Below are 57,671 nucleotides of genomic sequence, written 5' to 3'. Positions count from 1 at the left end.
GTCCGCCACACTCATCGGCGCCGGCTCCGGCTCCGGCGAGGCAGACGTCGTGCAGGCTGCTGCTGCATATAGAGCGATGGCAGCGATCATGCGGAATCCGTCAGTCATCACCATCACCACGACGTCCGCAGTTCCAGAGCCACAAACCGGCCGATGGGGGATGCGTTTGCGGGATCGTAGCTAACGCCACCTGGCAGGGCCGCCTCAACATAGGGCGGGCGTTCATCAAAGAGGTTCGAAACGCTCAGGCCCAGCTCGGCGTTTCCAGCGCGATGTCCCATCAGACGGCGGAGCTGCAAACGCGCGGTCAGGTCGACCGTCGCCCATGCGTCAACGGGCTCGGGCACCAGTATGGTATTGTTCGTATAGTCACTGAAGTAATTCAGTGCGCCGCTGACCGATACTGTTTCGCCGCTCCAGCCAGCCCCGGCCCGAAGACGCCAGTCCGTCGGATATCCAGTTGTCCCGAGCAAATCGGTAGAGGCCCCACCTGTCATGTACCTAGTATCAATCTTATCTATATAGCTGGCATTCATCTGCAGGGAGAGATCTCCCCCAGCCAGGTCAACGCGCTGGGTCAGACCGAAATCATAGCCGCTTTGTTCGACACTGGCCGCATTTGTCATCCGCAGGTCAACAAGGTAGCGGACGCCGGCTCCCCCGGTACCCAGAAGGTCGAAAAAGCTGTAGCCAAGCGCAATATACTCATCTGCCGCTGCGCGCGCAGTGGCATCATCAGCGAGCGGACTGATCGCCGATCCGTAGATGTCGGCCTGTGTCAGCACTGTATTGGACAGGGGAAGCTGCGTAATCCGGTCCGTATAGTCGATTCTGTAGTGGTTGAAAGACACACTCAGCCCATCGACCGGCGTGTCCCAGTCACCGCCGATGGACAATGAAGTTGCCGTTTCCGGCCTGAGCGGACGCGAGCCCTGCAGGATCAGGACGGGCGCTGTTCCGGCACCTGAGGGATCAGCAACGGCGTAGAAGAAGGCCGCATTTCCGATCGTCGACTGCAGCTGCTCATTGGTGTTCGGCGCGCGGAATGACTCGCTGTAGGAAGCGCGAAGCCGGAGAGCGTTCACCGGCTGCCATAATATTCCCAGCCGCGGATTGCCTGTGCTTCCGTATTGGGCATATTCGTCATACCTGTACGCCAGAGACAGATCGAGCGCCTGGACACCCGGGAGGTGGTTTTGCGCCCCGACGAGCGGAAGATAGATCTCGCCAAAGGCGGCTTTCGTCCGTATGTTACCCCTTCGGTTGAAGTTGGGCAGACTGTTTCTCCAGGACAACTGATGGAATTTGTCATCCCGGTAGGATGCCCCAAGCGCTGCGCGCACCTCTCCGCCTGGCAGGCTGAAAAGTGGCCCTTCCAGAACCAGGTCCGCGCCTCTTGACTCAAATGTGAGATCCTGAGTGACGAGGGACGTCACACCCGTGGTCAGCCTTGTCTCGAGTGCTGACATCTTGGCGGTGTCGCGGCCGTACTGAACGCTGGGTGTCGCCTGCCACGCACCGCCTATGTCGAATACCAAGCCTGCGGTCGCGCTATAGTTTTCAGTGGAAGATTCGGTGTCCCAGCTGAGGCTTGAATTGCGATGAATGCGCGTATAGTTTTTGTCCGTATACAGCGCGCTTCCGAAAGCGCGCGCCCCAGAAAACACATCCTGCTCAATGGACAGAACCGTTGAAAAGGTTTCCAGGTCCGGAAATATCTGGCTTGGCGCGGGAACGTTTTCCGTAGCTTTGCGATCCCGGCTATCCAGGGCGTCAAACTCCTGAAACTGCAGAGCAGCGAGCGCCCGGCCCGAGGACCATATCTTGCCGAGGCTCGCATGTACGGCGCGCTCACTTCGCCCGCCCTGATCTGCTGCTCCGAAGCGAACGCCAGCCTCGCCTCCGTCAAGGTCGTCGCGCATGATTATATTCACGACCCCTCCGATCGCATCTGATCCATAGATTGCTGAAGATCCCTCTGTAAGCACATCAACCCGGCTGACGGCCGACAGGGGGATGAGGGAGACGTCAACTGTCTGCCCGAACTGAGACGGGGCCATCCGGCGTCCATCAAGCAGGACCAGAGTGGAAGAGCTGCCCAGACCACGCAGATTGACACCCGTCGCGCCCGTCCAGTTGGTGACGCCGGCTGCTGTCGCAAAAGGCCCGTCCTCACCCGCTCCGGCGGGCCCACCGGAAAAATTCTGGGGCAGAGAAATGAACAGATCGCGCGTGGTTGAATAACCTGACTGATCAATCTCCGCCCGATCAACAGAAATCCCTGGCGCCGTATCATTTTCCACGCCCCGAAGGCGGGTCCCCGTTACAGATATTTGCTTGAGACGGTACTCTGGCGCTGTTTCATCCTGCTTGCCTAAAGACCCAGAACGGCCCGGATCCAGCTCAGCCAGTTGAAAGGTGGCATCGCCTTCCACCTCCGCCGTCGTCAGCGATACAGAGTAGGCTCCCTCGCCCACGGGATCAAACCGGAGCCCCGTCCCTGCCAGCAGCCTGCCCAGGGCGGCTTCAGGCGTCATGGTACCGGCGATAGCAGGGGCGGTCTTGCCCGAGACCAGCTCCTGGCTGACGATGATGATCACGCCGGTCTGCCGGTTGAGATCCAGCAGCGCCTTGGAGAGCGGCTGGGCTTCAATCGTGATGGCAACCGGCTCTGGTTCTGGTTCGCCCGCTGCAGTTCCTGACACGGACAGCGCCAGGAATGATACTGCGCTTGCCAGGCTGGCCCGGCTGAATATGGACTTGCACTTCATGAAAAAACTTCCCCGCAAAGACATCTGTTGAAGCGGCAACGCAGCCGCGCATCCGGCTTCGTTCCCTTCCTGCTCCGTTGACGCGGGAAGCGATGGCAATTTCCAAAAAAATTTCAAAAACCTGCAGATTTCCTGTTCCAGGCCAGCGGATCTTCGCGCGCTGTCACCGCAGAGGCCGAATCAGAAGACCTTCCTTGCCCTGATCTTCCAGGGTAAGGCCCTGCGACCGGGCGAGGACGTCGAGCCAGGCTTCAATTTCCGAGGAGCGGAAGGCCGTTGTCAGGCGAACCTCCGCAACCCCGCCCCCAGCGATCCGGATCGGACGGTCAGAATAGCGGTTGAGATCGGCGATGATTTCAGAAAGGCTCGCATCTTCATAGGCCAGCCGCCCGGAACGCCAGGCACCCGGCTGGGCCTGCTCGATCTCTTTGACCGCGGGAAGGCTGGCAGCAGCAATAATCTTCTGTCCGGCGACCAGGCGCTTGGTTTCCACGGCCCCGGTCTGACGCACCCTGTCGGGCTCAAGGGCGCGCGGCTTCATCACATCCACCACCCCTTCCAGCACCGACACATGCACGTCGCCCGGCGCTCTTTTGACATCGAACTTGGTGCCGACCACCCTTACCAGCGTATCATCGGCAGAGACAAAAAAGGGCCGTTGCGGATCTGCTGTCACTTCGAAGAAAGCTTCCCCGGCCAGCAGGATGACATTGCGGCTGTCGGAGGTGAAAGTGACATTCATCTCCGATTTCGGCCCCAGCGTGACGCGTGTGCCATCTTCGAGAAGGACCTCCCGGACCTCGGCAACAGCGGTGGCATAGTCAGGCACCTCAACGGAGAGGGTTGCAGGGGGCTGACCTGCCGGAGCGTGCGGGACGCCTCCCAGGAACAGGGCCAGCGCCGCCAGGCAGAGACCCGCGCTGCCAGCCAGGACGGCGACGGCACGCCTCCCGGAATATGTCCAGCGACGCGGCCGGGCGGCTTCCTGAAGCGCGCCGGCGACATCGACTTCGGCCGATACAGCGGCAAAATCGAGATCCCGCCACATCTGCTCGAGGTCAAAATAAGCCTGCTTGTTGGCCCTGTCGGCGTGGAGCCAGCCTTCGAATGCCTGCCGGGTCGCTTCATCTGCGACACCGGAATTCATCAGAGTGTGCCATTCGCGCGCTTGCCGCGCGACGCGCTCATTGCTCATGGCTCGCTCCTCCCGCGCCGCCGGCCCGATCCTTCCCGCTCGCTCTGCTCCAGCGCCTCCATCAGTGCCGCTTTGCCTGCGTTGAGGCTGCGGCTGATATCCCCGAGCGACCAGCCGGTTGCCTCAATGATCTCGGCATAGGTTTTCCCATGCAGGCGGTTGAGGGTCAGAACAACCTGCTGCTTGTAAGGCAGTGCCTTCAGCGCCTCTGTAAGCACGTCAAGCCGGTCCTTGGCTTCCAGGACACGTTCCGGTGAAATCTCTTCAAGCTGGAAGTCGGGATCATAAGCCAGCTGCTCTGCGACATAGGCTTCGGTTCGCCGCGACCGGCGCTTGTGATCGAGCATGATGTTACGGGCGCTGGCAAACAGGAAAGCCCGCGCATTCTCGACCCGGGCGCGATCCTCCATCCGCATGAACTTCAGAAAAGCCGCCTGGACGATCTCTTCGGGCTCCGGTGGCCCTTGCCCAAAGGTTCTGGCAATAGCTGCAGACAGCGGCTGAAAATAAGCGCGGTAAATCTCGTCCAGCCCCGCCTCTCCGGAAAGATCGGTGGCAGACTGACGTTCGATCTTCCCAAGCCGGAACCTGATGGGACGCTCCTGTGACATGCGGCGACCAGACAGCCGACCGGACGGCGCGGCAAGTCCAGGCCGCCACCCGCCTGGGTCGCGGGCCCGTTTTTGCCTCTTGCCGGGCAGGAAAGCGGGCTCCGGAGCGGAAATCAAACCCCTTGCAAAAATATTCCCGAAATTCCGGAATATCTGGAAAATGCCCGTTTCTCAGGCGTCTTCCTGACAGGAGGATCGGTTTATTCCGGCAAGGCACTATGAGACCTTCGCCGGGCCGGCCGCCCGTCACGCTATCTGAGATACCGGTCCAGAAATTCTATCGCCCGAAGCGTCCCGTCCACGGCCTGACGTTTCGGCCAGTCTGCCATGGCATGGCCAGACCCTTCGTAAACGGCCAGCTGCACGGGCGCGCCGAGCCGGCGCAGCACGACGAACAGTTTCTGCGCCTCGGTCAGGAATACATCATTGCGGCCCTGAAGCAGCAGCAGCGGTGTGTGTATCTTCCGGGCGTGGTAGTAGGGAGAGTTTTCGATCAGGCGCGCGATGTCAGACCAGGCGCCCGGACCGATCCGCGGCTGGGTGTTTTCGGTCCAGTCCGCCTGCATATCATCTCCGCCTCTGCGGCCGAGCGCTCCATAATTTCCCCCGAGGTCATAGATCCCGTTGATGGCAATCGCGGCGCGGAACAGGTTCGTCCGCGAGATGACACCCGCCGTGGAATACCCCCCGAAAGAGGTTCCGGTAATGGCAAGCCGGTCAATATCCACGTAACCTAGATCCCCGGCCCGGTAGAGCTGAGGCAGGAGAGTGTCGACGATCTCCTGAAGCGCGTTGCCCGCTTCCCCGCCCGGCCCGGTTTCCACGAACGGATAGATCACCGCATAGCCGCGCGTCGTGAAGGCAGCGGCCGGCAGGGGATTTCCGCTGAGACCGAACCCCATGCCTTCCGCGCTATAGTCAGCATTCGGATAGATGAAGACGATTGCCGGCGGCCGGTCTCCGGGAGACATTCCCGCTGGCAGGCGAACCATGGTCCTGACCTGCTTTCTGCCCCCGTCATGGGTTGGCACGGCAGTTTCAAACACGAAGGTGGTTCCGGGATCGATACCCGCGAGACCGGGATTGACCGCCGTCACGGGCTGCCTGGCCTGCAGGTCCGGCGCAAATCTCACGACATCCGGGGGAGTCTGCGTGTCAGAGAAGGTCGCAAAGATCTCGCCTTCCCGCCCGCCTGCAACGGACCCAATCTGCGCTGCGCCGCGCCAGACGGTGCGCAGCTCTGCAGCCCCTTGCGCCAGTTCGAGGATAAGCGCTTCGCCTGAGCGTATATCGCTTCCGCGGAACCGGAGGGCGCCGCCCGGAAACGATCCCGGCTGCCCGTGCCGGGGGCCTATCGGTTCATCGATGCGGATCCCGTCTCCGGGCTCGACAAATTGCGGCGCGCCGCCATCGACCGGGACCAGAGCCAGCATTTCGGGCAATGCGGCGGGCCGTCCTTCCGGCCGGGCTGCGACAACCACGGACCGCCCGTCAGGCGTGAAGGCAATCAGCGACGTCCCGACCTCGCCGGCGGTCCCGCCCAGCAGCCTTGGCGCCGAGGGACCCTTGTCCCCGAACCGCACCACGCTGACCCCGCCCGGGGTCAACCAGGCCAGCGTGTCGTCCACGGGGCTCCAGCGATAGGTGCCTCTGTAGAAATCCCGCGGCGGCACTTTCAGGGCGCCCGCCAGGAGGACGGGCTTTCCCCCCGAGACGGGAACATAAGCCAGATCATGGGAGAGACCCTGCCGGCCGGGGCCCGGATAATACACTGACAGATAGGTCAGCCATTTGCCGGACGGCGACAGGCGGGCAATTCCCGGGCGGGGCCCGGCTGAAGCCGGAACAAGGATGCGGGACATTCCGGAGCCGATATCGATGGCCGCCAGATCCGAACTGTTTTCCCAGATGTAATGGGCATTCGAAGACTGACCCTCATCGGCCTCCTGGCGCATGCCGGTACACGCTGCTCCGGGCACTGACTTCTCGCTGCCGCCACAGAAAACCTCCACCACCGCTCCTTCAATCAGGGCCGCCGAAGCGCGCACTGCCTCTGCCGGCGGCATAAGGCCCTCCGGGCGCAGCGGCACAAACACTTCCCGCCCGTCCGGCGACCATTGGGGCTCGTCCCCGCCCCAGAGCCGCGCGCGGACGGGCAGGTCCGCAACCCGCGCGCACCGGCCTGCCCCGACATCATAGAGCCAGAGCTGCGGCGCGCCGCCGGCATCTGAATAGAAAGCGAGCCGCGCGCTGTCCGGCGACCAGGAAGGCCGCCAGGCATTGGCAGCTCCGAGTTCGGCGGCGCAGAGCCGGATTGACCTGCGCCCGTCCCGGTCAGTCAGATAAAGACGGCGCCCCAGCGCGGTCATCGGCGTGCCGCCATCGGCAAACCGGCTGGCGCCCGAGGCATCCCCGCCTGCCTCGCCCCGTTCCCGCGCCGTGAAGGCGAGATGCGCGCCGTCCGGGGAAAGCTCAAACACCCGCGCCAAGGGATCATCCAGGCTGACGGCGCCGTAAAGGGTCTCAAGCGGCAAGGGACGCGGCACCTCTCCGGACGCCGGCAGACCCGCAGACCAGAGAAGCAGGCAAGGTAGGAGGAACGTCTGCAAGCTCAGGCGCATCATCGGGTTTCCCTGTCCGGAGAAGAAAGTTCAGGCGCGCCGGTCATCTTTCGGCGCCAGCCCGTTCAGAAGGATTTGCTGACTTCCACCGACACGAAGCGGCCAATCGGTGAGGCATTGGTCGCGTCATAGCCGAAGATGCCGTAATCGGGCGCGCTCGGAACCTGGGGGGGCTCGCTGTCGAAGAGGTTGGTGACCGACAGGCGGAGGGTAAGGCCCCGTGCCAGCGCAGCCGATATGGCCTCTTCGAGCTCATAGGACAGGGTCAGATCGGCCGTCGTCCAAGCATCTATCCGGGCCGAGCCCGGCGCATTATCAATCCGGTAGGCGTCGGTGTAATTGACAAACAGGTTCGCCTGCAGGCCGCCGCTGGCATAACCGATCCGTCCCCGGACCTTCAGGTCCACCGGATTGTAGAGCGTATTGACCTGATCGACTGCAGGCGTCGTGGCGGCGCCCTGCTGTTCGAACCCGGTCAGATAGGTGACATCCGCCCCCAGAACGAATGTGCCCTTATCGGCCTGGAAACTGTAATCGGCCGACAGATCCAGACCGCTGACCCGTGTGCGCGCCAGGTTCCTGACCTCCAGGGCGCGGTTGATGATCGTGGCCTGATAGGGATCGATCGCGCCGATGACCGGCGTGGCGCCGTTGAGCGTGGCAAGCAGCGCCCTGATCTCATCAGCCGTCGGATTGAACGTCACCGTACCGGCTGGCAGGAGGCCGGGTGACAGGAAGGCGATGTTGGGCGCATCGACGAAGACCCGCCCGTCCGGGATCGGGGTGCTGCTGAGGCGCCCGTCGAACCGGATATCAAAATAGGTCGGTGTCAGCGCCAGCTGATGGGGGCCTCGGGAGACGGTATAGTCGGCGCCCAGGGTCAGGGCTTCGGAGGTTTCCGGGCGCAGGTCCGTGCCCGTGCCGCCGAGGATCAGGACAACCCCGTTTGCAATCGAGGGATCGCCGGGTGTCAGGCCGTAAGCCGCGTTCCAGGTTGCCATATTTGAGACGTTGACAAATCTGTCGGCCGCCCCGACCCGGCCGAGCGGGGGCGGGTTGAAGGAGGTGCTGTAGGAACCGCGCAGTTTTAGGTTCTCTGCCGGCGCCCAGAGGATACCGGCCTTGGGGTCTGCGGTTGACCCGAAATCGCTGTAGTCCTCGACCCGTCCGGAGAGATTGAGTTCCAGCCGGCGGATCCCCGGCAGCGCGTTGGCTTCGCCGATCAGCGGAATGAAGGCCTCTGCATAGGCGGCATAAACGTCCCGGCCTGCCTTGCGCAGCTGCGTATTCGTGCTCGTCCGGAAATTGGAAAAATCCTCGGATCTGTAATGGGCGCCGACCGCGAGCTTGACCTCGCCGCCCGGCAGGGAAAAGAGGCTGCCGGACCCCTTGATGTCGCCCGACCAGATGGAGGAGTCCACTTTGGAGGCCGAAGGGAAGGTCCCCAGATCATTGGGCTCACTGCTCAGCTCACTATAGGTTCCCGAGGCATCGAGATACCAGTCGCCGATGGTCCAGGTGCCGCCGGCCGCAAGGTTGAGATTCTCCGATGAGGGCTGCGACCAGTTGAGCGCCCCGCTGGTGCGGGCAAAGAGCTGCTCGGCTTCACGGGCAGAATAGAATACATCCAGATAGGCTTCCAGGTCCGGCGTCAGATCCTGGCGCACAGAGGCCAGGATGCTCTGACGTTCCTGGCTCGGCATCAGGTCGTTCGGCTGGGGCGCGCTTCTGGAAAACGTCCGGTCGGCAGAGCTGAGATTGGACTGGCTGAAATATTCATAGACGAGCATACCGTTGCCCGATCCCCAGGCGCGGCCCGCCGTCAGGCTCGCTCTTGTCTCGTCGAAACTGCCACGGGTCACCGATCCGTGGCGCAGCGAGGCTTCCAGTCCGTCAAAATCCTCTCTCAGGACGAAATTGACGACCCCGGCGACCGCGTCGCCGCCATAGATGGAGGACGCCCCGTCGGTCAGCACCTCAACCCGCTCGATGGCCGAGGCAGGGATCATGGAAATATCGACGAAATCGCCGATGCCGGACGATGGCGCCAGGCGATGTCCGTTCAGCAGGACGAGGGTTGCGTCTGAGCCGAGCCCCCTGAGGTTGACGCTGGACCCCAGCGACCCGCTCATGCCGCTGTTAAAACCGGCATTCGTATCATTTGGAAGCCCCGCCTGGCCCGCATTCGATCCGCCACCGAAGTTGGCCGGCAGGGTCCGGACGAAGTCCTGGGCGGTCGAGGCGCCGGTCACGAGGATATCATCGCGTGTAAAAATCTTTGCCGGCGAACTGTCAGGCGCTATTCCGCGAATGTTCGTGCCGGTCACGGTGATCTGCTCCAGCCTGCGTTCGTCATTCACGTCGGAGGTGGTCCTGCGTCCGCCCCCCTCATCTGCTGCAGCCGGCGCGCGATCCAGCTGAAAGGGCCGCGCCTCCTCCCGCGCCTCCTGCACCTGGCTGACGAGATAGGCACCATCCTTCTGCCGGCGGATCTGGAGCGTACTCCCTTCCAGAAGCGCTTCGAGCGCTGCGTCCGGCGTCATCTCGCCGGTCACAGCGCGCGAGGTGCGGCCTGCCGTGACCGAAGAGGGCACCAGGACGTTGATACGCGACTGGCGGGAAAATTCGGCAATTGCCTGGGAGAGGGGCTGTTCCGGAATACTGAACGTGACAACCTCACGGGCGGGGCCGGTCTCGGCCATTGCGGGCGGCGACTGGCAGGCCAGGACAGCGAGGACGGAGACCGCCGCCAGCAGGCCGGATCGTCCGTTAACAGAGTTTCTCTTCAGATGCATGGATTGCCCCTCACATGGCCCGGCAGAAAGAAGGCATCAGAGCGATCTGACCGCTGATGGTCATGCCCCGCCTTCCTGAAGTGAGACACCCGGCTGGCCGGAATTCGTAAGTGCATCTGAAAATATTCCCGGTTCTGGGACACGCCCCGCCGACGCGAGGTGTCTAAGGTGCCTTGAGAATGATCCGTCCACCCTCATGAATTTCTTCCAGCGAAAGCGATGCCCGGATCATGCCCAGCATGCTCCCGGCCTCAGCGGCATTGAAGGCGGCCGTGTAGCGGATCTCTCCCAGCGCCGGATCGGCGAGCACGATTTCACTCCGGCTGTAGCGGTTGATATCGGCAATGATCTCGCTCAGCGGCGCATCCACATAGACCAGCTGCCCGTCCCGCCAGGCCGCGACTTCCGCTGCCTCCACCGGCAGGACAGGCTCCACCTTGCCCGCCTTTGCCGTGACCACGGACTGGCCGGCGAGCAGGACATGCCGGACATCCTCATCCTTCAGGGGCGCTGACGGGACCAGTGGCTGAAGGACCTCAACCTTCCCTTCGGAGACCGCCACCCGCACCCGTTCAGAGCCAAGGCGCACATCAAACCGGGTACCGAGCACCCGTACCACGGCGTCCGGGGTTTCAACAATGAAGGGCCGGCCGGCATCTTTCGTAACTTCAAAGAAAGCCTCTCCCCGGCTGAGCACAACCCGGCGCTCCCCCGGCGTGAACACGACATCGAGGGCGGACGCGGCGCCCAGCGTGACCCGGCTGCCATCCTCCAGGATGAGATCGCGCAGCTCGGCGATCTGGGTGGTGTAATCGGGGGCCTGCGGCGGGAGCGGCCCGTCTGCCTGCGGCGCCAGCAGCGCGAAGCAGAGGCACGCGGCCGCCAGCGCCAGGGCACCCCCCATCAGCCCGCCTGCCCTGCGGCGGCGCGTCAGACGTGCCGTCAGACTGTAGAAGCCGCCAGCCACGCGTTCATAGAGCGAAGGGCGCATCAGGGCGTCGAGTTCGGGGACCCCGCTCATATGCGGCAGGTTACACCAGGCCGCTTCCAGCCGCCGGAACGCCGCCTCATGATCAGGACCCGCCCCGAGCCAGGCTTCAAACCGGGCAGCTTCGGCCGGGTCCAGCCGGCGTTCGGCCAGCAGCATCAGCCAGCGGGCGGCTTCCCGTTCAGCCGGGGACGGATCGATGCGGAGGTCTGTCATCTGCTCAGTCATGGCTGCCTGCCCCATCTATGGCTCGGCCGCAGGCGATGACGGCGAGTTCGACGTCCCGCCGGACCGTGCCTTCAGAGACACCGCTGCGTCTTGCGATTTCGGTATAGCTGAGCCCTTCGACCCGGTGGAGCAGCAGGAAGCGCCGCCGCCGGCGGGGCAACCCGGCCACGGCGGTTGCCACCTGGGCGAAGCGCTCCTTGTCGAGAAGCGCGATCTCCGGGCTGAACTCGTCGCGGTCCCCGAGGGCGTGCACCAGGTTGCGCTCAAGCACGTCGTGATGGCGGACGCGCACCGCGCGCCGGAAATGGTTGATGATGAGGTTGGTGGCGGTGCGGTAGAGAAAGGCCCTCGGATTATCGACCGCTTCGGGCCTCTTCAGCCCGGCAAAATTCTCGAAGCATTGCTGCACGACGTCGTCGGGCTCTGGCGGGCCGTCTCCGACCTTCCGGCGCACGAAGGCGCGCAGTTCGCGCGCATACCGGCCATAAAGATCGCGCAGGTAAGGCGACACGCCCGCTGGCGCGCCCCCGCTGACGGGCAGGACCGGATCATCCTTACTCACCTGACCTGGCCCTGCGCGCATATCTCCATGATCTGTGAGACACCCGAGCCGGGGCAATTCGTAAAGCCATGCCGCAATTATTTTGCTCCGCTGCCCAATATAGCGCCGCAATAGCCGCTCCGGCCCGCCCCCCGCGACCTCCTGACTGGATTTTTGATTCTATTTTCGATAGAAATACATTTTCACCAGAAGAGACAGGCAGGACATCGGCAGGATGACGCAGGATATCTCCGGCAGCCAGGCGCACCAGCGCCATCTCCGGCGCAGCCTCACCTGGCTGCGCAATGGCCGCGCCGATCTCGCCCTGCCCGTCCTGAGGCGGCTGGAGACCGCCCATCCCGGCGACCCGGCAATCAAGCTCACCCTGGCAGCCGCGCTCCTGCGCACAGGGGACACCGAACCTGCCCTCGCCGCCTTTGAGAGCGTGCTGCAGGCGCATCCTGCGCATACCTCTGCGCTCCACGGCCGTGGCCTCTGCCTGCATGCCGCGGGCGACACGCCCGGCGCGCTGGACGCGTTCCGGCGCGCGGTCGCGTCCGATCCTCATGCCTGGCGCGCCTGGCGCTCCATCGCTGACATCACGCCCTATGAGGATGAACGCGTCCATGCCATCGAAGGCGCCGCCGATGCGGTCCGGCTTACCTGCCAGGCGGAAGAAGTGCCCCCAGCACGGTTGGCAGACCTCGCCACTGCGCTGATCGAAGCGCGCACACCCGCAACGGCGGTACAGATCCTTGCCGGCCACCCCGCGGCGCAGCAAAGTGATCCTGCCCTGCTGCGCGCCCGGGCGCGCAGCCTTTACCATGCCGGGGATCACGCCGCCGCCCTCACGGAAGCCGCCCGTCTCTACCGCCATTTCACGGCGACACCGCACCCGGACGCCTCTTTCTCACCTTTCATCCCCGACCGCGCCACAGACGTCCTGATCGAAATACGGTCGCTGCTCGCCAATGCGGGTGTGGAGAGTTTCCTCATCGCCGGCACCCTGCTCGGATTCCACCGCAATGGCGGCCCCCTCCCTCATGACCGCGACATCGATATCGGTGTTTTTCGAACTCCCGATGGCGGCCCCGACATTGCCGGCATCCTGAGGACAGCCCCTGGTATCCTCCTTCCCCGGATCGCAAGGCCGGGTGACCGCTATTTCGGTCTGATGCACCGGGGCATCGGCGTGGACATCTTCGTGCATGACAGATCCGGGCCCCATCTCCTCACAGGCTTCACACACATGCCCGGGGACATTCAGTGGCGCTTCAATGCGTTTGACCTGCGCTCCGCCCGCTATGGCGGGCAGGACTGGACCATCCCCTCTGACCCCGGCCGGTATCTTGCCGAAAGCTATGGCCCCGGCTGGCAGTCCCCCGATACCGGATTTGCCTCTGCGGTGAGTTCCCCCGCCCTTCATGCCACCAGCCCCCATGTGCGGGGCTATTATGCGGTCATGCGCGCCGTGCGCGCGCTCGCCACCGCCGACACCGCAAAAGCCGCCGCCCTGATCGCCGCTTCCCCCGTGCCGCTGCCATCTGACGATACGCAGCCCACGGACTGAAAAGACAGCGTTCCGTTCGCCCCGCCCGGCCAGCCCCGCGGGACACGCCGCCATGCACCAACCTCCTGAAAACATTCACAATTTGTAATCTTAAGTCACATTGACTCTACTTTAGATTACTTTCATTCTCGTCCCTGTCGCCCGGCCAGCGACACGAACCCCAAACCAAGGAGAAACACCATGAAAGACTTCATCAAGGAAACTCCGGAAACGGACGAATTCGCCCCCATCGAGCTTGGCTCGGTGTCGGAAGAGACAAAAGGATACCCGCTGGGTGCCCAGGAAATCGTCGGCTTCCTCTCGCGCGATCAGTAATCGCCAGCCGGTGACAGTCTGAGCTCTCACGAGGCTGTCTCCGGCGAACCAGATGACCTCCCGCGCCGCAAAGGGGCGGGAGGTTTTCTTCCGAGATTGGAAGTCCCTTGAAACATCAGACGGAGAGCCTGTCCCATGACGCCCACACTGTATCTGAACCAGAGCGTTTCATTTTGCGACTGCGATGGCGTCACCCTGTTCCTGAACGCGGGCGACGATACCTATCTCAGGCTCACACGCGATCAGACCCTATGGTTCGAGCAGATCCGGGAGGTCCCGATGCAATCCTGGACCGAGCCCGTAAAACGTTTTGCTGAAGCCCTTTTGCATCGGCAAATTCTGACACGGGACGAAACGCTCGGAAAAAGGATTCAAACCGAGACCGCTGCCTCACCAGGACAGCTGATATCACTTCCGTCCCACAAAGCGCCGCTAGGACCACGCCATATTGCCACACTTTTTTACGCGGTTCTGGTCTGTTCCCTGACGGAACGCGCAAGAGATTTTCCAGGCGTCGTGAGCGCGGCGCGCCATTGGAAATCCACTGCCCCCAGACATGCAGGGCGGGATATGGACATGGAAAGCCTTGTTGCAGCCTTTCATACTCTGTCGCCGCTTTTCTTCAGCACCCGGGACGCATGCCGGTATCGGAGCCTGTGTCTCCTCAGATTCCTGACATTGTACGGCGTATGCGCGGACTGGGTCTTTGGCGTCCGGCTCAGCCCTTTTCAGGCGCATTGCTGGATAGAAGCCGATGGCTACGTTCTCAATGATGACGCCGGCAATGTTCAGGAATACCGCCGCATTCTGACAATATAGGGGAGGTGGGCGTGGCTTACTTCGCAATGTTGTGGAGCGCTCACTGTGAACGCCAGTGCGCAGAGGCAAAAAGCATCATCAGAAGACTGGCGCAGCATTTTGAACACATGCCGCCCCATATTGAACGAGAGGGTCTTCTTCTGGCTGAGCTTACGCCGTCGCCTCCAGCGTCCCGCTGTATTCAGATAGGGGGCGTAGAGAACACGCCTGCAGGGGCCATCTTCGGGAACCTTTTTTCCACCAACACCGCTGGCCCTCTTTCCGGGCCTGTGAGAAGGCTCGATTCAGCGGCGGCGGACGATATGGTCTCGAGCGGCGGCGCATCCCTCATCAGGCAATATTGGGGAAGCTATGTGGCGTTCCTCAATTGCGGACAAACGCATCTTGTCATCCAGGACCCGACCGCGGCGATACCCTGTTATTACATGTTCCGGAATGGCGTTACGTTGTTGTTCTCCAACATCGAAATGTGCGGATTTCTTGATGTCTCCGGCCTATCCATTGATACTGAATTTGTTTCTGCCCTGCTGGCCTATGACAAGCCCCTTGATGGAAGGACAGGTCTCAAAGAAGTTTCAGAACTCCTGGCAGGAGAAGCTCTGACCCGCGACCGCTCCGGCAAGCTCCGCCTGTCCACCCTTTGGGACCCCCGATCCATCGCACGGGAAACACCAGACCTGTCCGATGCCGAAGCTGAAACCCTCCTGGCGGCCACCGTCCGTCAATGCGTCTCGGCCCGCGCTTCAGAATTTGAGGAGATTACGGTCAGTCTGTCGGGCGGTCTCGACTCTTCCATTGTCCTTGCCTGCCTGACAGCGGGGTACGAGCCGGAACGGCTTCACGCCGTGCACTACAAACTTGGCTCCGGAGACGAGGCGGAAGAGCAGTTCGCCGCAGAAACAGCCCGCCATTGCGGCTGCCCTCTGACAACAGTTCCGGTTATTCCGGCACAAGGGTTTCCGGGTCCCGAGGATTTTCCGGCAACAGTCCGGCCGTCACGGCAGCGGGTCGCTCCCGATCTGCCGGCGCTGCTCCCCCCGTCGCTCAGAAGGCCAGGTTGCGCCTGGTTTACAGGCCAGGGCGGCGATCATCTGTTTCATGTGGCACGTAATCCGCTGATCTTTGCGGACTATGTTTTCCAGAATGGCATAACATCATCGACAGGCAGCCAACTCATGGCGGCCGCCCGCCTGTCAGGTCTTTCAATCTGGGAAGTGCTGAAACTGACGCTCTTTCCGGCAACCCGGCCGCCCCTCGCCATGATGGCAGGAATACAGTCCCGGGAAACCCGCGCCACGCGCCGCCACCATCAGCAGTCCGACATTGGTGAGCGGTTTCCTGCATGGGCCCTGCATGCGGATGGCGTTCCGCCCGCCAAGTTTGATCAGCTGAGTACGCTACCGCATCTGTTTCAGCTGAGAGACAAGCCATCCCTCGATCCGCCTGAAGTCGTTCACCCGCTGATATCGCAGCCCCTGATCGAACTCTGCCTCCAGCTCCCCAGCTGGCAGTTGAGCCGGGGCGGACAGAGCCGCGGGCTGGTCCGGAGTGCGTTTGCGGGCGCTATACCAGACTCGGTGCGCACACGAATGACAAAGGGCTATGCATCCCGATATTATACAGAGCGCGCCGCTGCGCATCTTGAGACCATACGCGGGGCGCTGATCGGCGGCGAACTCTCAAAGGCAGGCCTTCTGTCTGACGCCGAAACAGAATCCCTGCTGACAGCGGACAGATTCAGATCCGAGAAATCCGGCAGTATGCTTCTGGTCTATTACGGAATCGAGGGCTGGCTGAGAGCCTGGTCGTCACGGCGTTCCAATGCATCAAAGCGATCGGGGGCCGCGCCGTGATCTTCAAGAAAAGCCAGCATCCGGCTCCACATGTCCCGGATATTTGCCGGTGAGGAAACGCCGTGCCCCTCTCCCCAATAGCGCACATAGCGGGCATCCGCACCCGAAAGCCGCAACGCGCCGAACATCTCGTCGAACTGTCCGATCGAAAAAGCATCCATGTCTGAATGAATCAGCATGACGGGAGACGATATGCGCTGCGCAAGAAATACCGGGCTGTTGCGGACAAAACTCTCCGGTGACTGAAAGGGATCCGTACCCAGACCGAAATCACTTCCCCGTTCGGCTTCATACCGTATGGCTTCGGCACCGATGAAATCACCATCGATCACGGAATAAATGCCCGCGCCGCCAAAGTAATGGCTGAAATAGTTGGCAAATCCATGACGCACAATCACGGCTGCAAACCGGTCCGTCATGGCCGCAAGGGTCAGCGCGGCGGCTGCGCCCTGGCTGTATCCATGTATCACCAGCCGGTCGGGGTCCGCCAGCCTCTCGGCGATAAGCGTGTCGAGCGCGGGATGGGTCAGATCCGAGATGCCTGCAAGCGGCCCCTCTGACCAGCGGAGAAGATCCTGCGGCAGCGCTAGGATGAGATAGCCATATCCGGCACCTGACCAGAGGTAGGGGGAGCCCGGATCGGCGAATGACGGAAACCCCATCCGGTCACATACGGGTGTCCGGCCCGGATAAATATCTATGATGAGCGGCGCTTGTGTACCCGGACGGCGGCCCGCCGGCAGGAGCAGGCAGCTTTGAAGACGTCGCTTGCCTGACGGGGCCCCCGGATCATCGACGTCATAGGAGACTGATATCCAGGAATTGGTTTTGATATCCGCCAGATGCGTGTTCACCCGCGCGACCAATTCATCCCCGGCTGCGGACCGTGTCCTCGAAAGGGAACGGACAGCCCCCTTGGATGTCAGATAAATGAAAGTCCGGGCCCGGACGGACCCGGTCAGGAGTCCGGGGCTGTCTGTATCTGCTTCCCGGATCACCAGATGGTTCTGTTCCGGATCGAAGGCCAGCATGTGGGGCCGCCCCCCGATGTCTGCGAGAAAAATCAGGTCGCCCCCAAATTCGGGACGGATCACACCAGCGCGTGTTGAAAACGCCCCTGCGGGTATGTGACGGATTGGTCCAGATAGCGGGGGCGTCTGGCGGGCCGGCGCGGCATCTTCAGTAATTTGGTAAAGGCCCGACTTTGCCAGAATGAAAATCGCCGATGGTCCGGCATGAAGGAGTTCAGGGGATACGTCCTCCAGCCGGGCGGTCAGATTGCGGGGCGGGTTGCCGCCCTCGACAAGATACCAGTCGGCCCGGCTCAGTCCGGCCTGGCGAATGTCTTTGCTGCTGAACTCTGCTTTTCCAGTCTGCGATGACGGCCGCGCAAAGACAGCGATCCCGTTTCCCAGAAAGGCGGCCCGTTCGGGCCGCATCACCCATCCCCGTTCGCGTTCTGAGGCCAGATCGAGACCCGCATGCTCCAGAACCGATATCTGATTGTCTGTCTGGTCCAGGATATGAAAACGTCCGTCTGCCGGCGACTGATCCTCATGCCACCCATAGAAGAGCAGGCGGTCTCCGTCCGGGGACCAGGTCAGAGAATAGGGAAACACCCGGAGTTCCGGTGCCGGAGACATCTGCGTCCGGGTCTCCAGGTCAAACACGACAAGCCGGTGCACCTTCAAATTATCCGCCCCGCTGCCGGCTTCAGACGGATGAACCGGCATAATCTGAAGGGCGCCCAGAAACCGTCCCCCAGGAGCGATCCTGAGATCAGCAAAAAGGCCGTCCGCAAGCGTCTGGCTCCGGCCGGTTTCGGCATTCGCCCATTGAAGGGATCCCGCCTGCCCGTCCCGGATCGCCTCTGGCCGCGTCCGCACCTCGCTGGCTGTGGCGATCGACCCGCGCCAGGCCTGTTTCCAGGCCGCGGTCAAACGGTCTCCGGCAAGCACTCTCACACTCGTATCCAGGGGATAGTCCCCCCGCGGGAGCGCGGCATAGATAAATTCAGTGTCACTCACCCAGACGGGGTTATGCGACCCGCTCCGGCTGATCGCCGGCGCGGCGTCGAACGTTTTCAGACGGTCCGTGACCATGTCGTAAGAAGAGAGCGAGAGCCTGCCCCACGCGTACTGCATCACCATCAGATGCCGTCCATCTGGCGAGAACGCCTGCAGGTAGGTATGAGGCGCCGGGTCTACACCCGGGAGAAGCTCCGCTGGTGCCTTGCCGTGCAGATCATAACGCCAGATCTGATGCCCCGATTTTCCGAAAGCATACGTGCGGAAGCTGTAATCTCCATACTGATCATATGGCCTCATCCGCTCGTAAACCAGCCAGCGTCCTGAGGGATCGATGACGGCATTTCCGATCCCTTCGGACCGGAGCATGTCTTCCAGGCTCATCGCGCCGGGCTGGGAATGAGCGACCGCGGCAACCAGTGCCCCGCAGAAAAGGACTGCAAGAAGCTTTCGCGTCAGAGTTTGCAGGTAAGGGGGCAAGGTTCGGTCTCCGAAGATAAAGGCGGCGTTCACAGGGTGAACGCCGCCGCACAGGTCAGAAGGATTTGCTGATATCCAGGGCAATGTACCGCATCAGGGGAGAGGCATTGGCTGGGTCATATCCCGCGATCCGGGCCGTTCCGATTGGGGGCGTTACGGGCGGGCCTTCATCCAGAAGGTTCTGCACGGAGAGGGAAATCCGGGTGCCCTTCAGAAGACCGCGCTCTTCGGGCGCAGCTGTCCATGACAGAGCCACATCGAAGGTCGTCCAGCTGTCAATGGGGACGGCCGCGGGTGTCCGGTCCGTATCATAGCTACCTGTGTGATTGACAAACAGACTTCCCGATAGTCCGTCCCGTGCGTACCCAAGCCGTCCCCGCAGTCTGAGCTCCGCTGGGTTCAGCAGGGTATTCACGACCGGCACAGCCGGTGTGGCAAAGGTTGCCTGCTGATCGAAGTCCAGTATCCGGTTCACATTCAGACCGGCATTGAACTGGCCCCGGTCAGTTTCATACGTGTAGCCAAGATCCACATCGATCCCCCGCGTCTGCGTACGCGACAGATTCCGGACAATCGAGGCATTGTTGATGACACCGATATTGCTGGTTCCGGTCGCGCCTCCAATGAAAGCCGGGCTCTGGCTGAGCGACGCAATCAGTGCATCCACCTCAGCCTGGGCCGGAGAGAAGACAACCGTACCGGGAGGAAGGGCCCCGGGATTCTCCAGAGCTATGAAAGGCGCGAAAGCGGGCACCTGGTTCTGAGGCATAGGTGTCGCGCCGAGCCGGCCTTCAAATTCGGTATCGTAATAGGTCGTATTGATATTCCATCCATGAGCGCCCGTTTGCCCGGAATGATCCGCTCCGAAGGTCAGGGTCCGGGATGTCTCCGGGTCCAGGTCAGCGGCCGTGCCCCCCGCCTGAAGATAATCAACATTGGCGAGCGCGGGGTCCGAAAGCGGCACACCGCCGAGCAGCATACGGATGAACGAAAAAGGCGCAATGACGGCGGAGCGGCCCAGATCCCCCGTGCGCCCCAGGGGCGGCGGTGCAAACGACGTGCTATACGTACCTCGCAGGTCAAGCCCTGAAGCGGGACTCCAGAGCAGTCCGACCTTTGGATTGGTGGTCGTGCCGAAGTCGGAATAGTCGTCCAGCCGTCCGGAGAGATTGAGCTCCAGCCGTCTCAGACCGGGACGCCCGTTTCCGTCTCCGAACAGGGGCAGCAGCATTTCTCCATAGATTGCGCCAACCTCCCGGCTGCCATCCCGGTCGAGCGCGCCGGCCAGACTTTCATTGCTGAACGTCTCGCTCCTTACCTGTCCACCCAGAGCCAGGTTCACGGGGCCGCCGGGCAGGGAGAAAGCAGAGCCGCTGACCAGCACCCCGGCAGACCAGAGGTCAGACCGGGTGAGCCGGCCTGACTCATCCCCCAGCGGCGGCGCCAGCGTAACGGTATCATCCCGATTACGCATCCGGCTGAGATTGCCATCCAGGGTCAGCGTCCATTGGGGAGAGATGTCATATTCGGCCGCGCCGCCCAGCGACAACAGCTCTGAACGGGCATCAAAACTCAGGACAGAACTCGTATTGCTTGCCAGCACCGTAATACTGCGTACGGACTTCTCCGAATAAAGCCCGGTGCCTGATACCCGCAGCGAGGGCGTAATCTCCTGCCGGCCCGACAGGAGCGCGCTATGGCGCATCTGTTTTGGCATCAGATCAAACAGGCCGGCATCCGGAATGGGCTGACCATTGTTGAGCAGGGGAACCGGAATTTCCGGACGGTCTGACAGAGTCAGATTGTCCCGGAATCCGTACTCGTAAACAGCAAGCAGGTTGCCGCTGTCCCAGCCCCTCCCCATCGTCTGGCTGAGCCTGACTTCATTCATGTTGCCATGGGTCACACCGCCGACACGCGCACTTGTTTCGGCGCCCTCATAATCGTCTCGCAGAACAAAATTGACCACGCCCGCGACCGCGTCCCCCCCGTAGATGGAAGACGCGCCATCGGTCAGAACATCAACCCGCTCCAGCGCCGAAATCGGGATCATGGAGAGATCCACAAAGTCACCGATGCGGGAGGTCGGGGCAATCCGGCGCCCGTTAAGGAGCGTAAGGGTTGCGCCCGAGCCCAGTCCCCGAAGGTTGGCGCCCGAACCAAAGGTATTGTTGTAGGTGGAACTGTTGTCGCCAGGAATACCGCTGGGCGCGAACTCGCTTGATCCACCCCCGAAACTTTGCGGCAGCGTCCGGATAAACTGCTCCGTGGTCGTTACACCCGACCCCAGGATGTCCTCCCGGGAATATATCTGCAGTGGCGAGCTCTCCGGCGCGATCCCCCGCAGGCTCGTGCCGGTCACGGTGACCTGATCAATGCGTAGTTCTGTTTCTGCCCGGGCGGGCTCGGCCGTCTCTGGTTCCGGGCGTCTTACCGGCGGCTCACCGGTGGGCTGGCTGTGTGCGGCCACCCTGACGACCCGGAGCGCCCCTGTCTGGCTGGCGCGCACCTCCAGGCCGGACCCGGCCAGCGCCAGCCGTGCCGCTTCGGCCGCGGTATGAGCGCCGGAGACGGAGGGCGCCTGCCTGCCGGCCACCAGGTCTTCAGAAAAGATGATCGGTGTCCCTGTACGCAGGCTGATCTCCGACAGAACGTCCCCCAGAGGGCCGGCCGCGAGGGTAAGTTCCTCTGATGCGGCACCCCCCGAAGTCTGCGCAAGCGCGGTCCAGCAGGGTGCATTCAGGATGAGCGAGAGCGCCGCAGCCCCCGCAAGGCTGCGTTTCAGATTGTTCGTGGACCCCATTTTTTCCTCCGGGCAGATGACCTGCCGCTCCGCCTTCCCGGCGTAGCGATTAGGAGGAAAACGATTGCAGCTGGCGGATCGTAACCCGAGGCGCTGAAAATTCTTCAGACATGTGGCAACGCCCCATATTCCGTTGTCTGACGAAAGAGCAGATCGTCGCGCGTGTCGCAGATCTCAGGGCGTCTCCTGACGCCGCTTATCCGCGCCGGGATGAACCGTGATCACGCTGCCCGACCGCTCAGACCGGGCTTCAAAGTGCAGAAGGACACTTTCCAGGAAGACCTCCTGATTGCCTGCCGGAAAGACGCCTGAGAACCGCGCGCTGGCGAGATCGGTATCTGGAACGCTTAGTCTGGTTTCCGAATACCGGTTCATTTCTTCGATCGCCTCTGCCAGCGGCACATCGCGGAACCGGATCATTCCGGTTTTCCAGCCGGCCGCCTCGGCGACGTCCACATCCGTGATCAGAACCTCGCCGCCCCTGAACTCGAGCTTCTGGCCCGGTGCGAGCCTGTCGGTCCGGGCGTCCCCGGCACGCGAGACCTTCACCGCTCCCTCGATCAGGGTAATGGCGGCCCCTTCCGGGCGCAGCCAGATGTCAAACTCGGTCCCCAGCGCGGTCGTCAGGCTCTCGCCCGCCCGGGCAACAAATGGCACCTGTCCGGGCGCGACCTCGAATATCGCCTGCCCTTCCAGGAGGGTGACCGCCCGCGCCCCGCCGGAATACGTCACTTCCAGCCGGGAGGCCGTATTCAGCGTGACCACGGAACCGTCCGCCAGCGACACCTCCCGGCGCTCGCCGACGGCGGTCGCATACATCTCCACAGCCGGAGCGATCTGCCCGGGCGTCTCCCGATCCGGCTGACGCACCACGACCAGCCCGGCCACCAGCGCCGCGGCTGCGGCCAGGGCCCCTGTCCAGATGGCAACCCGCCTGGCGGGCACCGCCCGCGCCGGCCGGGTAAACCGGGTCCTGTCGAGCGCGTCCAGGCCCGCCTCAACCTGCCGGAAGGCGGCCGCATTGGCGGGATCGCGCTCCCAGATGAGAAAGCGCTGCCAGACATCCGGTGTCACGGCTTGATCCTGCAGCTCGGCATACCAGCCAGCTGCCGCCGTCAACCTTGCCGTGCGCTCTGTTTTTCCGGTCATCTGCCCCTGCTTACCCGGCCGGATCATCATCCTGGCCTTCTGCGTCTGCCAAAGCGATTGCAATCTCTGCAACCGCCCGCGCCACATGCTTTTTGGCAGCCGTTGCAGAAATCGACAACTCCCGGGCGATGTCTTCATAGGAGCGGCCGTCGAACCGATGCAGGCGCAACGCCGCCTGCCGTCTCGGGCTCATGCCCGCCAGAACCTCTTCCACGATCGCAAGGCGCTGCGCATCTATCAGCTGTTTCTCCGGGGTCGGGCTGCGCGGACAGGCCAGCTGCGCGCCCCGCGTGCCAATATCCTCCCCATCCCGGCGGCTGTTCCAGGGCGCGCCGAGATGGTCGAGCGTCTTATTGCGGACCAGCGTGAAGAGCAGCGCCCCCAGCTCCTCAGTCCCCTTATCCGGATAGGCCCTGCGCGCTGACAGGAAAGCGCCCTGCACAATATCTTCTGCATCCGCAGTATTTCTCACCCGCATCCGGCAAAACCGCAGAAGCTGCCGGTACTGACTGCGAAAGACCTCGCCAAGCGCGGGGCCGGCGGGAACGGGCGTGTCAGGCACGCGCGCGCCGCATTCGCCCGATACCGCCTCCGCCACCGTGAGGAGGTCCGTCTCTCCACAGCCCGTCCTGCGCCGGTCCCGATGCGCATCTGAAGAATCCATGCCGCGTCCTCATTGCCAGATCAGGGCCGAAAAACAGGCAGGCAGAAACGTGCAGGCGCCAGATGCGCCTGTGACGAAGCCATCCGCGCAAGAGGACACGGGAGACAGGGTTCATGCTCAACCAGGGTTTCCGACGCCCCGAGCCCTTCCGGAGAAGGTACTGAAGGGAGTCTCTCAAAAACCGGACCGGGTTGCAACCCTAATAGGAAAGAAAGGTGGGCCGTCGGAAAACCGCGAAGCATGAGCAACGGGGCGCAGGTTTCAAACCACGGTTCTTATCGCTGCGCCGGCCCACCCCGGTCCTTCATACCGCGAACTATGCGTGAGACAATGGACTCGACACCGGACCTGAGCCGATTTCTGTACTTGTATGTGGACGGACCAACACACCTCAAGGGCATGCGGACCCCGCGGCTTCCGGTACGCTATGAAAAGCTGATAGAGTTTGATGGCGCACCGCTCTGGCAGATGCGGCATACGGAAAGGATAGCAGGATGTGCGGAAAATTCACCCAGATGGCTTCCTGGCGTGACGTGCACGCCTTCTCTCAGCCTCTGGTTCTGAAGGTCGCCGGAGACGCGGTGGAGACCGCCACGCCGATGCGAACGGCCCATGTCCTGCGCCTCGATGAGGCGGGTGAACGCGTCATGGTGCCCATGCGCTGGGGCTTCTCGCGCCCGGGCGCGGGTGCGCCGGTCCGGCCGGATCATATGCATGCCCGTGCCGAGACCGTCGATCAGCTCCCGACCTTCCGGAAGTGCTTCGCCTGGCATCGGGGGATTCTCCTGGTCCACACCTTCAATGAAGGCGAAGAGCTCGCCAGCGGAAAGACCAGACAATGGGTCATCACACCGAAGGATGGCGAGCCGATTGCGATCGCGGTGATCTGCGCCGCGGTGGGCCAGGGCGACACAGAGCTCTGGACCTTCGTGCAGGTCACCACCCCCGCCAACCAGTTGATTGCGCCGCTGACCGACCGCATGCCCGCAATCCTGCCTCGGGAGGCATGGCCCCTGTGGCTTGGCGAGACAGAGGCTACGCTGGCGGAGATCAAAGCCACCCTGACAACCTACGAGGATGAGGGCCGCTGGGAAATCGCCCCGCAGGCGCGCCCGTCTGCAAAGACGCGGCCGGGCCCGCCTCAGTCCGATCTCTTCAGCTAATCCGGGTCAGTCATAATTGCGTGAGCCCCAGAGATCGTCCGGACAGCTGAGCCCCCATATCCCGGCCTTCGCAGACCGGGCGGCGCGTTCATCCGCGGCGAAATCCCCGTTGCTGTAACGCGGCCAGTCGCGCCCCCAGCCCGCGCGGACAAGCTGGCTTTCCAGGCTCTTGCCGCCCGCCTCGCAGCGACCGACTTTGCGGTCATAGCGATCGATCTCCAGGATCGTGCAACTGACCGTCCGGGCACCAATCATGTCCGAGAGCGCCAGGGCAGCCTTCTGATAGACATTGACTGTCCCGCAGCGTTTGCCCCGTTCAGGCGTATCAATCCCGCTGAGCCGGATACGCTCTCCATGGATTTCGATCGTGTCGCCATCAATGACCGACGCCGTGCCCTCCAGCCGATCTTCAGCCGCGCCATAGGCCATTGCGGCGCTGCACGCCGCCAGGCTGATCAGGCCCGCCAGAAGAGCGCCGAAGAACATCTGCGTCATGATCCGCTTCCTCATCATACCTGCCCGCCTTCCTGTATCTGCCACATCGCTGCATAAGCGCCCCCGGCCGCCAGCAGCGCATCATGTGTCCCTGACTCCACCACGCGCCCCTGCGACATCACGATGATCATATCCATGTGCCGGACAGTCCTCAGCCTGTGCGACGCAAGGATCAGCGTGGCCTCCCCGAAGCCGGTCATCAGTTCCGCAAGAATGCGGGATTCGGTCTCCGGATCGAGAGCGGAGGTGGGTTCATCCGCCAGGACAAGGCGCGGGCGCCGCATCAGGGCCCGCGCGATCGCTACCCTCTGGCGCTCGCCGCCCGAAACCAGCGCGCCGCCCTCCCCGGTTTTCCGTTCCGAGAGCGCGCTCAGCCCGACCCGCCGCAGAACGCTATCAACCGACTCTAGAGACGCAAACCTGTCGGGAAAGCCGACATTGTTTGCCAGGGTGTCATTGAAGAGACCGGGCGTCTGCGGAATGAACGCGATCTCATCGCGCCGGGCTATCTGAGGCACCTCGTCGATCCGGACCTCCCCGCTGTTCGGCACGCAGAAACCAAGCAGCAGTCTCAGCAGCGTGGACTTGCCGCTGCCCGAAGCGCCCACCAGACCGATCTTTGCCCCCGGCCCGATCTCCAGCGACACATCTGACAGGATCGGTGCCTTGCCGTCCGGCGCGTAGCTGACCTGCGCGAGGCTTATGCCCATCCCGCCGGAAGCGGGAATTTCCTCGCCTCGCAAATCAACCGCCTCAGGTCCCGCCTGCAGAATGCCCGTCAGCCTTTCAATGAAGGCCGCGCCCTGCCCCAGATCGCGGGCGGCATAGCCCAGCAGTTCGATGGGCCGCACGATCTGGAGCATATAGGCGCTGACAAGCACGAAAGCGCCGGGCGTCATTTCTCCGGCCGCGATCTGACCCGCCGCCAGGGTCAGGACGGTCAGCAGGCCGGCCGCGAAGATTGCTGTCACCAGCAGTCCGTTGCGTAACCGGATGCCATGGAAGCGCCGCCAGCGGCGGCGCGTTTCAAGCAGCGTCTCATCCAGCCGCTGCTCAATTTCAGCCTCGCCGGAAAACGCCTTCACCGTTTCGATATTGCGCAGGCTGTCGGCGAACCTGGTCGTGACCTCAATCCGCGCGGACGACACCTCCCGGCTCGCCGCGAGCACCTTGCGTGCGCCGCCAGCGAACACCGCCCCGTACAGAAGCGCGCAGACCCCGAATACAGCCAGAAACGCTGCGTCCAGCGCATAGGACAGAATCGCCGCCATGATCCCGATTTCCAGAAAGCCCGGCAGCAGGGTGAACACGCCATGCTGCAGCAGGAGACGGTAGCCCTGCAGCCCGTTTTCCAGGGTCTGGACCAGCGCGCCGGACGGGTGGCGGTCAAAGAGGCGCATGGGCAGGCTCAGGATGTGACGCGATACATTCAGCGTCAAGACACGGAGGATGTCCTGCTCGGCCCTGGCATGAAAAAAGGTCCGCCCCTCCCCGGCTGCGCGGGCCAGTCCCAGGCAGGCCGCATAGAGCCCAACCAGCAGGAAGACCGAGGCCCCTCCGGCCACAAGCTCATCGACCAGACCGGCCAGCACCACAGGCGCAAACGCGCTGAGCCCGGCCCCGGCCAGCACACAGCCCAGCGCCAAGAGGAGCGAGGCAGCGCTCCGGCGTTCCAACGCGCGAGCAAGCGGCCCTAGAGCGCGCCAGACGCTCCGGACTTCCTGCGGCGGCGTGCCTTTCTGCGACATAGCCAACATTACTTTAGATAGAGCACGAATTCTACCTAAAATACGGCATATTGCCTGCCTTTTAGATCAATCTGATCCGTCTAATGATGGGCGTTCACCCCAATAAAACTCCCGTCAGACAGGGGAGCCGCTCATTAAGGTATCGAAGCCTCCTTCGCCCGGGTGCACTTCCAGAGGAATGTCGCGGCCCATGCCGGTAAGAGCAGCCGGCGCGTCGTCACAGTATTCATCACCACGGCCTTCGCCTAGAACGACTATGTCTCTGCAAAGACCCAGTGACGCCATGTCGCCGATCACATGCGGCCGAAACTACCCAAGCTCGCCGGGCTAATTAATGAGGGAGAGAAAATGCTTCTCCGCCAATGTCAAAACGAATTAAATCTTTGTTTTAACTTAATTATCTTAAAGCGCCGTGTAGCAACTTGTGCAGCACTTTTCAAGGCGCACAACTATGAGTTTGAATGTCGATCCCTAGATCAAGGTTGGTCAGCGATACGCTGCTGAAATTGGTCTGCCTACCGAAAAGTGGTCCGAATTTGAGTTGATCCCGGCTCCGATTTTGGAGGTTATACATGGGCAAGAGAGTCAAACCTCAAGAGATGCTGAGCGTGATCGACGAGCACACACGAGAGTGCCTCGCGACCCGCGTTGGCGCAAGAATTCCTCAAGGGTTGTCCTATGCACACTGAGCGACTTGTTCGTTCGTTACAGGGCACCTGAACACATACGATCCGACAACGGCCTCCGAGTTCATTGCCACAGCTTTGCGCGAATGGCTTGAACGGATCGGCGTAAAAACGCTCTATATTGAGCCGGGGTCACGATGGAAAACGGTTTCTGCGAAAGCTTCAACAGCAAGCTGTGAGACGAGTTGCTGGCGAGGGACATCTTCTTCGATCTGCGCGAGGCAAAGATCCTGAACGAAGCTTGGCGGCAGCACTACAACACCGCTCGGCCGCACTCGTCCCTAGGATACAAACCACCCGGCCCAAAAGCCGACTTGCCCGCAGCGTTCATGCCGCCTTAATATGGGGATGTGGCAGAATGAACGCTGCTACCTTGAAACCGCCGGGCTAACAAATCTGGTGGACCACCGCTAGGATGTCCAACACGCCTCTTCTTGATCTCCCACCGCATCCTGGCCGCCTCATCTTGGAGAAGGGCAGGATGATGGCTGTACGGCTGCTGAATGCTCGCAAGTTTGTGGCGTACTGCAAAGAGCGCGACATTGATGTGTCCGCGGAAAGGTTAGTCAGGCTGGAGCGCCTCGGAGTCTTTCGGCCCGTTTTCAGATTCCAGGCGGATGATACTCTAACAGTGAAGCTTGAGGTACCGGGCGACCAAACGACCACGTGGTTTGAAAACAGATGGGCGCTTGATAGCTACGCGCCAAGTGCAAACTACGACATTCCGCTCCCCAACGACGAAAGTAGTGCCGCCTATTACTCTATCTTTCAAATTGACCACCTCTGCTTGGTGCTCAACGCTTTCAATATGAACGTCCAGCTGGATAGATTTCTTGAATACTCGAATGAACCACTAGACTGGGAGAAGATTGGCGAGCGCTGGCTCGCCTACGGCGATATGGCTCTGAAATCCAAACGGAACCATACATTTCGTCCTGCTATTGCGCTCCTATGCCAGTACATTTCCGACAGGTACTATCCGCAAACACAAACCAACAAACGCACAATCACCATAAGCGGACCCGGCGGCTTCTCTGAAGACGAGTGGATGTTGGTCAATGGACTTGATTGGGACTGGTACCAGTATACGAGAAACTTTGATCCTAAGGAAGTCGAGGCACGCTTCGCCCTGACACCGGAGGTTTTGCGCCACGCTTACGAGACCCTTGGTAGCGCTGCGAGCCGCTGTGACCCAATCGATAGTTGGGCCAATCTTGTTGAGTTTGTTAGCCTGTACCAGAAGAAAAAACTAAAGGGTAAAGCCCTTCGCGCACAATCGATGCGCGAAGCGGCGAATATGTTACGCCTGCTGTACAAGTCTCTATACGGAGAAGATCTGAGACCAACTCACCAAATACACGGACAAGTGATTAATCACTTCCCTGAGCTGGATCAGCGCAATGATGTGCGTCGGCATCTCGAGTTTGTGGTCAACCAATACGATCTCAACCCCCAACCGAAACTGGTCCTTTTTGTAGAGGGAGAGAGCGAAGTCGTCCTCATCGAGGCCGTGTTTCGCGACTTGTTCGGCACGCATCCAGGAGCTTCGGGGATAGAAATTGTCAACCTCCAGGGCGTCAACAACGCGACCGGAAGCAAGAAGGAAGACCGGTTTAAAGCGATCTTCCGGCTGGTTGACTATCTGCATCACCATCAGACGCTTACTTACCTTATCTTGGACAACGAAAATCAGGCCAGCAAACTAAAGGCCGCCGCTTCCGAAACCAGGTCGCTTCATGGGCAAAGCCGGATGGCTGTACCGCCTGACCACATACAGCTTTGGGAAGTGAGCTTGGAGTTCGACAATTTCTCCGACGATGAAATCGCTTCAGCGCTTACAGCCATCACCGATGGCCGCTGTTTTTTCAACGCGAATGAAGTGCACACCGCCCGGGAAGATAAAATGCCTGGTAGCGCTCTTACGGCGCTCTTTAGGAGTAAAACAAACTACGGGCTGAATAAGCCCACGCTCGCCACCGAGCTTGCGAAAATCCTGACCGATCGGTCGTCGGAACGAAGGACCTCCGATCGCCCGATTGTAAAATTGCTAAAGATTGTACGAACACTGGCGTTACGAAACCCGTTTCCGACACGGCAGAAATCCTGGCTAGTAAATCAGGCATCAAGCTTTCTGGGCGGCGTCAAAAAAACCTGATTACCATCAATCTGAGAAGCGGGAGCACACCGAACAGGCCACCGCTGCACACACCCAGCAGGCGCCTCACCTGCCACTGAACTTTCATCCTGCCCCCGGCCCCTGAAACTCCGGGCATGATTTTGCAGATGCCCCCTCCTTGATCTGCGCCATCTAGTTTGGAAATTCTGTTTGCATCAAACTCGCCTGCTTCCTCCTAGAAAAAATTGTCAACGGCTTCCCCCACCCCAACCTCAAACGGGCGCTCAATGCCTTAGTTCGGAAGTGCTTCTATTTCATAGTGACAGCAATCGGCGCACAATCTGCTCCCAATGTAGAGACTCGAAATTCAGAGCTCATCAGTTGCTTTGCTTGCAAACTGAAAGCCGCAGAAAAATCGTGACGAACGTGCTTTTCCACTTTCCAGGCGCCAAAGCCTTGATCGAGCAAAATCGTAACCTTCCGGCCGTCCGTAAGTTCGACCTCAAAAGCTCGGTGATGAGGCAAGTCATTCTTACGCGAGATACTCACGTGCGCACTTGATAGCATTGCACACAGAACATGCCTCCTCATTTCATCCGTCGGAAAACCATCGTGAAGCAGCTGCGCGTTTACCTGCGGGCGATCGGCGGCGCCAAGCCTCAATGAGATCGCCGCCCCTTTTTGGCTCGGCAGGTTTCGAATAACTTCCATCAACAGTCTCAAAGTGTAGGGCTGAAGTAAGTAGCGATCGCTGTACGATAGACTGACGACCCCAACTGTTTTCATCGCGGCCACAACAAGAGGCGTCTCTTTCGCAACGTACCCCCAGAATCTTTTTCCGAACTCAGCAACTGGACCATTCATTGATGCAGATGGCCAAAGCAGTTGGGCGTTCCCGGTGCTGAGCTCGACAACCTTCTGTATGGATAGCATTGGCCCCTCGATAATACTCGGTGCCTGACCCATGATGAGCGGTGACGCGCTGCCGCTTCCCCAATTGAAACCTGGAGCAGATTCAGCTCTGCTTGTTACCGCAATCGCCTCCGATCGTCCCGCTCGATCTATCATCCGAACAATAATAGGACAACCACGCGCGTCGGGGAGATTACTGGTTCGGTGAAATCCTCCAAATGCAGATAGTCCGTGGACTGCTAGCTTTCTACTCAAATCGAAGTCTGCATTCGTTAGCGTGTCGTCAGGCATGTGGAACTTTATCTTGACGCTGGCTTCTTTGAGTTTGGAAAGAATGGCGGTGAGCTCCCAGCTACCGAAGTCCCACTCACCCGGTTTCCCGTGGAGCCAAACATCCACCTCAGACAATGTGCCGCTCCGGAGCCTGCTGGTGATTTCCTTGACGGCCGAACGACCAACAAGATGGCTATCTTTTTCAAAGACCCGCAGCGATTCAGGCAAATTGAGGTGGGGGATCAACAGTTTGACCAAGGTCAGCGCTCCAGGACGATCAATCACAGTATCACGCTGATTTAGATCGGGACGAAGAATACAGGCGGGGCAACCTGATGCGCAGCTTTCTGGACAGTCGAGCAACTCCTGGGCGCGTGAAAGGGCGGAAGACAGCATTTCAAGTTCACCCAAACGCGCAGAGAGACCCGCCCCACCAGCCGCGCGATCATAAAGATATATCGAGAGCAAATTTTGGTTCGCTGCCCCGAGCGACCGCCCAAATGACGGGGCCACTTCTTCTGATTCTACCCCCAGTCGTTCGGTAAGAGCTTCCCGAAGCCCCGCGGCTAACCCCAGGGCTGATGCTTCCGTGACGTTAGCGGGCAGTTGCCATTCCCAGACGTCGGTTTTTGTTACTTGCGCAAGATGCACATGTCTTTGGATGCGCTGCGGATTGTCCGAACCGGAACAGTACCCGTCGCGTGTCACAACGGTCTTTCTTCCACGAAATAAAGGATAATGAAGACGCATGGAGTCTGGCAATTGCGCTGCGACACCAAGATTTGGTTCATTCATCGCATCGGCGCGACCGCAGTCTAAGCAGATGGCATAACCGCCGCCCTTGTCCCCAGCCGATGTCGAAGCAAGTTGCCCGCTAGCGTCCGTCCGCATGCGGCCTGCACCTTCAGTAAAAGCAACCCAATCCCCATTCTGTGCTGACAGTCGCGATACTTCTGCTGGTACATAAGCTAGGTATTCGTATCCGACGTGAGCCGTTGTCGCGCCGAGAAACCCTGATGGACGAAGAACGCTTTTCAGCTCCAATTCCGGATGCTCACAGACTGGACAATCTGTCGGCTGTTTCGTTACGAGCCCAAAAGCGTTGCAGGATCTGCATGACCAGAGTGTTCGCAAATCTTCTAGACGAGAAGCGTCTATTCCCCCTTCCCAGGCAGGAAGGATACCCTCTGACTTGTGAACCAGACCGTCGATTACAACTTCCGAACCCGGAGCGTATTCTCGAATTGCCTGATCGAGTGTTCTCGCAGCGGTTCCACGACTATAAAGGCTAAATCCTTGGGGGCTTTCGTTCGGTTTGTGTGCCAAGTTTGTGAATGTAACAACATCGGTCGGGAAGCCATAAGCCGGTGTGAAACCGCGTCGAGCAAGTTCCCCTAAAAGAAATTCACCAGAAAGTCTTTTTGCTCGGAGTGCCTGTGCGGCTTTGCTCTCTTTATCAGGTGCAGCAGAAGCGCCATCTAGCAGCAGCCGGTACTCATCGCGCCAACGCATGACGAAATCGTCGAAGGCCAATTTGCAGGCGCTAACAAGGAGACTTGTTTCTGAGCCGGCCAAGATCGTACCCATCACGAGTGTTTTCAGGTGATCTGCTTGACCTTGCCCCCAGTCGCCTCCCAAATCTTCAAGAAAGGCGTCTGCCAAGTTGTCCTTTTCAACTATCTTGCCGAGGTCTTCTGTTGCCCCCAAAAAGGCCCCCACACTTCCTCTGACGTTTACGCCTCCTTTGCTGGCAAACCAGGAAGACAAAAGGGCGGCGTTAACGTGCCGCTGAACGAGCCGCGCTGAATCAAACCATACCTTAGGGGCCGCAATGGCCCGGCTGAGGAACCCCGCAGGGTTGTCAAATACGCGTCGATCGAGCGGCAAATCGCGACAGTAAGTCAAGGTAAAGGCCCAGGGGTCGCCGCGGCGCCCTGCTCGGCCCGCGCGCTGGCGATAATTGGAAAGCGCCGGGGGGACATTTCCGTTAACAACAAGGCGCACGTCTGCGATATCAACGCCCATCTCCATGGTTGTCGAACAGTTCAGGAGATTGATGTCCCCCTCTCGAAACTTGTCCTCATAGCGTTGAAGAACCGGGCGGGCGATCTGCGCTGAATGCTCTTGTGCCCGAATGAACGCAGCGAACGAAGCAAGTCTGTCGTGCAGATCGCTCCAGAGACCGCGTTCACGCAATTGTGCGACGTCGGAATTCGTTTCGCACCAAGCATGAACTTCGGCCCTTTGATGGGGCGTGAGTCCGCCCGCATTCGCATGCTTGAGCCTCGGAAAAGAAACCTCAACCATCTCTTGCGTCGGGTCTGTAGGACTCAATCCATCTAAACTGTAGCCATAGGGTCGCCGGGTGACTGGACAAATCCAAGCGTGATCCAGTCGTATTACGGCGGCGTTTGTTTCGAGATCTAGCCGATAGGCACCTTGACCGGCATCGATCGCCGCAGTTGTTGTGATGAGTGACCAAAGAGCTTGGAGGACCTCTTCCGTTCGATCTTGATCTGATTTCGAGTCTGGGTCTCCCTTCGTCAGGGTATAAATTGTTTCGACGAGACCAGACATGCGGCCTGCTGATTTCCGAGCAGTGGGCCAGAACATTGCGTTCTTTGTACTGACGCTTTCTCGGGGCATATCGGCCGCAAAAATGGAACGGAGCCCCGGACGTCTGGGGTTGATGATGCTTGAAAGCAATGGATCATGAAGGTGGACCGCAAAGTTGTTTCTAAACACACGGTCGACAGCCATAAGCGCAAGTGCCGTCCATCCCTGGGATGTCAATCCGGCTTCGCGCAGCGGCATTGGAACCGTTTGCAACTTCGCACGATCTTCGAGTTTCGGCAGCGAAAGGCGCAGCAGCCCCATGGTCTCAGGATTGTTCTGAACACGAGGCCGGCGGAAAAGTTCTCGAAAGATAAACGCCCGCGCTAGCGACTGCGGACTACTCGCGAAGTTTCCACCAATACGGCGCTCTTTCCATACTTCTCCGGCAAACTGTTCGAGATCGGCATGTGCAGAAAATCTGTTGATCACCGCTGACCACGGAATCGGAGCTGGATTGTCCCCGATCATTGTGGCGAGCTGCCTTTCGTATCCCAACGCCAATTCATCTTCGCCGACTGCCCTTAACGCCGAGATGGTTTTATTCAGTGTTGCAATGTCTTGGCTATCGGTTGACTTTCCCTCTTGGACGAGGTGCCAAAGGAAGGACCGTGTAAGCGTTCGCTCAGCTTCTTGTTGCAGCTTTGCAGCTAGTCGAGCGACCCCTTGCCTGCTGTCTGAAAATGTCAGCGCACGTCGTCCGTTGGCCGGGAGCCCGGACTCTCCCATGGGCGGAGCGAGATCTTCCAAAACGCCGGGTAGCGTTGCTCCCATAAGAAATGCCGGCCCGAAGCGAAGCCCTTGTAGCCGAACACGGCCTGCGTTTGCACAGCAGCGTCTCTCTTCTGGCTTCGTAAACAATTTAAATGGCCAAGCTGGACTGCCATCTGGTGCCGCGTTGTCCCAGACACGACCATTTGCATCGAGCCATATACCCGCGCCATAGGCGAGCCACGCCTCACCGACCTCATCGGTAGCGGCATCGTCCTCGTCCGGCTCGCCATCCAGAGCGAAGTCATCACCTTCGACAGCGCTGGGAGATTCGAACCGTGGCTCAACACCCCCCGACAATTTGCCTTGAAGATAGGTTGTGCCGCATTCGGTGCAGCTCACGAGCTCGTATACCGGGGCACCGCAGTCGCATTGCGAACGCGCGGAGAGGTATACTGCGCCAAAATTCCAATCCGCTGTCGGACTCAGGAGTTCGGCGCTACGGTGCGGGCAGGATTTATCAGGACAGGCCCAGACACCGCCTTGAGCGCGTTGAAAAACATGTGCGCGCCAGGGCATCAACGGTTGCCCCTGCCGTGTCGCGCGGGCGGCGAAGTTTAGAACGCCATAAGCGTCCCCGCGGCGACTGGAATCGTCAAATATAAGCTGAGCCACTTTCGTGAGGCTCACTGGCTGAACTGAAAGTTCGCGGCGCAAGGTTTGTAGTCTCGGGTGTGCTGAAAGCAACGCACCGGTTTGTTCCGGACTAAGCGTAGCAAGTTCCCGAACTTCAAGAGCTACATCCGGCCCCGGCGGCGGGAGAACGAGATCCTCGGTTTGGCCCTCAACGACTTCAACTTTTTCCTCTGGGCGACCAGAGAGAGCAGCCGTGAATGACCGGAGCTTGGCCGAAGCGTTTAGCTCTCCTCCAATTGTTGCCGATGTTGCCATCAGCCTCACATTTTCTGGCTTCACCCCGAAGGCTGACCGCACACGCCTCAGCAACAAGGCCATCTCGGCAGCTTGGGAACCTACGTAAGTATGCGCCTCATCAAGCACGATCCAGCGCAAAGCACCTTGGCTGGCTTCCAAGATCGCCCGGTCCTGCGACCGAAGAAGCAAGTACTCGAGCATTGTGATGTTTGTAACGAGAATCTCAGGCGGTGATTTGCGTATAGCTTCACGACTTCTGAGCTCGGTTTTGCTTGATTTGACGATTGCTTCTCGCTCGCTCTCAGGGGTATCCCCATTGTAAAGCGCAAAGCGTACCTTGCCTCCCAAGCCCGACACCCAAGCCGCCAGCCTTTCACGCTGGCTCTCAATCAACGCGTTGAGAGGGTAAAGAAGAATGGCACGCACACCTCCCTTCAGAAGCGGTTTGTCCAGGACATCTTGGAGGATTGGGATGAGGAAACATTCTGTTTTCCCTGCCCCAGTGCCAGCCGTCACGAGAACCGATTTGTCCTGACCTAAGCTAGCCTCCCAGGCAGCCAGCTGATGGGCATACGGCGCCCTGTCACGAGGCATGCGCTGCGCCCCCGCAGAATCCAGTGCTTGAACCAAAGCTGGCGCGAGTAGCTTTCCCGAAAGCGCGTCGAGACTTGTACCTGAAGATTTCCAAGTACGAGCGGCTTCAAAAACGGGGTCTGCAAGAAAGGAGCCGTTTGCACCGGCAGGCGCGGCGAGCTTGCTTAAAAGGAACTGATTCAAGCCGGGAGAACTAAGACGCGATCTGGCGACAACAGCCCGGGCCGATCGCGTAGACAAATGGCTTAGAGCGACTTCTAGACCAGAGTCCGAGTTCTTCATGGTGTCATTTCCAAAGCAATTGAAAGGGCGGCGGGGAGCGCGTTGTCGAACCATTGAGGGTCTGCCCACCTAAGCGCGATGAGCCGCAAAACTTCATCTGACGTCGGCTGGGGTCTCAGACCTGATGCAACTTCGGCAACAACAAGGGGCGCATGGAGAAGAGGCTGAATCTCATCGCTCAATCGACCAGGCGGGGATAGTCGAACTGACTGAACCTGGCCTACGCCTTGAGGCAAATCCTCAAAGCGACGGGCGGCGTCCTGCGCAAATCGTTCAAGACGATTTTGAGGCCCTGCGACGGCAAGCGGAAAATCCGCACCCGCATCTGAATGCGCTAAGGGCGATAAACTCGCGGCCCTAAAGGCTTGCCCGAGATGCGTGAGCAGTTCGGGCCTCAACGCGACGATTTCGCCGGCTGTGCGCCTGAGCGCTTTCTCTGCGGCTTCGAACGCCGGATCTCCTGTAAGTCCGGCCACTTCAAGGCGCGCTAGGAGGTCCTCTTTTACGAAAATCACTGCTTCGGCCCAGGCTGAACAAGGCACCAGGGGCCACCAAAGCGGCGCTTCTGTTTCAAGGTCTAGTGCAACTGAACGCTCATTGCGGTTTGCGAGTAGGAGGTGTGCGACGGCGGCTGCAGGGACTGTCGCGAGCGCCTGAACTTGATCTAAGGATCCTGCATCGCCCCTGCCCTCCCGCCGGATGGCCTTGATAAGGTCCCATTGAGAGCGCCAGTAATTCGTCGTCGGTGCAGTTAGACTGCGTTTGCTCTCGGCTGAGTATTGGTTGATCCGATCTTCTCGGTTCGTTAGCTGAAGAGGCTGTGAAGACCAAACAAAGGGACGCATAATTCCGCGAATTTCTGATCTGCCTTGGACAAGCCAGACAGAGGGCCGATCATCCTGAAGCCATTCAGATAGATCCACGGATGAATGCGTTTCTCTGGTTTTTGTATTCGAAGGTTCATCTAGGCGAACTGCAAACAGACTTGTTCTGCCAGCGCCCAAGTGCCTTACTGCCTTCGTATCTTCACAAGTCCAATCATATCGGCCGACTTCGATCCTAGGCGTCTCTGTTCCACCCGCAGTGAGACGCACATGCACTCGGCCGTCCGCTCCACAAAGTGACAGAACTTGCGCTAGCAATGGCCTGAGCGACGCGAGCCTCACGTCTCCTGCTGTTTTGAAGCCCACGGCAACACCCGAACCGGCCCGTTGGAGCAACACCGCTCCACCGTGTTGGGGAAGCTGTCCTCTCCAGCCCAACAATCCAGGCAAGGAAAGCGGAAGGTTCTGAGATAGTCTTTGACCTTGAGGATCGATAAGCATGCCGGTGTGCGATGGCCACGGGGCGTCAAGCTCAATCAATCGACCAGTCTTCGGGTCGAGAATTCTAAGTTCGATGACCCCTGGCAATCCTTTTACTTTGAGCGAAGCCGCCAGACGTCCACTTGAATCTGCAACGCCAAGAACCTGCTGGCCATTTGCACTAAGAACTATATGCCAACCGATAACTAGCCCTTCGGCCTCGAGCTTTACTTCGCCCGCAACGCGCTCCATGAGTTTCAGTTTTAGCGACTTCGGCAAAACAATCAGCCGAAGCCGAGCGAGCACTGCCTCATCTTCGGTCCAATCCACAGCGACGCCGCCGAGCAAACGCGGAAGATCTCGGTACTTCAGTCCACGCCGAATCTGAGTTGGAGAGCGTTCACCGATCGCTCCAAGTATTTCAGGCGATCCAAGCCAAACGGGCGCGCCGTTTCGCAAAGAAAAGCCGTGAAGGAGATCGCCAAAAACAACGAGGCGATGAGGGGCCTCCTCAGCGTCAGAACCGGTTTCAAACTTCAGTCTTTGGCTACCAATCTGAACCGCACCCGATCCACGAAGCGCCCAGACGAGCCCGCCGGGTCCCTCGACTGGCTCACTCATGGTAACTTCGCCTAGTACCGTAGGCGTTGCGTTTCTGGCTGCTAACAAAAACACTTCTGGCGCTTTGGTGCGTCCGCCTCCCGAAAGCGAAACTAATGCGTCTGGCACCTGTGAATCAAATTCTGTAGGGCGCCAAAGCGAAGGCGCTTCATCAGGTGCAGGCACGCCGGCATCCAAAACCACGTCACCGAGTGCGCGGCCATCGGCATACGCGGCCAATACAATTGGTTCATGAGGAGCGACAGGCACGAAGATGTCTGCTTCTGTCGAGAATGTAGACCTTAATCGCCAACCTCCTAGAGCGTCCGGAACCGCAAGGAATGTTGCGCCGCTTGATGCAGCAAGCCTGAGGCGCAAAGAGGGCTCGACACTCGGCAGGGATTGCTTGGCTATGAGCGCGTCTGTTGCAATCGCAGCAATACCGATCCAACCAAGACCATCAGCGCGCCGCCGGAGCTCACGCCGCACGGGTGCGGCGTTGTTCGTCGATTGGGCTTTTTCAGCGGTTAGCGCAGGACGGATCAGCGACTCGAATGCTGTCGATGAAAGGCGAAGTGGAAGCTCTTGCCGCCAATTCTTCAGGTTGCTGTCGAGCCATGCTTCAGCCGCGAGGGATGGAATCTGAGCAGGGATTGACTGTTTGAGCCTATCGATTGCTTGAGCCAGCTCCGACAACATCATCGCGATGTCGTCGCTGTGAAAGGCTTCTGGCAAGCTATGAATGGCCCGCTGTGCTGCGGCATCTGCAAACTGTGGGCTCGCTGAGCCGGCCATCTCTATTTCCGCGATCAAACTAAGTAGAGCATTCCGATACCTGTTGGCATTTTGAATCACCAAGTCAGGAAGCCCGCCTTCGACTAGCAAAGAGTATAAGAACCGTCGGTCACCGTTGCTGCTTAGGCGCAGAGGTCTGCGCCAGAGTTTCAGCCCAAGTTCTGTAAGTTCGACGGCCGTCGCTCTGTCAGAGGGCAGCGCAAGCCCTTCAAACAAGAACTCCCAAGTGAGCTGGCCACCCGGAAACTCGCGCCGCATCCTCTCGGCGGACCAAATTGTGAATGCCTGGCAGGTGAAACTCAGCTTCTGCCCAGAGGCGACGCGAAACCTTAAGACCTGCCCCAGCTTTGTGTATTCTTCATCTGACAGGTCGTAGGCATATAGGGGGCGCCCATCCGGCGCTTCCAAACCGCATCTTGCGAGCACGTCTCGAACAAGCTGCATGAATCCTGCCTCTGACGACTAAAGCGCCCTTGCCGCTCTTAACCGTAGATAGTTTCATGATTCTCTCTCTGGCAAGGAATAGCCAACAACAATGCACGCCAATGTTGGGGTTTACCTGCTGCGGCTCGACTCACCGGAGCGATTCATCTCGACCCATTGCGCGCAATTTGCGCCAGAAAATGATCCATTCGGCGGCGCCCGAGTGCATGCGCAGCATCTCTGTCACCATCGGGAATGGGCTCGGTCCGAGTCAACCAATAGAAAATGTAGTGCCGAAGCATATCAAGGCTGATGGACAGATCTCGCTCAATGGAAGCCTGGCGAAGATCCATCCGATCGAGCCGACGGATCACGATCAATTCTGGGGTTTCAGCCTTAGCGTCGTCGAAGTACCTCTCGAGCGCCGTCTCGATGATCGCCGTCATAGACACGCCGTGCAGACGCGCCTCGAGCTCGAGCTGCTTCGCCATGTTATCGGTGACTCGGATATTGAGGCGGCGCGGTTTGACCATCAGAACCCCGGCAACATCCTGTCATCGCTCTCGTCGAGCGCCACCGCATGGCGAACACCCTCACTCCGATCAAGAGGCGCCGGATCAATTCCCTCATCGTGCCCCAGCGGCAGTTCCGACTCGACGGCCGAACCTTGCAAGGCTGGTTCGCAAATCAGCTCAGGCTGGAGTCGCAGCCGTCACGCGGGGCGCGGCAGGCGAGGCAAAAGCCCTCGGACCATTCGTCCGCCTGCTGCAGTTCTTCGAGGGTGAACCGGTGCTGGGTAGAGTCGGGATTCATATCCGCGCCCTCCCCTACCGCGACCAGAAGACATGGACTTCGTCGAAGCCCGTCTGGAACACCATGATCTCGCCGTTCAGCGCCATGTCGCTGGCGAGTGCCTGCCAGTCGATATAGTAGCTGAGGCTCTCGGGAATCGCGGTGCCGAGTTCGGTGTGAAGCTCTTCGGCGAAGTCTGCGGCGCTGCGGTACTCGCCTGCATAGTCCTCGAACGCGGCGCGTGCCTGCTCAAGGTCATTGCCGTAGTGTCCATAGATGCGGGCAGCAAGTTCACCATACTCACCGATGAACTCGGCAAGCTCGCACACTGCCTCGAACGAGGCGTACTCGGAAAGGTGTGCGCCTTCGAAGCCTTCGTAATCGTGGATCGCCCATTCCTCGGCATCGGGCTCCGGGCTGGCGCGCAGCATCGCCGAAACTTCGCGCCAGATTTCTTCGGGCGTGGTTGCATCGATCCAACGACCGTGCAGGCAGCCATTGTTGTAGGCAGCAAGGCACGCGACGTAGATGCGGGGCCGCTCCTGTACAGCTGGCGCGCCAGCAGTTCCAAGGGGTGCAACGGTAATGGGTTGGTCAGTCATGTCTGTCTCCTTCCCGCCCGTTCTCTTCCGCATCAGGCGGAGGTGGGCGGCGAAAAGGCGCTTGGCCGGAGCGCATGAGGGCGCGGCGCAAGGGGAAGCTGTAGGTCGGACGCCTACGGACTATTGGAGACGATCAATTCCCGCCCCCTTGCGCGGTGACCGCGCTCTGGCAAACGCGCCGTCCGCCCACCGCCGGCTGAACAGGAAGAATTTTTTGGTGGCAACAGACTTGCTGGCCAAAGAGGTCGCCCAGACTGCGGAAATCGTGGTCCAGCTTCAAATGCGTCCAGCGCCTATTGAACAGCTCGTTCACGCGGATGGATTCATTGCTACACCTGAAACTTATTTCCGTCAGAAGACGGTCTTTGGATCCTCGCCCTGGTCAATTCTGCTCAAAGACTTTCACACGATGCCATTTAAGTTTTTCAACATGAGCGCGTGTAAGCTGAATCGGCTTGGTCCAAATCAAGTGCGCGCGCGCCTTGTCGCTCAATACTGCGGAAAAGATCGGCGTGCCTTCATCCGCAAATGTGACGAGGCCACGGTCAAAAGCAGCGTCCCAGAGTGCTGACAGCAAAAGTCCATTGTGAACGTCAAGACGTTCAGCATCATCAGCGCAATCCTTCCACGGAACAATATGAGACGCTCTCAAGAGAGGCGTATCGCGGATGCCGCTCAATGGGCACTCCCCGCTCCAGTACTCAAGGAGACTTTCGCGAAACACCTGCTGTCCGATACGCTGAACGAGAAGACGCTCCGCTTCAGTCTTTCTCGGAAGCTCGCGTACTTTTTCCTGAAAGGCGAGAAGGGGCGCGTCAGGAAGGCTGGCAGCCAGCCGGTATAACTTTGGCAGAACAGAATAGAGGTCACGAAGCGTCTCGAAGCGGAAGCGCGAGATGCCCGGGCCTGGAAAAGGGTGAGGTTCCAAGTTTGCTTCAGCTATTACGCCGCCATGGTCTAATGCGAGAAACCACGGCCCCGATGGCGCCGCCGCAGCAAGCCATATCATTCCTTGGGCTGTTGTCGACTTGAATGCAGCCCACCCATCGACCTCACCCATTCGACGGCGAAAGCCGTGTTGCTCGGCAGCTTTGCTGCACTCGGTTGAGACGACGAAGGATTGCGGGATTTCGAGCATTAGAAGTCCATGGCGAACAATCGCGCCTCAGACGGAGTGGATGAAAGCCGCAAACGCATTGCTTCATGATCGCGCGCCTTCTGAGAGGGCGCTGTTGTTGTGGTAATAATATATTGGAAGGGTGGAGGACTTACCTTTCCTTCGAGCCACAAAACGAAATCAAACAGGTTCGCGTATATGTCGGCATCGAGATCAGCTTCGCGCGGACTATCATGGATGAGAAATGAAGGCATACTTGCTTTGCCATTCACAGAAAGGAGCATTGCCGCCAGATCGAACGCCACAATTTTGAATGACTCTACGGCGGCCGTAGAGAGCCCTACGCCGCGATCAAGAGTGATTTCTGTATGTAAACCGTTGCCGTCCAGCCGTACTTTACCTGAGCATCCACGGGGCATGAGACTTGCGACCAATTGCTGGAATATGACCTCAAGACTGCCGATAGCGAAAGCAGCACGCTCCCGCTCCAGTCGCATCACGTCACGCAGATTATCAATCTGATCTTCGATGGTTTCCATGCGCGCGCTAACTGCGATGCGTTCATTCAACTGTCGATCAAACCAAGTGGCCTCTCTAACTAGCTCACGTGCTCGCGTTAGCTTATTATCAGCGTCGGAAAACTGGGTCTCAAGTTTCTCGAAGGCTTCGTCAATATCTGAGATCTCGCGGTCCAAACGATCGATCTGTTCATCAAGTCGGGATACCTCACCTGGGAGTGCTGCCTTCTGCCGCTCCAAATCCGCAACTCGCTGCTCCGCGCGATCAATCCGGGTTCGCACTTCCTCCAGATTGCACCGCTGCAGTGAGACCCCGCAGCCGTTGGCTTTCACTTCGTCAATGCTCACTTGGCAAATTGTGCATCGGACGATCACGCCCGTTTCTAACCGGGCTTGTTCCGTGCCCTGCTCGGTACGTGCAGCGGCGATTTCGTTTGGAAGACTGTTCAGAAGTGCCCTTGTTGTAGCTCTCTGTTCCGCACTACGGTTACGCTCATCTTGAAGTTTTTTTCGCTTTTGCTGAAGTTCGGCAGTCGGCGTCCGCCCTTTGGAGTGACCGCTGCCGGTGACCTTCGCCAGCTCCTCATTTGCGCGGTCAATGAGTTCTTTTCGAACAGTCTCCTCCGAAGGATCCCGATCATTCGGAAATGATAAGTTTTCGCAAAGCTCCAAGAACCTCTGTTTCTGAAACCAGTCGAGGTGACCCAACTTCTGACGAAGGTTGTCGCGCTCCCTCGTGAGAGTTCTCACCTGAGCAGACGCTGAAACCTCTGCTGCAGACAGAGCTCCCATTGCGAGGCGAACAACAGTCAGCTTTGTTTCAAGAGAAATCTCCTGCGCCGGGGATCCGGAACCAGACCGTTTTGATCGCCAATCAAATACATCGTCAAGTCGGCACTCTTGGTCGCGCGTCAGCCATGCGAGTAGTACGTTCCACACTTGATCTGCCTTGAGATTGTCAGGCACCTGCTCGCGATAACCGGCGCAGAACCGATCAGAAATCGCCGGCGCGATTGTCGATGGTTCAGTGCCCTCGAGCAGCTGGTTGAATGTGTCCTCTATTCGGTCGGCGCGTACGGCACGGGATGGCAGGTTCATGCCGATCGGACGGGTCACGACCCAGCACTCGCCATCAATAATGATCTCTGCACCAACAAATCCGTTGGGCAACTTATGCTGCATCAGGTAGCGCTGTTCTTCATTGGAAAAATGCTGTTCCCCAAGGCAGTAACGTATGAATCGGCATAGCGTCGACTTGCCGCTCCCATGGGGTGTTGCGCCTGTTCCATTCGCGGAAAGATCGGGCGACCAAATGATGTTGAACCCGCGCCGAAGCTCGATATCGCGCAGCAGGGTCTGAGAATCGCGCCAGAGCGCCAGCCGTCGAACCCACAGGCGGGGCCCTTGCTGCCCTTCGGGCAGATTGAATTCAATCTCGGATGGCTGAAACAGATCAGGCTGCAAGGCGACCCTCCCTGATGAACGGAAGGATTACGGCCGACACCTGCGCGAGCCCGTGATCCAGGTCCAGACCTTCCAGCCTCGACCATGCGTAGATTGCGCGGCCGACGGCGGGATCGCTTGCATTCAGGGTAGATCGATCAAGCCTCGAACCCGCGCTCCATTGTGTGCCGTCGGATGAAACATCCAACACCGCAGAGGAAACAAGTTCATTGAAGGCCGCGCCCCAAGCTGCGTTCGTTGGCGGAACGAGTTGGGTAGCGCCCGTCGAGTGCGCCAAGAGACGTTGCCACTCTAGGCGATCCGTTTCCGACAGGAAGCCATCAAGCAGGCCTGGCTGCAGGCAGGCGAGCGCGGCCAGACGGACGCGGCGGGCATCGGAAAGCCCTGGCAGGACACCCACCACCGCCCGAAGCTGTGCCCGTACCCTGTCTCGCTCGTCAAGGTCCTGAGGCCACGCCCACACGGCATCCGGGAACTGGCCTAGCGGCGGAAGTTCGATGGCGCGGCGGGCGGGTATAGTCTGCGAGGCAGGAGCGTCGTGGCACAGACTTGGGTCGGCGGGCGGCGGCGAAAGTGGGGAGACATATGCAGTGCCAGCCGCCTTTGCTTTAGCCATGGCGTCATAGGCGGCCAAGACGAGCCGTTTGGTGCGAAACTCGTTGTGGTCACGTTCTTCATATTTCCGGAGCACCGCAAATGAGTCGAGAAGGTTTTCAGCTTGCTGTTTTGTGAGGCTGTACAGATGCAGCATGGCTGCATCAATTTCAGCTTGAATCGCCACTCGTCGCTCTGGGTTCCAACGGAATGGACCACCTTGAAAGTCCATATCTTTGGCCATGCCACCCAATTCATAGCTTGTGTAACAAAGTTCCAAAACGCGGTTAGCAAGCCAATTCGACGCTGTGCCATCCAAGAAAACATGATGCACTTGTAATGCTGCGGGCACCAGCGCGGGAATCTGTTCAACGACGAAGTATTTCATTCGGTTTGATTTTTGCCGGGCTGCATAGTCGCAGACCAAAGAGCCAAGCACTCCCACAAGTGCTACGTTCTCTTTGGGTAGCCTATTCGGACAGAGCAGGTACGCAGTATCGCCGGCAGCGGTTCTTGGGATCGCCGTTCCAACAAAAGTGCGTTCCGACGGACCAACGTCCCGCCATGAGAAACTCCATTCGCGATGTGCTTGCTCGTCCAGCGCGGACAGAGTTAACCCACTGTCGACCCAATAACGTGGTTGGATTTGGTAGTCCGGGTCTCGATGACATTTGTCGCTAACCCTTGGCAAAACGCCCTTGTTCGCCTGCTTCTCGGTTTGATCCTCATAGGTCCCATAGCGATGATCGAAATGCCAAAACATTTTCCCCTCATAGAGCGGGTAAATCTCGCGGCCGTCACTTAGTATTGCGAGTGCTCCTTGGCGCCTCTGAATCAATGGGGCCACTGCCTCGTGATCAATAAAATGTTCGGAAGCGCCAGACATATGGAATAGTGTTTTGAGTGTTATGTCCCACGGGTTGGACGTGATAGTATTACCATCCTTCTCGATAAGGATCGGCGCCGCCATGTGGATCGCCGCTGTAACTTTGGCGTCGCGCGACCAGCGGAAGGCCGGGAGGTTCAGGGTGTTCGGATTGATTGCCCTGATCTCGTCGACAGACAGCGCGTAACGCTTTTCCGGATCGGCGATTTCCGACGGCTGCCGGATATGTGCCGTGAACCACGGCTGTTCGATGCCGACAGAACGTCCAGCCATCGTAAGCAGACCAAATTTAACCTTGTTGGTAATATGCGGGAAAATCAGATCCTCGTTCTCGAAACCATAGAACGCGACGAGAGACTTGGTACTTAGGAGCTCTCCAAGGAAAGCGCGGTAGGTAAAACCGCTGACAAGGCCGGTGGGGATAATGAGACCCGCGTATCCTGTTGCCTTCGTGAGCTGCCAGAAATGATCAGTGAATACCGCATAGGTATTTACGTCACCGACACCGCCACGAGGGAAGCGGCCAGATTCACGCATGAAATGGCTTTCGGTCGCGGCCGTCCGCAATGCATCCTGCCATTCTTTCGCAAGGCGCGGGTTCGTATCGTCGAGCTGGTCGATGAGTTTCTTACGGGCTGCTGCGTTCTTCGCCGTGGCGATTTCGGCATCGCGAAGGGCAAAGAACTCTTGCTCCTGAAGCTTGACGCGTTCCCATGGTGGGTTGCCGAGGACGACATCAAAGCCTCCACGCTGCATGATATCAGGAAATTCCAAGGGCCAGTGGAGCGCCCGGGCCTCACGAGCAGCTTTCGGAGCATCGAGCATTGCATTTCGGATTTTGCCCTGATTGAGGGCGATCCAGATTTCTTCGGTGGTCGGTACTGTGCGCTCTGATGGGCCCGTCGGTGCTGCGCCTGTCTTGGGCAGAAGAAATGCCGCGATGAAGAGGTCACATGCAGCGCGAGCGCGGACGAATTCCTGCTTCTTGCGGAGTTCTTTAAACCGCGCGGCCTTTGAGCTGATATCTTCCAGCGAATCTTCGGGAAGGTCGCGGAACCCCGAGAAATCCACGGCCATCGGCTTTGTTTCAGGGAGCTTGTTCAGCCCTCCGCCAAAATCAAACCCGCCTTGGCCTTTCTGTGCGGCCGCGTTGATTTTGCGGTAGATGCTTGCGGTTTCCTTGTCGTCGCCGGTCAGCGGTTTGTAGGCGGCATCGGGAATGCCGTCCTGCAGCACCTGCAGGTCGAACACCCCCAGCAGTGCATCGCCGCAACGGATCTGCGCGTCGAAGAAGCCGAGGGGCAGGCCGGGGTCCACCGTCTCGATCCAGAGCGCGACCTTGGTCAGCTCGACCGCCATCGGGTTGCGGTCCACGCCGTGGATGCAGCAGCGCGCGACATCGCGCAACGCATGGCGGAAGTCGGCGAGCGAGGGCGTGCCCTCGGCCCGTATGCGCGCGAGCCGCGTGGCGATGCGGCGGGCGGCGGCCAGCAGGAAGTGGCCTGAGCCGCAGGCGGGGTCGATGACCGAGAGCTTCAGCAGCGCCTTGGCGGGATCGTCCGCCTCGGCCTCGGTCTTGTCGAGCACCGGGTCGAGCGCGGTGTCGAGCAGCGCCTGCACCAGACTGTCGGGGGTGTAGTAGGAGCCGGTGGTCTTGCGCTGGTTACCCTTCTGTTCGGCGGCCTCAGAGGCGAACAGTAGCGTCTTGCCGTCATCGCCCAGCTGAGGCTGCAGTTCGAGAAGGGATTCGTAAACGGAGCCGAGCTCCTCGGTCTCCATGGCGCACCAGTTGACGGGCACCATGCCGTTTTTGTCCGCGAGCCAGGACAAGCGATAGAGTGCCTCCATGAAGGCGCGGTTGCGCAGGCGGGCGGTCTCCAGGTTCGGCAGCCGGTCGTCCGAGAACAAGCCACCCAGCGCAGGCAGCGCGAGCGCGTCCTCGCCCCTGCCCAGCGCCCTAAAGACGATCTTGATGCCTTCGTACCGGTCGTGATGCCTGTCCCATGATACCGCCCGGTAGCATTGGGCGCGCAGGAGCGAGAGACTGTAGCCGTCCGCATACAGCTTGCGTGCCTCGGCGGGCGCCTTTTCGGGATGAAGGAGGTTGCGATCTTCGGCAACCATCATGAAGATAAGGCGGTAAACGAGACGCAGGAGCTCGTTGAACCAATCCGTGAGATTGATCTCGCCGGATTTAAGCCTGCTCGAAAGCTCTGGATTGGCCTCCAGGAAACCCGACCCCAGAAGTTTGAGCGCTATTTGAACCTGCCCGGCGAGGCGGTCTCGGGCAACTTCGCCTTCTTTAGATCCAGACTCTCGCCATCGCTCGAGCGGGCAATCGGTTGCCGGCCTCCCCTCCCCGCCGAACCGGCTGCGATGCATCAGGAGCCAAAGAAGGCCAAAGGACGCTGCGTCCTCGTTTGCAAAGATCTGCGCGAGATCGGCCTCGATGTACGCCGGACGCGTGAGCGAGGCGTTGTCCCGCATCAAACGGATGAGCGTGCCGTTCGTCGCAATCCCCCAAAGTGCCTCATCGTGCTCGTTGAGATAATCCTGCAGAGCAAAGGCAGGTGAGCGAGGGCGATCCGACGAAAGCGATGCACTCCGCCTGTCGAGTTTTTCGTCAGCAGGCGGTACAACCACGACCGGTACGCGGCCACCGGCGATGAATGCTACGGGATCGCTGGCATCTACGATATCGGAAAAACCGAACGTCTCTTTCAGGAAGTTTTTGACAAAGCGGCGGGTCGCTTCTGCTGAAGGGTTTTCGGACGATCTGAAGGCATCGAAATGAGATTGCCCAACGCGGAACGCCGTCGAGATCTCTTCCCTGATGGTAAGGCCCTTACGGACCGAGTAATCCTCAGGTGCCTGCTCGGGCGCCGAGCGCTGATCCACCTTTGCAATCATTGCCGGCGCAATCAGATTGCCCTCAAGGCTGAGGGAAGGCCATGCGGACATGTCCGTGACAGGTTTTCGGGACATGCTCAGACCTCGCCTGGTATCAGCGTGAACAGTCCGATAACATCGGGCGGAAAAACAGCTTCTACACTTACGCGCGGAGCTGATCCGGCTGCCGCTCGAAGGCGCCCATGATCGCTGGCCAGTTCTTCGGCGCGCTGACTGGCATAGACCGCGAGCGGGCCCGAGAGCATCCCGGGCAAATCCGAGCTGGCCGCCTCAATGTGCCGATCCCGAGCGATATGCGCGAGGTCAGCCTTGGCTTCGGTGTGAAGCCATTCACGGGCGGCATTGCCTACCGCGACAATCGTATTTCCCTGCAAGGCGACAAGGGATGCCTCCTCTGCCAGGAGCAGCCTTTCCTTTCGGGAATGCACGGTGACCTTGTAGCGGATACGCAGGACGGCAATCCGGGTCATCACGGAAACCGCTGTTGTTGGCCAGGCGCCGACGCGGCCAATGCCAAGGTCCGGCATCGCTTCCCGGTCGAGAGAGGCTTCGACAAGGCTTTCGGCGAGAGAGGCGGGCAATGGGTGCGTTCGCGTGAGCAAGGATGTGCCGGACGGCGCGGGCTCAGCCAGTGCAAGCTTCACAGACTTTTCCAGGCCTCGCTGGCCCAGTTTTTCTCTCAGACTTTCCTGGAGCGCGTGCACATGTGCGATGGATATCGAGCGCTTCTTTTCGAGCGGAACGCCAAACTTCGACATGGCACGTTCGACAAAGGCATATGCATCTTCCGGTGATCCCAAGAGGTCCTTCACCTTCTTCCACTCGGGAGCGACTTCTGACGGCTTCATGGCGTTCTGGGCGAAACGGGCGCGTGATTTCTTTTCGTTTTCGCTTGTGTCTCGCCAGCGGGCCTCCATGGCCTTTGTTCCGTCATCAAGACGCAGGTCGAGCGCCAGCTGCTTTTGCCCCCCGCGCTTTAGCATCATCGCCGCCATCAGGGCATCTGTAACCGGGCCGCGTTCTACCGGGAGGGGAACCGTTACCCCAGTTGCTTTTCGAATTTCTGTGGCCTTGCGAAGTATGACATCCAGAACGGCGCCGTCGATGGCACTGTCGGGCGAAAACATCATCACAGACCGGACAAGCTCTGCAGGCTGACCAAAGCGATCGACGCGGCCTTCTCTCTGTTGGTGCCGCGTAGGGTTCCAGGAGAGATCGTAGTGGATGACAGTATCAAAAAGTTGTTGAAGGTTGATGCCTTCTGAGAGGCAATCCGTGGCTACCAGGATTCTCTGGACCGCTTTCTGACCGTCTTCAACCGCCATCTCCGCGACCCGGTCTCGGCGCTCATCCGGGGTCAGTTCGCCAGTGACTGCTTCGACTTTCACTTTCGAGAACACTTTCCGAAGTCCGTCTTTGACGTATTCCGCCGTTGCCAGGTACCGGCAGAACACAACCGGGTTCGCGCCTTCTTTGATCAGTGGCTTCAGCACGCTGATCAGCGCCTCAAGCTTTGGGTCATTTGAACTTATCAGGTCTCGTGCCTGATCCAGCAGGCTCTGGAGCGCTGGGTCGCTCGCAAAAATTGTGTTTGGTTCAAGATCGACCGCATCTTCGTCGTCTCCGTCTTCATCGAAAATTTGAGGCTCAAGGCGTTCGGCTTCATTGGCGGCGCGATTGCGCAGCGCGCTGAGCCCTGCGGCCGGTGAGGAGCCGATACAGCGCATCAGTGCCAGCGTGCCCCAGAATGCCAGTCTTTGATCTTTCTTCTGGCTTCCTGCTCTCGATACAACTGCCAGGCAGTAGTCGAGCGCGGCTTCCTGAAAAGCCAGATGGTCACCGGAAAGCCGGTAGGCAAACTCGGCTGTCTCGTGTTTGGGGAATGAGCGGGTTTCGTCCCAGTCCCCTTCGATCAGATCGACCCGGCGCCTCTGAACAAAATGCCGCGCGAGCTTCTCCCGGTACCTGGCATTGTCGAAATCGACTGATCCGAACTCCAGGTCCACCAGTGACAAGAGGCGGGCAAAGGCCTCTTCATCACCCGAGTGCGGCGTGGCCGTCAGCATGATCAAGCGGCGCTCGGGGTCGTTTGCTAGCCCCTGCAACAGTTCAAAACGCTGTTGCTTTCCCTTGTGCGTTCCGACGCAGGCATGGGCTTCATCAACAATGACGAAGTCCGGGCAGGCGCGCGCAAACCCTTCGCGGCGCTTTTCGGCCTTGATGTAATCGAGGCTTACGACTGTGTACGGGTATGCATCAAACAGGGTCTGCGCGAGCGGAAGGTTGCGCTCGAGCCGCGCTGCTGTTCCCGATGTTACGGCGACAGCATCGATGCCAAAGCGATCCTTCAGTTCCTTGATCCATTGATCAACGAGGTGAGGCGGGCAAAGCACAGAAAAGGCATCGACCTCGCCTCGGTCCATCAGTTCCCGGAGGATCAATCCGGCTTCGATGGTTTTGCCGATCCCGACATCGTCGGCGATCAGTAGACGCGGCACCTGAAGCCGAAGCGCCATGAGGAGCGGAACAAGCTGATAGATTCTGGGTTCGAAACTGAGTTGCGCGGCCGAGCGGAATGGTCCTGCCCCCCGGCGCAAAGTCAGCCGCAGGGCATCTGCCAGAAGCGCTGCCTTTGCCTGCACGGTCGGCGCGGCGTGCTTGGGAAGATCGAACCTTGCGGACTCGACGGTTGTCAATTCGAGTGCGGGGTTGAGCACAACCACGTCATTCTCATTGCCCGACAAAGGGCGCAAGGCAAGAATGCCAGGGCGCGGTGCAGGCAGGGCAACCCACTCGCGACCGCGCGCCCGCACAAGATCGCCGGGGGCAAAGTTTGTTGTCATGTCCTAGCCTTTCAGGAGCTTGGTCAGTCGCTGCGGAACGCCGGCCTCGGGCGATTCTGGAAGGCTCACCAATTCCCAGCCCTTGGTCGCCGCCTCTACGCTCATTGCGGGCGTCACCTCCCCGCTAGTTGCAGCAACGCTATGGGTTCGCCAGGCATACTCGGCTTCAGCCCCGGCGAACTTCACAGGCATTGTGTCTGCTTGAGGCAGGCCTGCAGAGCTGAACGCACCAAGCCAGGCCGAGTTTTTTTCATCTGGCGTGCTGCGTAATTCGCGAACAGTCTCTCCGCGTGCAAGATCGATCAACAACTGAATGACCTCTGCACTGTTGCGGTCAATCTGCTCATGATCTGGCTGGTTAAAGTAGGAGAGAAGGCATCGGTAGCAACCGCGAACGCAGGCCTCGTCAGCCTTCTCGGTCAAAAGGGTTGGGTCGCCTGCAGCAATCGCAGCTTCGATGTTGTCAAAATGCATAAGCCCCAGGGCGGTGCGTGCCACCAAGCCGATAGCGCCTGGATCATCTATAAGCCGGGTCAGCACACCTGCGCCGCCCTCTGTGGCTTCATATATCAGGATTGCGCGGCGATTGTCGCGGGCCGGCAGAGGCTCGCCGAGGATCTCGCCTTCTTCAAGCTGATGGACGACCTCAATGCCCCGCATCAGCGCATGTTGAACAGTCGTTATTGTTCGAGACTCAAAAGCTTCTGGCTTGTTGAGGCGCAGGAGGAGTGCATTTTTCCGGTCACGGACGATCGGAACAATCCGAACCGGCCTGACTACATCGGGCGCGATATCGCCATCGGTGTCCTCGTCCTCTGACTTGGCCCAATAGCCTGTGCGAGGATCTATGTTGAAGCCGAAGACAGTCTGGTCTTTTCGGCGCTTCAAGCCTTTGTTGATGCGACTGATTTCCGCGCTGTTTGCATACTGGAAGGTAAATAGTGCAGTGCCTTCGCACATGAACTCCGCATTCGTGACCTGGATCTGACCATCTTTGCGGGGCCAGGAGAATACAGTCTGAATATCGAAACCCTGACGAACGCGTTCTTCGTCATTGGCTGTAATGCGCTCAGTTGGCGCGGCTTCGACATTGTCGATACGAAGCGTTCGCTTGATCGGTACTTCGCCTGCCATATGCGCGTCGCATCCATGGCAACGCTCAACCTCCCCCTCGTGGCATGCACCACAATTCGGGCAGATGTATATGTCTTTTGTCGCCAGTTCCGATCCGTCGCCTTGACGAACTTCGGGAGGGAGCTTTGCCTTGAGGACGCGGTAAGCCCGGCCTTCATGGTAGATAAGGCTACGCGGTCCAAATTCCGAGATTGCCAGGAAGCGGGCGCGGGACAGAAACGAACCGCTCGTTCCTTCACCCGGAACGAATGCGTAGAGTGGCAGACGAGGAAAGTTATAACCCGGCAGAAAGCCCTCAGTCGCCAGATAGCGATACGAGTAAAAGTCGGAGCCGTTAGACGCCTTGCCTTGTTCGAGGATCGAAATCTGATCGCTGGCCTGCATCTGGGCGGCCTTTATCTTGCGGCGATCTGCGGCCGACAGCCCGGCGATCTCAGAGCGGGTGTTTGCATCCGCCAGCTGGCTGCGGGCTGAGTTATAGAGCTCCCGCCAACGATCGAACGCGCGGTCGAACTCCTTGGGGGCATTCATCGCCACCTGGAGCACGAACTCTTCTGAATCCCCCATCCAGGCGGGGGGCGCGCCGCCGTCCGCAGAGAGTATCTGGTCGAGAACACGTTTCATAGGGATGCGCGCGCGCGCCACAAGTTGAGACTTGGATATGACGGCGAGCACGTCCTCCTTCAGGGGATATTTCTGTGCGGTGAGGTCCAGCGTTTCCGGAATGTCAGGAGATAGAGCGAGCTTGGTTTCAGCGAGCCAAACCGCGTGCAGATGTGACCGCACCAGCTCTTCGTTGGTGATATCGAGCGCGGGAGGGCGAACGACGCCGGCAACCATGTCGTTGCGCCGATTGAAGAAGTACTGATCATGCGGTGACCCAGAAGCGCAATAGGCAACGATGACGGCCGCCTGGCCGGAGCGGCCCGCGCGACCGGCGCGTTGGGCATAGTTGGCGGGCGTGGGCGGCACGTTTCGCAGATAGACAGCATTCAGCGCAGAAATATCAACACCGAGCTCCATCGTCGGTGAACAGAACAAGGCGGGCAGAAACTGATCTGACTCTCCGGTCGCCTTCACCTCGGTGCGGTAATCGGAGCTCTTTAGATTTTCTTGATCGTCGCCTTCATACCTGAACCGCCATTCTCGCCACTCTCGTTGCCGTTGAGAAACCTGCGCGGTGTGCTCTCGGCCTTCCAATCCCCAATAAGCGCTATGGCCTGCGGCAAGATCCTTGCCGATGGATTCGTAGAGGCCATGAAAGTAGAGATTGCCCCGCTGGGCCTCGTCCAGAACTGCAGCGCCCGGAACCAATCTTACAGCTGAAGGTGTCAGGCGCCAGCCGACAAGATCGGCGTCAAGCTCGACCGGGACAACAAGCCCTTCATCTGCCAGCACGCCAAGCAACCGGGCAAAGAACTCGAGATAGTCGTCTTTTCTCAGCTTGGTGCCGATGACTGTCTTCTTGTTTATCAAGCGTGCGATGCGTGAGTTATGTCCAGCGCGCAGAAGCGTCTGCTCTTCGCGCAGGCCAACAAACGCCTTTCCTGGCGCCCGCAAAAGCAAAGAGGACCTGCCCCGTGGCTTTTCTTTGGTATCGATGGCCCAAGGTGAGCGAAGCAGAGAGCGTGATTTTTGCGCAACGCCGTCGAGTATCGTCAGGTCCAGGGCTTCGGTGTTGACGGCCAAACCTTCCAGCATCGAGCCAAGAACTTTTTTCAGGAGCTCTGCTCGAGCGTCTTCCGGCATATCGCCCAGCTCTGGCAGGATTGTCATCATCCGCTCGCGATCAGATGCGATTTCATCCAGTCCGACGAACTGCACGTCGAGCAGGCGCAAGACAGAAAGACTTGGGTTGGTGTATCGCCATCCGCGCCGAAGATCAGTCCAGACGCGGTGCGCCAGAACCTTTGCCAACGCGCGCTGCGCATCTTCACGAATGACTGTGCCGGCTTCCGGATCCAGCATCCAATGTCCGCGGGCTGCCTTGTTTGATGAGGTGAAGCCGAGCGCCCTGACAACCTTGAGGCCAAACTCGTCTTCTGAGAGGCCCTCTGATCCTGCGTCGACGATGGCGCGAAGGATTGCGGCTCTCAGCAGGCTGACAAACAGGAAGTCATTGAAGTGCCCAGATTGCAGGGCTGCGTCCTGGCGGTTGTCGGTGAAGCCCAGCAGTTTCCGCTTTGTTTCTGGAACGCCGCTATCTGGCTTGTTCATCCATTCAAGTGCGCTAGAAACAAGGAGGGTCGTGGCTGAGCTTCGCCCTTCCCCAGAAAGACCGGCCAGCTTGCTACGCTCGCGCATGCCCTGATTTGGCTCGTCGAGGCAGCAGAGGCAGAACGCAAACTTGCCGGGGATAAACCAGAACTCGTTTCCGACCAAACCGTATTCGCCGTTCGGCTTGACAATATGAGACGCCGGCGCCCGATGCTTGCGATTAGCCCGAAGCCGTTCGGTGCCGTTGCGTTCTTCACGCCAGCTTTCGGGATAGCTGTCCAACTCGCCGCTGAAAGCGAAATCCGTCAAATCTGCCGGGACGGGGCACAGGTATCCCGCCAAGTCTCCTTCATCGTCCGACCCTAGCGGCGTATCGTCGATGTTGCGCGGTAGAAACCTGATACTGCCGCCCTCTTCGACCTTGGTGACAACATGATATTCATGACCGCAGCTGCGGCAGAACCGCGTTGGATAAAGCCGATGACCCGGTGCGTCAGGGTCTTCGAGTTGACCCTCAAAAAGGACAGATCGCGGATGGTTTGCCAGGGTCGTGAAAACTTCGCCGGCGCCGGAAATGAAGCGATGCAGCTTAAAGGCAAGGAACGCGCTTTTACCGGTTCCTCCGCGCTCAACTTCCGGCAGGCTGACTCTGGTCAGAAATGTTTCTAACGCCGAACGACATTGATCGAGGTCAACTGTGCTGTCTGCGGAGAGCCGGCCAACTGCCTCTTCAAAGGGGATAGGCTTCTTCCGTTTCAGTTCCAGGCCGTCATCGAGACCAAGCTCCAATTCCGCCCAGACTGCCAGTGCATGCCGCTTCAAAAACCTGTCATCCAGTTTTGCTGGGAGCGGTTTTAAAATCGCGTCAGCAAGTCCAGCCTTCGCCTGCGCCAGATCAATATTGTCGTCTGTTGCGCGCTGAAGGGATTCGTCAATCACGGCGTCAGGTCCTATGTCCGATCCGAACAGGCGTGTTGCGACCTTCGCCACCGCGATTGCCCTGCTTTCGTCGGATCCTTCTGACGCCATCGTGGCAGAAGTCCCAATACAGATGGGAGCTTTGTCTGGCGCGCATCGGTCGCGCAGACGTCGCACGAGCACGGCAACGTCCGCACCCTGACGACCCCGGTAAGTATGAAGCTCGTCAAGAATGATGAACTCGAGACCGGTCGCATTCTCGATGACCTGGGCATCGAGAGCATCCTGCCGGGTAAGAAGCAGTTCCGCCATCATGTAATTGGTCAGAAGGATGTCGGGTGGGTTTGCAGCAATTTTTTGACGCTCTTCCTGGCTCTCCTGACCGGTGTAGCGCTTCACCACGGGCTTGAGGCTGTCGGGCAATCCCGACTGGCTGATGAACTTGTCGATCTCTTTCATCTGGCTGTTTGCCAGGGCGTTCATCGGATAAACGATGATCGCACGCGTTTTGCGGGGCTTTCCGGAACGAAGTGCGCGGATGACCGCGTCAACAACAGGGACAAAGAAGCACATGGACTTGCCTGAGCCAGTCCCCGTCGTCACAACAAAACTGCTTCCCGAATTCGCTTTGGCGATCGCTTCAGCCTGGTGACGATGGAACCGCATCGGCCCCTCGCCAATCCGAAATACCTTTCCAGTACCTTCATCCAGATCACCGGAGGCAACTAGATCATCAACTGTTGGCCCCGACAAAAAGCGAGGGTTCAGGGAAAGGAGTGCATCTGGCCAGAAACGGCCCGCATCGTACTGCGCATCGATTTCAGAACGAAGATCGGCCGAGCGGACAGATACAAATGATCGAGAGAAACGCTCATAAGTCTGTATGATATGATGATCGAACTCGAACGCTTTCATGATATTCTGAAACCTTTTTTTGTTTCTTGGTCGGCAGCCTAGCCATCCTGCCCGATCGAATGGGTATTTCCTGCTGAAATGCAGAGATGCGAGCGCCCGTTTGAAACTTTGGCGTTGCAAATGCACGAAGTCAGCTGAAAATCGGAGCGGTTAGCCAGCGTCTCCCCTAAAATATCGTCTTAATAACAGCTGAAGCATGTGATGCATCCTGAAGTAACCGGAATTTTGATTTCTTCCACTCAAAAGCGCGATTCCCGTCATCGCTCAAACTGACCAGGGACGATCCGATCACAGTCTCGCTCGCTATCATACTTGGCAACCGCCCCCGGGCCGGCGTTCTCCCTTTACGCCCAGGTTGTCCCGAAACGCTGGCTCATCACTTTAATAACTGATCGCTTGCTTCTCTCGGCGGTAGCGGTCGAGTGCCGATTGCAACAGGATGGCGGGCGTTTTCACCCTAACGTACCGTTCCGCCGCTTCGGCCATTTCAGTCAGCGCCTCTTCCCTGGCGGCGGCAGCATGAGCAGCTGAATCATCGCCACCGATGACTTGGTAGGCTCGACGCGTCTTAAATCGGACATCTCCTGCCTCGCCCTGTTGTTTTCGCAAGTCCTCCAGCTCCGCCTCGAGGGACGCTTCCTGGACCGCCACTTCGTCGATGGCCACCCCTTCGCACTCCAATTCCAGCTCTGCAACTGTCTTGCCGTCACCATCCTGCTGAAGCTTTTTTTGTGATCTGTTGCCGTTTGTTCCCAATGACCCAGCCCCCCTGAATTGCTTCACTCAGGATCGGGCTCGTAGATAGTTGCTGCAATAGCATCGAGCGTTGCTCCGATTTCGAGCACCACGCTGGAAGCCTCCGACAATTCTGATACTCCGCGTCCACAGCCTAAGTACCAAGAGTCAATTTGTCGGCAGCACAATCTTTAATGGACACAGCACCCTCAATTTCCGAGTATGCGCGTTGCCCCAGCCCTCAAAAGAGTTCGGATCCTTGAAAGCCAGCCTCGATCACCTCCCCCCTGCCCGGCAGGCTGAACTTGCCCGCATACAGGAGGTCATCCTCGAGGAGCTGGAAACCTGCATCAAGGCGGACGTCAAGGCCCGCGCCAAGCGCTACCGCCTCCTGAAGCTCGTCCTGTTCGGGAGTTTCGCCAAAGGCACCTGGTTCGAGGACAGCCGGTCAGGGCGGGCCTCCGATGTCGACCTCCTGGCCATCGTCAGCCATGAAGCCCTCACCGAAATGAGCGCCTTCTGGGGCGAGGTCGAAGACCGCCTCTACAGCGACCCGCTCGTCAAGCGCGACGTCTCCATCATTGTCCACACCCTTCAGGACGTGAACCGTCAGCTCAAGGACGGACAATACTTCTTCTCAGAGATCATCCAGCAGGGCATCCTGCTCTTCGAAGACACCGAACCCGACAAGAATGGTAACCCAAAGAACCTCATCGCCAAACTCGCTCCTCCTGATCCTCAGAGATCAGCGATGCTGGCAAAGTGAACCGCGCCGGTAACCCCGGAGGCTGTTTGGTTGGAGTCATGCAGCGATAGCGTTTTCCTTCAGGGCTGCAAAGTAGTTGGCCTCGGCTTCTGCCGGAGGGATGTTTCCGATCGGCTCGAGCAGGCGGCGGTGATTGAACCAGTCGACCCACTCGAGCGTGGCGTATTCAACCGCGTCCATGG

The 57,671-nt window shown here is 59.5% G+C and carries 31 protein-coding genes and 3 pseudogenes; 9 read left to right on the top strand and 25 right to left on the bottom strand.

The features are described from left to right. Positions 1–113: 113 nt before the first annotated feature. The 7 genes from BBF93_RS06715 to BBF93_RS06685 form a co-directional block, all read right to left on the bottom strand. Positions 114–2,771 (bottom strand): TonB-dependent receptor, encoded by a 2,658-nt coding sequence (locus BBF93_RS06715; protein ID WP_162786450.1) that lies wholly within the window; start codon positions 2,769–2,771, stop codon positions 114–116. A 163-nt stretch (positions 2,772–2,934) separates the two neighbouring features. After that, on the bottom strand, positions 2,935–3,966 hold the full coding sequence (locus BBF93_RS06710; RefSeq protein WP_114105403.1) for a FecR domain-containing protein: 1,032 nt from the start codon (positions 3,964–3,966) through the stop codon (positions 2,935–2,937). Further along, on the bottom strand, positions 3,963–4,577 hold the full coding sequence (locus BBF93_RS06705; protein WP_114105402.1) for an RNA polymerase sigma factor: 615 nt from the start codon (positions 4,575–4,577) through the stop codon (positions 3,963–3,965). The genes BBF93_RS06710 and BBF93_RS06705 overlap by 4 nt, the downstream gene beginning before the upstream one ends. Positions 4,578–4,828: 251 nt before the next feature. Next, on the bottom strand, positions 4,829–7,111 hold the full coding sequence (locus BBF93_RS06700) for a prolyl oligopeptidase family serine peptidase (RefSeq protein ID WP_162786449.1): 2,283 nt from the start codon (positions 7,109–7,111) through the stop codon (positions 4,829–4,831). A 152-nt stretch (positions 7,112–7,263) separates the two neighbouring features. Next, positions 7,264–9,993 carry a TonB-dependent receptor gene (locus tag BBF93_RS06695; protein ID WP_114105400.1) on the bottom strand — a complete coding sequence of 910 codons (2,730 nt, stop codon included), beginning with the start codon at positions 9,991–9,993 and terminating at the stop codon, positions 7,264–7,266. Positions 9,994–10,156: 163 nt separating this feature from the next. After that, entirely contained in the window at positions 10,157–11,209 is a 1,053-nt protein-coding gene (locus tag BBF93_RS06690) for a FecR family protein (RefSeq protein ID WP_162786448.1), read from the bottom strand. Next, complete coding sequence (locus tag BBF93_RS06685; RefSeq protein ID WP_114105398.1) at positions 11,202–11,792, bottom strand: RNA polymerase sigma factor; 591 nt, start codon at positions 11,790–11,792, stop codon at positions 11,202–11,204. Before BBF93_RS06685 ends, BBF93_RS06690 begins: the two co-directional genes overlap by 8 nt. Before the next feature lie 193 nt (positions 11,793–11,985). Here BBF93_RS06685 and BBF93_RS06680 point away from each other — a divergent pair, with 193 nt between their 5' ends. From BBF93_RS06680 to BBF93_RS06670, 4 genes are all read left to right on the top strand, one after another. Next, a complete protein-coding gene (locus BBF93_RS06680; RefSeq protein WP_114105397.1) occupies positions 11,986–13,320 on the top strand; it encodes a lipopolysaccharide assembly protein LapB in 1,335 nt (444 codons plus the stop codon). Positions 13,321–13,500: 180 nt separating this feature from the next. Then, positions 13,501–13,635: a hypothetical protein gene (locus BBF93_RS19930; RefSeq protein WP_255417588.1), complete on the top strand. Its 135-nt coding sequence runs from the start codon at positions 13,501–13,503 to the stop codon at positions 13,633–13,635. Between the two features lie 135 nt (positions 13,636–13,770). After that, the gene (locus BBF93_RS06675) at positions 13,771–14,454 is read left to right on the top strand and encodes a lasso peptide biosynthesis B2 protein (RefSeq protein ID WP_114105396.1); all 684 of its coding nucleotides are present in this window, start codon (positions 13,771–13,773) and stop codon (positions 14,452–14,454) included. 302 nt (positions 14,455–14,756) lie between these two features. Next, complete coding sequence (locus BBF93_RS06670; RefSeq protein ID WP_162786447.1) at positions 14,757–16,307, top strand: asparagine synthase C-terminal domain-containing protein; 1,551 nt, start codon at positions 14,757–14,759, stop codon at positions 16,305–16,307. On the opposite strand, the gene BBF93_RS06665 is transcribed toward BBF93_RS06670, so the two are convergent. The 4 genes from BBF93_RS06665 to BBF93_RS06650 all read right to left on the bottom strand — a co-directional run bounded on the left by BBF93_RS06665 (position 16,229) and on the right by BBF93_RS06650 (position 23,430). Next, complete coding sequence (locus tag BBF93_RS06665; protein WP_162786446.1) at positions 16,229–18,703, bottom strand: prolyl oligopeptidase family serine peptidase; 2,475 nt, start codon at positions 18,701–18,703, stop codon at positions 16,229–16,231. The genes BBF93_RS06670 and BBF93_RS06665 overlap by 79 nt on opposite strands. A 166-nt stretch (positions 18,704–18,869) precedes the next feature. Continuing rightward, entirely contained in the window at positions 18,870–21,617 is a 2,748-nt protein-coding gene (locus BBF93_RS06660) for a TonB-dependent siderophore receptor (protein WP_114105393.1), read from the bottom strand. Positions 21,618–21,791: 174 nt separating this feature from the next. Then, positions 21,792–22,766, bottom strand: coding sequence for a FecR family protein (locus BBF93_RS06655; RefSeq protein ID WP_162786445.1), 975 nt, complete (start codon positions 22,764–22,766; stop codon positions 21,792–21,794). 10 nt (positions 22,767–22,776) lie between these two features. Next, the gene (locus tag BBF93_RS06650) at positions 22,777–23,430 is read right to left on the bottom strand and encodes an RNA polymerase sigma factor (protein WP_114105391.1); all 654 of its coding nucleotides are present in this window, start codon (positions 23,428–23,430) and stop codon (positions 22,777–22,779) included. 494 nt (positions 23,431–23,924) lie between these two features. Here BBF93_RS06650 and BBF93_RS06645 point away from each other — a divergent pair, with 494 nt between their 5' ends. Then, positions 23,925–24,593: an SOS response-associated peptidase gene (locus BBF93_RS06645; protein ID WP_114105390.1), complete on the top strand. Its 669-nt coding sequence runs from the start codon at positions 23,925–23,927 to the stop codon at positions 24,591–24,593. Positions 24,594–24,599: 6 nt separating this feature from the next. Here BBF93_RS06645 and BBF93_RS06640 read toward each other — a convergent pair whose 3' ends face one another. Then, complete coding sequence (locus tag BBF93_RS06640) at positions 24,600–25,088, bottom strand: thermonuclease family protein (protein ID WP_162786443.1); 489 nt, start codon at positions 25,086–25,088, stop codon at positions 24,600–24,602. Between the two features lie 14 nt (positions 25,089–25,102). Then, positions 25,103–26,764 (bottom strand): ABC transporter ATP-binding protein, encoded by a 1,662-nt coding sequence (locus tag BBF93_RS06635; RefSeq protein WP_162786442.1) that lies wholly within the window; start codon positions 26,762–26,764, stop codon positions 25,103–25,105. 231 nt (positions 26,765–26,995) lie between these two features. Here BBF93_RS06635 and BBF93_RS19755 point away from each other — a divergent pair. From BBF93_RS19755 to BBF93_RS06625, 3 genes and pseudogenes are all read left to right on the top strand, one after another. After that, positions 26,996–27,193 (top strand): annotated as a pseudogene (locus BBF93_RS19755) (transposase); the annotation flags it as partial. Positions 27,194–27,435: 242 nt separating this feature from the next. Then, positions 27,436–27,863: pseudogene (locus BBF93_RS19750) on the top strand (integrase core domain-containing protein); the annotation flags it as partial. A 140-nt stretch (positions 27,864–28,003) separates the two neighbouring features. Continuing rightward, a complete protein-coding gene (locus tag BBF93_RS06625) occupies positions 28,004–29,677 on the top strand; it encodes a TOPRIM nucleotidyl transferase/hydrolase domain-containing protein (protein ID WP_114105386.1) in 1,674 nt (557 codons plus the stop codon). 270 nt (positions 29,678–29,947) lie between these two features. Here BBF93_RS06625 and BBF93_RS06620 read toward each other — a convergent pair whose 3' ends face one another. The 11 genes from BBF93_RS06620 to BBF93_RS06580 form a co-directional block, all read right to left on the bottom strand. After that, complete coding sequence (locus tag BBF93_RS06620) at positions 29,948–35,956, bottom strand: DEAD/DEAH box helicase (protein WP_162786441.1); 6,009 nt, start codon at positions 35,954–35,956, stop codon at positions 29,948–29,950. Beyond that, on the bottom strand, positions 35,953–39,099 hold the full coding sequence (locus tag BBF93_RS19470) for an STY4851/ECs_5259 family protein (protein ID WP_162786440.1): 3,147 nt from the start codon (positions 39,097–39,099) through the stop codon (positions 35,953–35,955). Before BBF93_RS19470 ends, BBF93_RS06620 begins: the two co-directional genes overlap by 4 nt. Before the next feature lie 143 nt (positions 39,100–39,242). Beyond that, on the bottom strand, positions 39,243–39,611 hold the full coding sequence (locus BBF93_RS06615; protein WP_114105384.1) for a ribbon-helix-helix protein, CopG family: 369 nt from the start codon (positions 39,609–39,611) through the stop codon (positions 39,243–39,245). Positions 39,612–39,765: 154 nt separating this feature from the next. Continuing rightward, positions 39,766–39,891 (bottom strand): hypothetical protein, encoded by a 126-nt coding sequence (locus BBF93_RS19925; protein ID WP_255417587.1) that lies wholly within the window; start codon positions 39,889–39,891, stop codon positions 39,766–39,768. A gap of 14 nt (positions 39,892–39,905) precedes the next feature. Then, entirely contained in the window at positions 39,906–40,472 is a 567-nt protein-coding gene (locus BBF93_RS06610; RefSeq protein ID WP_114105383.1) for an antirestriction protein ArdA, read from the bottom strand. 382 nt (positions 40,473–40,854) lie between these two features. Beyond that, the gene (locus BBF93_RS06605) at positions 40,855–41,610 is read right to left on the bottom strand and encodes an HNH endonuclease (protein WP_114105382.1); all 756 of its coding nucleotides are present in this window, start codon (positions 41,608–41,610) and stop codon (positions 40,855–40,857) included. Next, positions 41,610–43,571, bottom strand: coding sequence for a DUF2326 domain-containing protein (locus tag BBF93_RS06600; protein ID WP_114105381.1), 1,962 nt, complete (start codon positions 43,569–43,571; stop codon positions 41,610–41,612). Before BBF93_RS06600 ends, BBF93_RS06605 begins: the two co-directional genes overlap by 1 nt. Beyond that, entirely contained in the window at positions 43,561–48,036 is a 4,476-nt protein-coding gene (locus tag BBF93_RS06595; RefSeq protein ID WP_114105380.1) for an N-6 DNA methylase, read from the bottom strand. The genes BBF93_RS06600 and BBF93_RS06595 overlap by 11 nt, the downstream gene beginning before the upstream one ends. A gap of 2 nt (positions 48,037–48,038) precedes the next feature. Then, a complete protein-coding gene (locus tag BBF93_RS06590) occupies positions 48,039–50,804 on the bottom strand; it encodes a DEAD/DEAH box helicase (protein WP_114105379.1) in 2,766 nt (921 codons plus the stop codon). Positions 50,805–50,807: 3 nt separating this feature from the next. Continuing rightward, positions 50,808–55,988 (bottom strand): DEAD/DEAH box helicase, encoded by a 5,181-nt coding sequence (locus BBF93_RS06585; protein ID WP_114105378.1) that lies wholly within the window; start codon positions 55,986–55,988, stop codon positions 50,808–50,810. A gap of 381 nt (positions 55,989–56,369) precedes the next feature. Continuing rightward, positions 56,370–56,744: a hypothetical protein gene (locus BBF93_RS06580; RefSeq protein WP_233349299.1), complete on the bottom strand. Its 375-nt coding sequence runs from the start codon at positions 56,742–56,744 to the stop codon at positions 56,370–56,372. Positions 56,745–56,982: 238 nt separating this feature from the next. Here BBF93_RS06580 and BBF93_RS06575 point away from each other — a divergent pair, with 238 nt between their 5' ends. After that, a complete protein-coding gene (locus tag BBF93_RS06575; protein ID WP_162786439.1) occupies positions 56,983–57,489 on the top strand; it encodes a nucleotidyltransferase domain-containing protein in 507 nt (168 codons plus the stop codon). 36 nt (positions 57,490–57,525) lie between these two features. Here BBF93_RS06575 and BBF93_RS06570 read toward each other — a convergent pair. Beyond that, a pseudogene (locus BBF93_RS06570) lies at positions 57,526–57,671 on the bottom strand (IS3 family transposase); the annotation flags it as partial.

It is taken from the genome of Hyphomonas sp. CACIAM 19H1, from assembly GCF_003325995.1.
GTDB classification, from domain to species: Bacteria; Pseudomonadota; Alphaproteobacteria; order Caulobacterales; family Hyphomonadaceae; genus Hyphomonas; species Hyphomonas polymorpha.
This window is presented reverse-complemented; position numbering and strand designations above follow the sequence as displayed.

What these genes read in the sequence shown, in the direction of transcription:
- BBF93_RS19470 (WP_162786440.1), bottom strand. Translation starts at nt 39,099, where the DNA reads ATGCAGCTTGTTCGAGACGTGCTCGCAAGATGCGGTTTGGAAGCGCCG.
- BBF93_RS06695 (WP_114105400.1), bottom strand. Translation starts at nt 9,993, where the DNA reads ATGCATCTGAAGAGAAACTCTGTTAACGGACGATCCGGCCTGCTGGCG.
- BBF93_RS06690 (WP_162786448.1), bottom strand. Translation starts at nt 11,209, where the DNA reads ATGACTGAGCAGATGACAGACCTCCGCATCGATCCGTCCCCGGCTGAA.
- BBF93_RS06650 (WP_114105391.1), bottom strand. Translation starts at nt 23,430, where the DNA reads ATGGATTCTTCAGATGCGCATCGGGACCGGCGCAGGACGGGCTGTGGA.
- BBF93_RS06670 (WP_162786447.1), top strand. Translation starts at nt 14,757, where the DNA reads ATGGTCTCGAGCGGCGGCGCATCCCTCATCAGGCAATATTGGGGAAGC.
- BBF93_RS06590 (WP_114105379.1), bottom strand. Translation starts at nt 50,804, where the DNA reads ATGACAACAAACTTTGCCCCCGGCGATCTTGTGCGGGCGCGCGGTCGC.
- BBF93_RS06685 (WP_114105398.1), bottom strand. Translation starts at nt 11,792, where the DNA reads ATGCGCGCAGGGCCAGGTCAGGTGAGTAAGGATGATCCGGTCCTGCCC.
- BBF93_RS06610 (WP_114105383.1), bottom strand. Translation starts at nt 40,472, where the DNA reads ATGACTGACCAACCCATTACCGTTGCACCCCTTGGAACTGCTGGCGCG.
- BBF93_RS06675 (WP_114105396.1), top strand. Translation starts at nt 13,771, where the DNA reads ATGACGCCCACACTGTATCTGAACCAGAGCGTTTCATTTTGCGACTGC.
- BBF93_RS06595 (WP_114105380.1), bottom strand. Translation starts at nt 48,036, where the DNA reads ATGTCCCGAAAACCTGTCACGGACATGTCCGCATGGCCTTCCCTCAGC.
- BBF93_RS06710 (WP_114105403.1), bottom strand. Translation starts at nt 3,966, where the DNA reads ATGAGCAATGAGCGCGTCGCGCGGCAAGCGCGCGAATGGCACACTCTG.
- BBF93_RS06705 (WP_114105402.1), bottom strand. Translation starts at nt 4,577, where the DNA reads ATGTCACAGGAGCGTCCCATCAGGTTCCGGCTTGGGAAGATCGAACGT.
- BBF93_RS19925 (WP_255417587.1), bottom strand. Translation starts at nt 39,891, where the DNA reads ATGAATCCCGACTCTACCCAGCACCGGTTCACCCTCGAAGAACTGCAG.
- BBF93_RS06645 (WP_114105390.1), top strand. Translation starts at nt 23,925, where the DNA reads ATGTGCGGAAAATTCACCCAGATGGCTTCCTGGCGTGACGTGCACGCC.
- BBF93_RS06620 (WP_162786441.1), bottom strand. Translation starts at nt 35,956, where the DNA reads ATGAAGAACTCGGACTCTGGTCTAGAAGTCGCTCTAAGCCATTTGTCT.
- BBF93_RS06665 (WP_162786446.1), bottom strand. Translation starts at nt 18,703, where the DNA reads ATGCTCCGGTCCGAAGGGATCGGAAATGCCGTCATCGATCCCTCAGGA.
- BBF93_RS06640 (WP_162786443.1), bottom strand. Translation starts at nt 25,088, where the DNA reads ATGACGCAGATGTTCTTCGGCGCTCTTCTGGCGGGCCTGATCAGCCTG.
- BBF93_RS19930 (WP_255417588.1), top strand. Translation starts at nt 13,501, where the DNA reads ATGAAAGACTTCATCAAGGAAACTCCGGAAACGGACGAATTCGCCCCC.
- BBF93_RS06605 (WP_114105382.1), bottom strand. Translation starts at nt 41,610, where the DNA reads ATGCTCGAAATCCCGCAATCCTTCGTCGTCTCAACCGAGTGCAGCAAA.
- BBF93_RS06680 (WP_114105397.1), top strand. Translation starts at nt 11,986, where the DNA reads ATGACGCAGGATATCTCCGGCAGCCAGGCGCACCAGCGCCATCTCCGG.
- BBF93_RS06615 (WP_114105384.1), bottom strand. Translation starts at nt 39,611, where the DNA reads ATGGTCAAACCGCGCCGCCTCAATATCCGAGTCACCGATAACATGGCG.
- BBF93_RS06625 (WP_114105386.1), top strand. Translation starts at nt 28,004, where the DNA reads ATGATGGCTGTACGGCTGCTGAATGCTCGCAAGTTTGTGGCGTACTGC.
- BBF93_RS06715 (WP_162786450.1), bottom strand. Translation starts at nt 2,771, where the DNA reads ATGAAGTGCAAGTCCATATTCAGCCGGGCCAGCCTGGCAAGCGCAGTA.
- BBF93_RS06660 (WP_114105393.1), bottom strand. Translation starts at nt 21,617, where the DNA reads ATGGGGTCCACGAACAATCTGAAACGCAGCCTTGCGGGGGCTGCGGCG.
- BBF93_RS06585 (WP_114105378.1), bottom strand. Translation starts at nt 55,988, where the DNA reads ATGAAAGCGTTCGAGTTCGATCATCATATCATACAGACTTATGAGCGT.
- BBF93_RS06655 (WP_162786445.1), bottom strand. Translation starts at nt 22,766, where the DNA reads ATGACCGGAAAAACAGAGCGCACGGCAAGGTTGACGGCGGCAGCTGGC.